Source organism: Microtetraspora sp. NBRC 13810 (genome assembly GCF_030268685.1).
Taxonomy (GTDB): domain Bacteria; phylum Actinomycetota; class Actinomycetes; order Streptosporangiales; family Streptosporangiaceae; genus BSRQ01.
The window spans coordinates 512,832-570,502 of sequence record NZ_BSRQ01000002.1 but is presented as its reverse complement, the minus strand read 5'-3'; the positions used below and the strand labels follow the sequence as shown (position 1 = coordinate 570,502).

Here is a 57,671-nt window from a genome sequence, read left to right as displayed (position 1 = left end):
GAGCTGGGCAAGGCGGGCTACCGCTGCACGGTGCTGGAGGCGCGGGAGCGGACCGGCGGCCGGAGCCTGACCCTGCGCGGCGGCGACCGGGTGTCCGAGCTGTCCGGCGAGACGCAGACGGCGCGGTTCGGCGAGGGCGTCTACTTCAACGCGGGACCGGGGCGGATCGCCCAGTGGATGGTCACCCTGGACTACTGCCGCGAACTGGGCGTGCCGATCGAGACCTTCGTCAACAACAACGCCTCCGCCTACGTCTACAACCACGGGATGGCCGCGCCGGTCCGGGCGCGCACGGCCCGCGCCGACGTGTACGGGTACGTCGCGGAGCTGCTGGCCAAGGCGACCCACGCCGGGGCGCTGAACCGGCGGCTCACCGCGGACGACCGGGAACGCCTGATCGACTTCCTGCGCAGGTTCGGCGACATCGGCCCCGAGCTGACCTACGAGGGGTCCGACCGGCGCGGCTTCCAGACCTACCCGGCGGTCGCCGCCGGCGTGCCGCTCCAGGGACCGGAGCCGCTCGCCGAGGTGCTCGCCGCCGGGATCGGCAGGGCGGTCACCGCCGACTTCGGCTTCGAGCAGGCGATGCCGATGTTCCAGCCGGTCGGCGGCATGGACGCGATCGCCCGGGCCCTGGCCGCCCGGGTCGGCGAGGACCGGATCAGGACCGGCGTGCGGGTCACCCGGATCACCGGCCTCCCGGACGGCGTGGAGATCGCCTACCAGGGCCCGGACGGTCCGGGCACCCTGCGCGCCGACTACTGCGTCGCCGCGCTGCCCCCGCACATCCTCGCGAAGATCCCCGGCAACCTCGGCCCGGAGATCACCGCCGCCCTCGCCACCCCCACCCCGGTCGCCGCCGGGAAGATCGGCCTGGAGTACGGCAGGCGCTGGTGGGAGCTGGAGGACCGGGTCTACGGCGGCATCACGGAGACCGACCTGGACATCACGCACATCTGGTACCCGTCCTACGGCTACCACGCGCCCCGCGGCCTGCTGGTCGGCTACTACAACACCGAGGAGAACGCCGAGCTGTACGGCGCCCTGTCGCACCGGGACCGGCTGAGCCGCGCGCTCACCCAGGGCAAGAAGATCCACGGGGAGAAGTACCGCTCCGAGGTGGTGTCCGGCGTCTCGGTGCACTGGGAGCGCCAGCCGCACATCCAGGGCGGCTGGGTGCGCTGGCCGTCCTACACCGGGGCCTTCGAGCTGTTGCAGCGGCCCGCCGGCCGGGTGCACTTCGCCGGCGACTGGCTCACCCATCTCATCGCCTGGCAGGCGGGCGCGATGGAGTCGGCCCGCAGGGCGGTCACCGCCGTGCACAGGGACGCCCTGTCCCGCACCCCGCCCGCGCGATCGGACGCGTCGCAGGGGAAGGGGACGTAGGGTTGGGGGACGTGTGCGCGATGGGGGAAGGGGAGGGCATGTCAATGGGCTCGCTGGAGTGGGTCCCGGCCCGGACGCGATCCGACCTGCTGGCGGACCCGGTGGCCACGGCCGTGGGGGCGCTGGAGGCCGACGACGTGCGGGTGGCCGAGATCGACCCCGGGCTCTCCGACACGGCAGTGTTCTGCGAGCGCTACGGCGTGCGGATGGACGAGTCCGCCAACTGCGTGATCGTCTCCGGCAGGCGGAACGGGCAGGTGCGTCACGCCGCGTGCCTCGTGCTGGCCGCGGCGCGGATCGACGTCAATGGCGTTGTCCGAAAGTGGCTTGATGTGCGAAAGGTGTCATTCGCGCCGCAAGAGGAGGCGGTCAGCCTCACCGGAATGGAATATGGTGGGATCACGCCGCTCGGTCTTCCCGACGACTGGCCCGTCCTGGTGGACGAGGCGGTGGCGGCCCATCCGGGCGTGGTGATAGGCAGCGGCGTCCGGCGTTCCAAGCTCGCGGTGTCCGGGGCGTTGCTGGGGGGATTGAAGGGCGCGGAAGTGCTTCGACTGGCCGGCTGAGGCCGTTTCGAAGCCTGTTTGTGACCCTCGATGGGGAAACCGTTCAAGGCCACGGGAACGTTGTACAAGCGGGAATGTGGCCTCATGGTTCATCTCAGGGGCGGTGTTTAAGCCGGTATGGTGCTTCATGCCATGAATGACGACCGACTCGGACCCTACCGGCTGCTCCGGCGGCTCGGTGAGGGGGGCATGGGTGTGGTCCACCTGGCCACCGACCCCCAGGGGCGCGAAGTGGCGGTGAAGGTCCTCCGCGCGGAGGTCGCCGGCGACGACGTCGCAAGACGCAGGCTCGCCCGCGAGGTCGAGACGATGCGCAGGGTGCGCAGCGAGCACATCGCCGAGGTTCTCGACGCCGACGTCACCGGCCACCGGCCCTACATCGTCACCCGTTACGTCCCCGGCCGCCCGCTCGACGACCTCGTCAAGCAGGACGGCCCGCTGGATCTCGAAGGCGTGCTCAAGGTCGCCGGGGGCGTCGCCTCCGCGCTGGCCGCCGTGCACTCGGTGGGCGTCATCCACCGCGACCTCAAACCGGGCAACGTCCTCATCGTGGACGGCGAGCCCGTGCTCATCGACTTCGGCATCGCCCAGGCGGTCGACGCCACCAGGCTCACCCAGACGGGCATGTTCATCGGGACGCCCGGCTATCTCGCCCCGGAGATCATCGAAGGCCAGGTGGCGGGTCCCGAGGTCGACGTGCACGCCTGGGCGGGCACTCTGCTCTACGCGTGCAGCGGCCAGCCGCCCTTCGGCAAGGGCACGCTGGAGATGGTCTTCTACAACATCACCGCGGGCAAGGCCAACATCGACGCCGCCCCGGAGATCCTGCGCCCGCTGCTGCGCGCCGCGCTGCGCCGCGATCCCGCCAAGCGTCCCCAGGCGGCCGAGCTGGCCGAGCAGTGCGCCCGGCTGATGCCCAGGCCGGCCCGGCACAGGGTGCCCGACGACATCCCCACCGTCCCCGAGTTCGACTCGCGCGGCCGGGCGGACGAGATCCCGACCCCGCCGGTCGGGCCGTCCCGCGCCGCGGTGCTCGCCGCCCAGGAGGGCCCCGCCCCCGACCGCCCCGCCCCCGACCGCCCCGCGGCCGACCGGGAGTATGTCTCGCTGCTCGGCGAGCAGGCCCCTCCCGCCCCGGCGGGCGACGGCCCGCTGCCGGAGGACGGCGACCCGTGGCCGACCCGCCGGGTGACGCCGGAGGAGTTGCGCCAGGTGCGCTCCGGCGGCTCCGACCTGCCGGCGCCGGTGCTGCCCGGTGAGCCCGTCCAGGGGTCGCAGGCGTGGCAGGCGCCCGGCGCGTCCCAGATGCCCTCCCGGCCCTGGGACCAGCCCGAGGAGCAGGTCGCCCCGTCGTGGGAGGTGCCGACCGAGGCCGACGTCTCCGCCGTGCCCTCCGTCTCCTGGGACGTGCCGACCCAGGCCGACGTCTCGGCGACGCCGTCCCGCCCGTGGGAGGCGCCCGCCGCCGGGCCGGTGCCGCCCGCGCCGCCGTCGCCGTCGCCGGACGGCGACATCCCGACGCAGCGGGTGCGGCCGAGCGACCTCCAGGAGTACATCAGGAACCACCAGCGTCCGCCGCACGGCCAGGCGGCGCCGTACGGCACGCCGGACGCGCAGGTCACGCCCGCCTACGGCCAGGGCAAGACGCCCGCGCCGCCGGCGCACGGGCACGGCGCGGCCGGCCTCCAGGGACCGCCCGCGCCGGCGAACCCGCGGACCACGGGCGGCCACGACCGGCCGGGCCACGAGCGGTCCGGCCTTGACCGGCCTGGCCACGAGCAGGCGTTCGGCCGGCCGGGGCAGCCGTCCGCGCCCTACCCGCACCCCTACCAGCAGCCCCAGCCGCCCGCGCACGGCCGCGGGCACGACCCGGCCTTCCCCGGGCACGAGGTGCGCACCGCCAACGGCGCCGCCCGGCCGTTGCAGCGTTCCAAGGCGTACGGCGCGGCGGCGGTGCTGCTGCTCGGGCTGGTCGCCGCCCTGGCGATCATCGCGCCGGTGCTCGTATCGGTGGTGGTGATCCCGCTGGCGGTGCTGCTCAGGGCCGCCGACATCGCCCATCCGCAGCTCGGCGGGCAGGGGAACGGCGGCGCGGCGCTCGACGTGCTGCGGGTCCTCGGCCGCCCGGCGGCGCTGGTCAAGTCAGTGGTGATCACCGTCGCCCTGGTGCCCTACGCGCTGATCCTGGGGCTGCCGGTGACGCTGCTGCTCACCGTGCTGGTGAGCGGGATGGAGACGTCCAACGCCCTGAGCTGGGGCGTGGCGGTGGCGCTGTGGACGATCTGCGCGGGGCCCGGGGTCGAGGGCCCCGGCCGTCAGATGCGCAGGGCGCTCGCCTCGCTGGTCCCGGCGAAGAACGTCGCGGTCGCCGTGGCGGCGGCGGTCGCGGTGGCGGTGGCGCTGACGCTCGCGGTCGCCGTGGGCACCCTCGGAGAGCGGACCACATCGGTGTGGTCACCCGTGAACATCCAACCGATAGCCAACAAACTCGAGGCCCTGCGGACGGCCGCGCAATGACGCGAGGCCCGAAGCAGCCGAACGGAGTGAGGCCATGAGCGGGGGAGACATCCAGGCGGCCGAGAGGCTCGGCCCCTACCGGCTGATCCGCAAGATCGGTGAGGGCGGCATGGGCGTCGTCCACCTGGGCGTGGACGACGACGGCAGGGAGGTGGCCGTCAAGGTCCTGCACCCGCACGTCGCCGCCGACCTCAAGGCGCGCGACCGGCTCACCCGCGAGGTCGAGACGATGCGCCGGGTGCGCAGCCCGCACGTCGCCGAGGTGCTGGGCGCCCAGCTCTCGGGCCCGCAGCCGTACATCGCGACGCGTTTCGCGCCCGGCAGGACCCTGGAGGAGACCGTCCTCACCGACGGCCCCCTGAGCCCCGCCGCCCTGGTACGGCTGGCGCGCGGCCTGTCCGCGGCGCTGGTGGCGATCCACGCGGCCGACGTCATCCACCGCGACCTCAAGCCGGCCAACGTGATGCTCATCGGCGGCGAGCCGCTGGTCATCGACTTCGGCATCGCCCACCTGGTCAACGCGACCAGGCTCACCCAGACCGGCATGTTCGTCGGCACGCCCGGCTACCTCGCCCCGGAGATCATCAGGGACAGCGAGATCACCCAGCTCGCGGACGTGCACGCGCTGGCCTCGACGGTGTTCTTCGGCGCGACGGGGAAGCCGCCGTTCGGCACCGGCACGTTCGAGGTGGTGTGCTTCAACATCATGGAGGGGCGGGCCCGGACCGATCTGGCGCCGGGCTGGCTGCGCGGCTGGCTGGAGGCGGCGCTGGCGGTCGAGGCGGCCGAACGGCCCACGGCCGGCGAGCTGCACCGGATGGCGCGGGCGCTCGACCCGTCGGTGACCGCCTTCCACGAGCCGACCAGGATCGAGTCCGTCACCCGGGTGACCGAGCAGGAGCCGCCCGCCGGAAGCGGCACCCGGGTGTTCTCGCAGGACGACTCCTTCTCCGACCTGCTGCCGCCGGTGAACTACGCGCCGTCGCAGAAGAGACGGCAGCAGGAGGCCGCCCCCTCGGCCAGGTCCGCCCCGCCGCCCGCGCCCCCGCCGGTGCAGGCCCCGCCCTACACGCCGGCCGTGCCCTACGAGCAGGGCGGCAGGGCGCCGGTGCACCAGCGGCCCGCGCCGCCCCCCGACCAGCGGGTGGCCGGCCCGCCGCCGCAGCCGTCCGGGCCGGCGCGGCCGTTGCCGCCGCCCGAGAACCGGCCCAGGCCGTACACCCCGCCGGAGGAGCGGCGCCCGCCCTATCGGGTGGGGCACCCGCTGCTGGCCGTGCTGCTGCTGGCGATCATCGTGGGGGCGGCCTGCCTGTTCCCCGTCGTGGTGAGCGCCTTCGCGGTGGTGGCCGTGCTGTGCCTGCGGGTCGGCGAATACCTCTTCGGCGACCTCGCCGACCGGCGCAGTGCGCGCGGCAGCAGCGGCGCGGACCCCCTGCTGGTCGTGCTGGGCACGCCGTGGGCGCTGATCAGGGCGGTGCTGGGCACCGTCGTGCACGTCCCGCTGGCCGCGATGTTCGGCATGTGCGTGTGGGGGGTGCTGGCCTACCCCGGCGGCATGTCCACCGACGTGGCCGCCGCCTACGCGGCGGGGGCCTTCACCGGCGGGCTGTTCGTGCTGCCCGGTGGCGGCAAGCCGCGCAAGGCGGTCTCGCGCACGCTCACCGCGCTGGTCCGCAGCCCCGGGGCCGCGATGGTCACCGCGATCGTGCTCGGCGCGCTGGCGGTCTTCGCGGTGATGGGCGCCCTGACCACCACGGCGTCGTTCATGCCGTGGGAGCCGCCGTCCGTGGTGATCGACAAGCTGACCACCACGTTCCGGGAGCAGACCGACCAGGCGTCGATGGGGGCCATCGACCTGGTCACCGGGCTGGTCGGCGATCTTCTCAACAGCCTCGGCCTGGGCTTCCTGGCCTTCTGGAGCTGAGTCTCACTCCACCGGCGCCGCGGGTCTTTCCGGCACTCCGGGTGACTCGCGGGCGTCACCCGGTGCCCTTGGCGGAAACTTGGATGTCGGCGGCAAGCCGCGCCCCGGTGCGCACGGCCGCCTTCTAGGGCACGATGTGAGTGAGATGCGGGAGAAGGAGTGGCATGGGAGCGCCGCCGGACGCTGAGCACCTCGGTCCCTATCGACTGCTATCCCTCATAGGGGCTGGCGGCTACGGTGCGGTGCACATCGCGCTCGACGCCCAGGGCCGCACCGTCGCGGTGAAGGTTCTGCACCCGCACGTGGCGGCCGACGCCGTCGCGCTCACCCGGCTGGGCCGCGAGGTCGAGACCATGCGCCGGGTGCGGGGCGAGCACGTCGCCGAGGTCGTCGACGCCTCCCTGGAGGGAGATCGCCCCTACCTGGTCACCCGTTACGTGCAGGGCCGGCCGCTGAACGTCGCGGTCGCCGCCGACGGCCCCTTCGCCGGGGACGACCTCGTCCGCCTCGCCCGGGGCCTGGCCGAGGCGCTGGCCTCGATGCACGACGCGGGCGTGGTGCACCGCGACCTCAAACCGGCCAACGTGATCGTGGCCGACGGCGAGCCCGTCGTGATCGACTTCGGCATCGCGTCCGCGTTCGACGCCGCCGCGGTGACCGCCTCGGGCGCGATCCTCGGCACGCCCGGCTATCTCGCGCCCGAGGTGATCCAGGACGGCGGCTCGCGCACGGAGTCCGACGTGTTCTCCTTCGCCGCCATGCTGGCCTTCGCGGCGACCGGGCGGCAGCCGTACGGGATGGGGCCGGCGGCGGCGGTGGCCTACCGGGTGGTGCACGACGCGCCTGACCTGGACGGGGTGCCCGACTGGCTCGCGCCGCTGCTGCGCGAGTGCCTCGTGCACGAGCCGGCCGCGCGGCCGACCGCCAGGCAACTGTGCGCCAGGCTCGGCGCGGTGGTGCCGCCGCCTGCTCCCGTCGCGCCGCGCCCGCCGGCCGCCACGGTGGTGGGGGAGATCCCCGTGGTGCCCGACGACGGCGTGCACGGGCTGTCCACCCAGCAGATCGGGCACGACCGGCGGCGTCCCGCGGCCAAGCCCACGCAGGAGGAGGCGCTGGCCCGGCACACCGCCAAGGTGCGCACCCGGTGGGTGGTCGGCTCCGGGCTGGTGGCCGCGCTGGCCACCGCCGCGGCCTGGGAGAACCTCACCGAGGTGTCGCTGCTGGTGCTGGGTCTCTACGTGTGCGCGGTGCTGGCCGACGCGGGGGTGGCGGTGTTCTCCAAGCCGGCGGGCCGGCGGAGCAGGCTCGTCGTCGATCTGGGCGGGGTGGCGGGAACGGCGGTGCTGGCCGCGCTGCTGGGCACGGTGTTCAGCACGTTCACGCTGACACTGGCCCTCGCCACGGTGCTGCTGGTGCTGGTCGTGGCGGTCGTGGCCGCCTGATCGGGGGCCGGTCGGGCACCTGTGGAACAAAGTTCGGTAGGGTGGAGGGGTACGGGTCCGGGCGTGGACGCCGACCGCCTGATCAGCGGGTTTGCGTCTAAGCTACTGGCGGGTAACATATCGGCGGGAGGATCGGAGTGACATGCCGGCCCATCCACCGTCACGGCGCTCTCGGGCACCTGGCAGCGGTGCGTCACCCGCACGTCCCACGGCGCATGCCGGGAACCGGCACGGCGACACCCCGGCCGGCGGGACAGCGGGATATACCGGGAATATCGGGAAATTTCGGGAACATCGGGAAATCGTCCGGAGGCCACTGACCCCATGAACATCGTCGTCTGTGTGAAGCAGGTCCCCGACACGGCGACCGAGCGCAAGCTGAGGTCCGACGACAAGACGCTCGACCGCGAGGCCGCCGACGGCGTCGTCAACGAGCTCGACGAATACGCGGTCGAGGAGGCGCTGAGGCTCAAGGAGGCCCACGGCGGTGAGGTGACCGTCCTCACGATGGGCCCGGACAAGGCGGCCGACACCATCCGCAAGGCGCTCGCCATGGGCGCGGACAAGGCCGTCCACGTGACCGACGAGGCGCTGCACGGCTCGGACGCGCTGTCCACCTCCTACGCGATGGCCCAGACGCTGAAGAAGATCGGCTTCGACCTGGTCATCCTCGGTTCCGAGTCCACCGACGCCCGTACCGGCGTGCTCGCCGCGATGCTGGCCGAGCGCCTGGGCGTGCCGCAGCTCACGCTGGCCAACAAGGTGGACGTGGCCGGCTCGTCCATCACCATCCAGCGGGTCACCGACTACGGCTTCGACAGGGTCGAGGCGACCCTGCCCGCCGTCGTCTCCGTGGTGGAGAAGATCAACGAGCCGCGTTACCCGTCCTTCAAGGGCATCATGGCGGCCAAGAAGAAGCCGGTGGCGAAGTTCGGCCTGGCCGAGGCCGAGATCGCCGCCGACCAGGTCGGGCTCGGCGGCGCCTGGAGCGAGGTCGCCGAGTTCGCCGCCGCCCCGCCGCGCGCGGCCGGCACCGTGGTCAAGGACGAGGGCGACGGCGGCGCGAAGACCGCCGAGTTCCTCGCCGCCAAGAAGTTCATCTGAGAACGGGGGTTGTGCTGAAATGTCGGAAATTCTCGTTCTTGTCGAGCATGTTGACGGCGAGGTCAAGAAGGTCACCCTTGAGCTGCTGACCCTGGCCCGCTCGCTGGGCGCCCCGGCCGCCGTCTGGGCCGGTCCCGGCTACTCCGAGACCGCCAGGGCGCGGCTCGCCGAGTACGGCGCCGAGAAGGTCTACGTCGCCGGCGACCAGGAGATCGTCGACTACGTGGTGGTGCCCAAGGCCGAGCTGCTCGCCCAGCTCGTGGCCGGGAAGTCGCCGGCCGCGGTGCTCGTCGCCGCGACCGCCGAGGGCAAGGAGATCGCCGGCCGCCTGGCCGTCAAGACCGACTCCGGTGTGCTCACCGACGTCGTCGGCCTGGGTGCGGGCTTCGTCGCCGACCAGTCCATCTTCGGCGGCGGCGTCAACGTCCGGTCCCGGGTCACCAAGGGCACCCCGATCGTCGCGGTCCGCCCCAACTCCACCGCTCCGCAGGCCGCCGCCGGCGCCGCCGAGGAGGAGCAGGTCTCCGTCACCCTGTCGGACGCGGCCAGGGCGGCCAGGGTCGTCGAGCGGGTCAAGCAGGAGAAGGGCGCCAGGCCCGAGCTCACCGAGGCCGCGATCGTGGTCTCCGGCGGGCGCGGCGTCGGCTCGGCCGAGAACTTCGCGATCATCGAGAAGCTCGCCGACTCGCTCGGCGCGGCGGTCGGCGCCTCCCGGGCCGCCACCGACGCCGGCTGGTACCCGCACCAGTTCCAGGTCGGCCAGACCGGCAAGACCGTCTCGCCCCAGCTCTACATCGCGACCGGCATCTCCGGCGCGATCCAGCACCGGGCCGGCATGCAGACCGCCAAGACGATCATCGCCATCAACAAGGACTCCGAGGCCCCCATCTTCGAGCTGGCCGACTTCGGCGTCGTCGGCGACCTCTTCCAGGTCGTCCCGCAGCTCACCGAGGAGATCGAGAAGCGCAAGTAGGCACGCCCCTCGGCACCGCACCGCTCCCGGCGCCGCACCGCCCGCGGTGCGGCGCCGCCGCGTCCCTCGGCCGACGCCAGTGTCCCCCCGGCCGCTGTCCCCCCGGCCGGCGGCTGAGTCCCCCGGCCGGCGGCTGTGTGCCACCGGCCGGTTCCGGGTCTCACCGGCTGAGCGAGGGCTCGGGGAGCGCGCCGACCGGCGGCGCGGGAGCCGTACGGCCGGCCGGCAAGAAGCGCGCGGTCACCGCGATCACCAGGCCGAGCAGCACGGCGGCGAACATCGCCACGCGCAGCGACGCGTGCCCGGACACGAAGCCGATCAGCACCGGGCCGAGCAGCAGCCCGGCGTAGCCCATGGCGCCGGTCTGCGCGATCGCGGGCGCGGGCGCGGCGCCCGACGTGCCCGCGAGCGAGAGCGCCATCGGGGAGATCGTCGCCACGCACAGGCCGACGAGGAACATGCCCCCGAGCGCGGCGAGCGGCGCGGGGGCGAGGATCACCACGGTGAAGGTCGCGGCGGTGCCGAGCCCCGAGGCGAACAGCAGGCCGCGGTCGCCCATCCGGGTACGCAGCCGGTCGCCGGACAGCCGGCCGGCCAGCATGCCCGCCTCGAAGGTCGGATAGCCGAGCGCCGCCATCGCCGCCGACGCGCCCACCACGTCCCGCAGGAACAGCCCGTTCCAGTCGGCGACCGTGCCCTCGATCATGAACGCGCAGAAGGCGATCACGCCGAGCAGGTAGACGACCGGCGGCATCCGCCTGGCCGCCCGCGCGACCCTGCGCCCGGCGCCGCGCGGCCCGTCCGGCAGGTGGGTACGCCCGACGACCACCATCAGCGGCAGCACCAGCGCCGCGGTCAGCGCCAGGTGCACCGGGTACGGCAGGCCGGTCGCGATCGCCAGGGTGCCGAGCAGCCCCGCCGAGATGGCGCCCACGCACCAGCCGGCGTGCATGCCGTTCATCAGCGGGCGGCCGACGGCCCGTTCGACGGAGGAGCCCTGGGCGTTCATGGCGACGTCCACGGCGCCGAAGGCGAGGCCGAACAGCGCGGCGGAGGCGAGGAGCCAGGGCAGGCCGGGGGCGAACGCGAGCGGCACCAGGGCCACGGCGCACAGCGGGCCGCCGATCCGCAGCACGGCGCGGCTGCCCGCGCGGGTCATCACCCGGCGCATGGACTGCATGGTCACCAGGGCGCCCAGACCCCAGGCGAGCAGCACGGAACCGATCGCGCCCTCCGACAGTCCGAGGCCGTCGGACAGGGCCGGGATACGGATCGTGAACGTGCCGCAGAGCAGGCCGGCCAGGGCGAATGTGAGGATTGCGCCGATATGTGCCGTCCTGAGGGCGCGGGTCATCGTCACTCCCTTCCAAATGCGTTGACAGAGGGTTTTCGGCGCCCGCGAAGAGGGCACACAGAATCAGGTCGCCCTCACGGCCCGGGCCGTCGGGGCGACCACCAGGGGGCGCCGGCGGAGGTCAGTCCAGCATCGAGAGCAGGTGTCGCTCCAGGTCGCGATACTGCTCGGGGGTGTAGACCGCCGGGGCGTGCGTGGCGATCTCCCAGAGCCCTTCACAGGCCAGGCGCACCACCTGGGCGGTCATCGGGTCGGCCTCCGCGTCGAGCCCTTCGCGGAACCACCGGGTCAGCGCCTCGCGCAGCGGCGCGAGCAGCGCGGGGTCTCCGGCCGCGCCGGTGACCACCGCCCATCGCCTCAGCTGGCCCCCGCACACGGCGGCGAACGTCGCCGCCACGTAGTTCTTGCCGTAGGAATCGTGTCCCTGCTGCGCCACGAGCCGGTCGAAGTCGGCGATGAGCCGCTCGATCATCGCTCTGACCAGGGCCTCTTTGCTGTTGAAGTGGTAGAGGAGGCCACCCTTGCTCACGCCCGCGCGCTCGGCGACGGCGGCCAGGGTGAGCGCGCCCGTGCCGTGCTCGGTCAGCAGACACTCGGCGGCATCAAGAAGCTCATCCCTCCTCATGCGCCTCACTGTACCGTCCGGACGGTACAGTAGGCAAACCGGGGGCGAACCTTGTTCCGGCCCCGGATAGTCTTGGAACGTCTGTCATAGATCGTGGAGCCGAGAGGGGAGTGCGGCCGTGGAGCCCGCCTATCTTGATCATGCGGCGACCACGCCGATGATCCCCCAGGCGATCGAGGCGATGAACGCGCAGTTCGGCCGGGTGGGCAACGCGTCGTCGTTGCACGCGGCCGGGCGGCGGGCCCGCCGGGTGGTCGAGGAGGCCCGCGAGGTCGTCGCCGACGCGCTCGGCGCGCGCCCCAGCGAGGTCGTGTTCACCTCCGGCGGCACCGAGGCCAACAACCTCGCCGTCAAGGGGCTCTACTGGTCACGCCGCCCGTCCGGCGCCACCCGCGTCCTGGTCAGCGCGGTCGAGCACCACGCCACCCTCGACCCCGCCCACTGGCTCGGCGACCACCAGGGCGCCCAGGTCGAGTTGCTCGACGTGGACGAGCACGGCAGGGTCCGCCCCGAGACGCTGCGCGCCGCGATCGAGCGCGATCCCGCCACGGTCGCCCTGGTCAGCGTCATGTGGGCGAACAACGAGGTGGGCACGATCCAGCCGATCAAGGTGCTGGCCGCCATCGCGCACGACCACGGCATCCCGTTCCACACCGACGCGGTCCAGGCCATCGGCCAGCTCCCGGTGTCCTTCTCCGACGCGGGCGTGGACGCGCTGACCCTGACCGGGCACAAGGTGGGCGGGCCCATCGGGGTCGGGGCGCTGCTGCTCGCCCGCGGCGTCGATCCCGTCCCGGTGCTGCACGGCGGTGGCCAGGAGCGCGACGTGCGCTCGGGCACGCTCGACGCGCCCGCCATCGCCGGGTTCGCCGCGGCGGTGAGCGTCGCCGTGTCCTCCCGCCAGGATCACGCCAAGCACCTGAGCGCGCTGCGCGACGACCTGATCCACCGGGTCCGGGCGGCCGTGCCCGACGTCGTCCTCAACGGCGACCCCGACGACCGGCTCCCCGGCATCGCCCACTTCTCCTTCCCCGGCTGCGAGGGCGACGCGCTCCTCATGCTGCTCGACGCCAAGGGCATCGAGTGCTCGACCGGCTCGGCCTGCTCGGCGGGCGTGGCCCAGCCGTCCCACGTGCTGCTCGCCATGGGCGCCGACGCCGCCTCCGCGCGCGGCTCGCTGCGTTTCAGCCTCGGCCACACCTCCACCCAGGCCGACATCGACCGCCTGGTCGAGGTGATCGGCCCCGTGGTGGAACGCGCCAGGCGGGCCGGCCTCACCTAGGGCCCCGCTCGGCGGCGTGCACGGCACGAACCGACCCCGCCGTCAACGGAACTCCCAGGCGCCCCTAGCTCAGGAACGGGGCGACCGCGCTCCAGCCCGGATCGTCGGCGACGACGACCTGCGCGCCGCCGCCCTCGGGCCAGTCTGCCGCCAGCTCCTGAAGCCTGGCCGGCGCGTCGCCCGCGGGATCGGCGTAGACGTGCATCACCCGCCGGCCCTCCGCGCTCAGGTGGGCCACGAGCAGCGCCGTGTCCTTGAGCTCGGTGAGACGGTCCACGAGCCGCTCCTCGAACTCGCGCAGCGCCCGCGCCGACTCCTCGGCGGGCAGCCCGTCCGCGTCCGCGTGGGCGTAGGGCAGGGTGATCTCGATGTGCCGGTCGAACAGCGGGTGGTCGACGTGGCGCAGCGGATGGCGGGCGACGGCGATCAGCCGGGCGCCGTCGCCCGTACGGCCCTCCAGCAGGGCCCACTGCTCCTGGTCGTAACCGGCGGCCAGGTCGGCCACCACGGCGGGCAGGTGCACCGCGGCCACGGCGTCGATCGGCGGGAACGCCGACGTGGTGATCTCACCGGCCCACCGGGCGACGTCGTCCTCACCGATCAGCCAGTGCAGCGCGAGGACGGTCGCCTGCAACCGGGTCTCCTCGTCGAGCAGCGTGTAGATCGGGTGGTAGACGACCATGTCCACCTGCGGCCGGTCGCGGGGCACCCGCAGGCCGAGCATGAGCTGCCCCAGGTCGAAGTCGTAGCCGCCCACGTCGAGCGTCACGTCGAGCGCCTGCGGGTTGGCCTGCCGGGAGGGGTGGTACTCCCACTGGGCGTCGGCGGCCGGCGCCGCCCCGGCCAGGCGGTGCGCGAGCGAGCGCAGCGCGGGGTCGCCTGCTGCGGTGACGACGAGGGCCTGCGCGGCGGTACGCCCCGGGGCGACCTCCCACACCAGGCCGGGGTGGACGGCGGCCACCGCGGGCGCGACCAGCTCGGTCAGCCGCTCCGCGTCACCCGCGGCCACCAGCGTGTCGATCTCGGGCCGGGCCGAACTCCACCACGCCCAGAACTCCGCGATCCGCCGGGCAGGGTCGTGCTTCTCGGTCTTGCGGCCGAATTGTCGCATGGCCGGATATTGTCCCAGCCCGCGGCCCCGTACGCCAACAGGCGGCACGCCGAACGGGAATGGTCGCGGCGGCGGGTACGCTCGAACTGTTATGGCTCTCCGAGTGCTTGCCGCCATGTCGGGCGGCGTCGATTCCGCTGTGGCCGCCGCGCGCATCGCCGAGGCGGGACACGATGTCACCGGCGTGCACCTCGCGCTGTCGGCCAACCCGCAGTCCTACCGGACCGGCGCCCGCGGGTGCTGCACCGTGGAGGACTCCCGCGACGCCCGGCGGGCCGCCGACGTCATCGGCATCCCGTTCTACATCTGGGACATGGCCGAGCGGTTCCACCGTGATGTCGTCGAGGACTTCGTGAGCGAGTACGCGGCGGGGCGCACCCCCAACCCGTGCCTGCGCTGCAACGAGAAGATCAAGTTCGAGGCGGTGCTGGACCGAGCGCTCGCGCTGGGCTTCGACGCCGTCGCCACCGGCCACCACGCCCGGCTCGACGACGGCGTCCTGCGCCGCAGCGTCGACGCCGGCAAGGACCAGTCCTACGTGCTCGGCGTGCTCACCCGCGAGCAGCTCTCGCACGCGATCTTCCCCCTCGGCGGCTCCACCAAGGCCGAGGTCAGGGCGGAGGCGGCCGGCCGGGGGCTCGCCGTGGCCGACAAGCCGGACAGCCACGACATCTGCTTCATCGCCGACGGCGACACCAGGGGCTTCCTCGCGGACCGCCTCGGCGCCGCCGACGGCCCGATCGTCGACGCGCTCTCCGGCGAGGTCGTGGGCAACCACCAGGGGGCCTACGGGTTCACCGTGGGCCAGCGCAAGGGGCTGCGCATCGACCGGCCCGCGCCCGACGGCAGGCCGCGTTACGTGCTGTCGATCGAGCCGGTCTCCAACACGGTGACCGTCGGCCCGCGCTCCTCGCTGGAGGTCTCCTCGATCACCTGCGAGCGCCCGGTGTGGAACGGCCCGCTGCCCGCGCCGCTGGCCCCGCTGACCTGCTCGGTCCAGCTCCGCGCGCACGGCGAGGTGTACGGCTGCCGCGCGCAGGTCTCCGGCGACGCGCTGCACCTCCAGCTCGACGCCCCCGCCGCCGGGGTGGCGGCGGGCCAGGCCGCCGTGCTCTACGACGGCGACGTCGTCATCGGCTCGGCCACGATCGCGACGTCGTCCTGACCGGCGCTCAGGCGAGGGTGACCGACTCGCCGACGGCCAGCCGGCGCATGTCCGCCTTCTGCCGGTCCGCCTCGGCGAGCAGCCAGCTGTCGACCAGCATGAGGCCCGCGTCGCTGTAGAGCGCGTCGTGGGTGGAGAAGGCGCGCTCCGGGCGCACGTCCCGGAGGTAGGCGATCACTTCGGGGAGCTTCAGCCACGGGGCGCCGGTGGGGACCATGAGGGTGCCGACCTCGACGCCCGGCCGGGTGAGGGCGTCCCCGGGGTAGAACACGTCGTCGTTCACCAGGAAGCCGATGTTCTGCACGATCGGCTGGTCCGGATGGTTGGGGGCGTGCCACTCGCCGACCGTGCGCACCCGGAAACCCGCGGTCTCGAAAGCGTCGCCGTCGCGGACGACCTGGATCTTGGCGGACACGCCGGCCAGCTTGGCCGCCGCCCCCTCACAGGTCCAGATCTCCACGTCTCCGGGCAGTCTGGCGAGGGCGTCGTGATCCATGTGGTCGAAGTGCTCATGGGTGATCAGCACCGAGTGCGCGCCGTCGAGCGCCCGGGTGTCGCTGAAGATCCCGGGGTCGATCACCAGGACGCGATCGTCCTTCTCCAGCCGCACACACGCGTGGCCGAACTTCGTGAGCTTCATGCGCCTTACGCTAGCGGGCGTGAGTGACTACCCCTTTCCCGAGGCCACCGCGACCGGCGTCGGATCGCATCCCGGCGAGGACCACCTGGAGGCGATCCGGGTCGTCTTCGGCGAGCTTCCCGCGCTGCCCTACCTGCCCGAGCTGCCCGGCCGGGGGGTGGGCGCCGACATGGTCGGGCGCGGGGCGTCGCTGCTGGTGGAGATGCCGGTGGAGGTGCAGCCCTCCGGCTGGCGGTTCGCCGACCGGCCGGGGCGCGACGCGCGCAGGGGCCGGGACCACCTGGTTCGCGACCTCGACGGCCTGGAGGAGGTCGCCCAGGGGTACGCGGGGCCGTTCAAGATCCAGGTGTGCGGGCCGTGGACGCTCGCGGGCGCGATCGAGCTGCGCCACGGGGACAAGGCGCTGTCCGATCCCGGCGCCGTGCGCGACCTGGTGGAGTCCCTGGCCGAGGGGGTGGCCGAGCACGTGGCCGAGGTACGGCGGCGCGTCCCCGGCGTGACGGAGATCGTCCTCCAGGTGGACGAGCCCGGCCTGCCTGGGGCTCTCGCCGGGACCGTGCCCACCGCCTCCGGGTTCGGCCGGCTGCGCGCGGTCGAGGCCGAGGTGGCCGTCGAGCGCCTGGGCAGGGTGCTCGCGGCGGCGGAGGCGTTCCCCGTCGTGCACTGCTGCGCGCCGCAGGTGCCCTTCCAGGTGCTGCGCAGGGCGGGCGCGCAGGGCGTCTCGGTGGACGCCTCCCTGCTGCGCCGCCGCGACGAGGAGGCCATCGGCGAGTCCGTCGAGGCGGGCGTCGCGTTCTTCCTCGGCGTGGTGCCCGGCGTGGTGAGCCCGCTGGCGGACGTGGGCGTGGTCGCCAGGCCGGCCAGGGAGCTGTGGCGGCGGCTCGGGTTCTCCCCGGCCACGCTGGCCTCGCAGGTCGTGCTCACCCCGGCGTGCGGCCTCGCCGGGGCGTCCCCGGCGTACGCGAAGGCGGCCCTGGCCCGGTGCAGGGAGGCCGCCGTCGTGCTGCGCGAGGACCCGGGCGAGTGACCCGGCGAGTGACCCGGCGCATGACGGGCCGGGTGGCGGGCCGGGGGAGCTCGGCGGGCAGCGGTGTCCGGCGATAGCGTTCGACCTGGGGACTTCGACGACCTGGGGATTCCGACGAGGGGAGAGGTGGCATGAGCGCCGAGGCCGAAGGTGTGCCGGGGGCCGCGCTTGAGCGGCACGCCGAGCTGGCCGAGCTGATCGACGAGGCCAACTGGCGTTACTACGTGCTGGACGCGCCCACCGCCAGCGACGCCGACTACGACGGCTGGATGCGGGAGATCCGGGCGCTGGAGGCCGGGCACCCGAGTCTGGTCACCCCCGACTCGCCCACGCAGAAGGTCGGGGCGCCGATCTCCACGGAGTTCACCGCGGTGCGGCACCTGAGCCGCATGGAGAGCCTCGACAACGCGTTCCGGCAGGAGGACCTGGCGGCCTGGCTGGCCAGGGCGGAGCGGCTCGCGGGCGGCGACGCCGGGCCCTACCTGTGCGAGCTCAAGATCGACGGACTGGCCATCGCGCTCGTCTACGAGAAGGGCGTGCTGGTCAGCGGGGTCACCCGGGGCGACGGCCGGATAGGGGAGGACGTCACGCCGAACGTGCGCACGATCACCGGCGTGCCGCACCGGCTGACCGGTGCCGACGTCCCCGACCAGGTCGAGGTGCGCGGCGAGGTGTTCCTGCCGGTCGAGGGCTTCAAGCGGCTCAACGAACAGCTCGTCGAGGCGGGCAGGCAGCCCTTCGCCAACCCGCGCAACTCCGCGGCGGGCTCGCTGCGGCAGAAGGACCCGCGGATCACCGCGCAACGCCCGCTCCGCATGATCACCCACGGCATCGGCGTCTGGAAGGGCGCCGCCGCGGAGCCGCGCACCCAGTCGGAGGTGTACGAGCGGCTCAAGGGCTTCGGGCTGCCGGTAAGCGACCTCTACCGGGTGGCCGAGGGGCTGGACGACGTGCTGGCCTACATCGAGCACTACCGGGAGCACCGCCACGACCCGGCCTATGAGATCGACGGCGTCGTGGTGAAGACCGACCGCATCGCCGTGCAGCGGGAGCTCGGGTCCACCAGCCGGGCGCCGCGCTGGGCCATCGCCTTCAAGTACCCGCCGGAGGAGGTCAACGCCAAGCTGCTCGACATCCAGGTGGGCGTCGGCAGGACCGGCCGGGTCACGCCGTACGGGGTGATGCGGCCGGTGCTGGTGGCCGGGTCCACCGTCGAGCGGGCCACCCTGCACAACGCCTCCGAGGTGGTCAGGAAGGGCGTGCTCATCGGGGACACGGTGGTGCTGCGCAAGGCGGGGGACGTGATCCCCGAGATCGTCAAGCCGGTGGTCGAGTTGCGCGACGGCTCCGAGCGGGAGTTCGTGATGCCGACGCACTGCCCCGAGTGCGGCACGGAACTGCGGCACATCAAGGAGGCGGATGTCGACATCCGCTGCCCGAACGCGAAGTCCTGCCCGGCCCAGCTCCGTGAGCGCATCTTCTTCGCCGCCGGGCGCAAGGTCTTCGACATCGACGGGCTGGGTTACGTCGCGGCCACCGCGCTCACCCAGCCGCTGCCGCCGCAGGAGCCGCCGGTCCGCACCGAGGCCGACCTGTTCGACCTGACCGTCGAGCAGCTGCTGCCGATCAGGACGGTGGCCCGGGACTCGGAGACCGGGCTGCCCAGGGTGGACCCGGAGACGGGCGAGCCGGAGGTCGTCGCCTTCTTCGCCAATCTGGAGGGCGAGCCGAAGAAGACGACGGAGCTACTCCTGCAGGGGCTGGCGGAGGCCAAGACCCGGCAGCTGTGGCGGGTCCTGGTGGCGTTGTCCATCAGGCACGTGGGCCCGACGGCCGCGCAGGCCCTCGCGGCGGAGTTCCGCGCCATGGACCGGATCTTCGCGGCCACGGAGGAGGAGCTGGTCGCGGTCGAGGGGATCGGCCCCACCATCGCCGCCTCGATCCGGGAATGGCACGCGGTGGACTGGCACCGCGAGATCGTCGAGCGCTGGCGGGCCGCCGGCGTGCGGATGGAGGACGAGCCGCCCACGGAGAGCGGCCCCGAGATCCCCCGGTTCCTCGAAGGGCTCACCTTCGTCGTCACCGGCACCCTGTCCGGCTACACCCGCGACGAGGCGGGCGAGGCGATCCAGGCGCGCGGCGGCAAGGTCACCGGGTCGGTCTCGAAGAAGACCAGTTTCGTCATCGCGGGGGAGAGCGCCGGCTCCAAGTACGACAAGGCGGTCACGCTGGGCATCCCGATCCTGGCGGAGCCCGCCTTCGAGACGCTCCTCGCCGACGGCCCGGAGGCGGCGTCCGCGCTCGCCGTCCAGCCCGAGTCCTGACCCGCTGCCGGGCGGAATGCGACGTTTCGGCCCGGGGGACTTCGGCCGGTCCGAACTTGGGGGGAATCGGTCAGTAAATTTCGTGATTTTTACCTCACCGTACGTGACGTAACCGCACTCTGAGACGATGAATGAACACCGACAGTAAGCGCAATAGCGCTTAATGCTGACATATAGTGGCAAATCGCCAGTGACAGAACGTGCCCAGCCGGTTTCGCGAAGTGGCCCAAAGGTCGTACTCTCCCATAGTGACCTGCTGGGGGTTTTGTTACTCATGACCGGCCCGACCGATACGCGCGACACCGGCCCTCGTGTCGGCTCACCCCTGTGGGCCTATCTCGCGGGCGTCATCACCACCGGCCTCACGGTGCTGGCCGGAGCCCTGCTGCTGCTCGACGTGGCGGGGTTCGCCACGCTGGCCACGGAGCCGGTGTTCTGGGTGATCGCCGCCCTGGTCGTGCTGGGTGAGCTGCGCCCGGTGATCGTCTCCTCCTCCATGGTGGTCGGCGGCACCTACCCCTCGGTGATGTTCACCTTCGCGCTGCTGCTGCACCTCGGCCTGTCCGTGGCGGTGCTGCTGCACGCGCTCGCCATCGCGGTGAACGCCGTGGTGACCCGCAAGGCGGTGCACCGGACCATGTTCAACATCGCCCAGGTCACGCTGGCGAGCACGGCGGCCGCCGTGGTGCTCGGGCTGTTCGGGGTGTGGCCGAGCCCGGCGGGGCCGTGGCAGCCCAGCGGGGGCGACGTACCGGCGATCGCGCTGGCCGGCGCCGCCTACTTCGTGGTCCGCGCGATGCTCGTGTGCATGGCGGTCGCCCTGCACGAGCGCCGCTCGCCGCTCCGGGTGGTCCGGGCGTCGATCGGCTACCAGGCCCTGGTCTACGCCGGGCTGCTCGGCCTCGCGCCGCTCGTCGTCGTGGTGATGACGCACTCGCCCGGCATGGTGCCGCTGTTCACCGCGCCCCTGGTGGCGGTCTACTTCACCGCCACCCTCTCGCTGCGCCGCGACCACCAGGCCATGCACGACGGGCTCACGGGCCTGCCGAACCGCAAGTTGCTCGTGCTGCGTACCGGGGAAGCGCTTGCAGAGGCACGCGGAGAGGACCGGGTCGGCCTCTTCCTCCTCGACCTCGACCGGTTCAAGGAGGTCAACGACACCCTGGGGCACCCGGTGGGCGACCGGCTGCTGCAGATCGTGGCGCACCGGCTGACCCACAGCGTGCGGCCGGGGGACGTGGTGGCGCGGCTGGGCGGCGACGAGTTCGCCGTGCTGCTGCCTTCGATCCGGGACCAGGCCGCCGCCAGGGAGGTGGCGGCCCGGCTCAGGGTGGCCCTCACCCAGCCGGTGCGCCTGGAGGGCATGACCTTCGACCTGGACGCCTCGGTCGGCATCGCGCTGCACCCGGACCACGCCCCCGACTTCGAGCTGCTGCTGCAACGGGCCGACGTGGCGATGTACCTCGCCAAGGAGGGCCGCACCGGCGTCGAGCTGTACCAGGCGGAGAAGGACCGGAACTCCCCCGAGCGGCTGCACCTGCTCGGCGACCTGCGGCGCGGCCTGGCCGGCGGCGAGCTCATGCTGCACTACCAGCCCAAGATCGCGCTCGGCAGCGGCCGGGTGGTGGGCCTGGAGGCGCTGCTGCGCTGGCGGCACCCGGTCCGCGGGCTGGTCTCGCCGCGCGAGTTCATCCCGCTGGCCGAGCAGTCCTACCTGATGCGCCAGCTCACCCAGCACGTCATCGACGAGGCCCTCTCCCAGGCGGCCCACTGGTGGCACACCGGCCTGCGCACCCAGGTCTCGGTCAACGTCTCGGCCCGCGACCTGCTCGACAACGCCCTGACCGAGCGGCTGGAGAGCGGCCTGGCCCGTTACGCGCTGCCGCCGACCGCCATCCAGCTCGAGGTCACCGAGCGCATCCTGATGACCGACCAGGCGTACACCGCGGACACGGTCCGCACCCTGGCCAGGCTCGGCGTGCCGCTCGCCCTCGACGACTTCGGCACCGGCTACTCCTCCCTGGTACGGCTCCAGCGGCTCGCCGTGTCCGAGGTGAAGATCGACTCGTCCTTCGTGAAACGCCTGGCCGATCCGGACAGCGGCGACGCCGACCGCATCGTGCGGTCCATCGTCGACCTGGTGCGCTCCCTCGGCCTGCGTTCGGTCGCCGAGGGCGTGGAGAGCGACGAGGTGGCCCGGCGGCTGGCCGCCATGGGCTGCGACGTCGGCCAGGGCTGGTGGCTCAGCCAGGCCCTCCCGGTGGACGAGGCCACCCTGTGGCTGCGCGCCCGCCGCACCCTCCTCGCCCCGCCCGCGCCGGCCGGGGTCGCCCTCACCGGCCACGCCGGCGGCGGCCTCAGCGACGGCCTGGCGATGGCCGACACAGCGTGAACCCGGCGTGACCACGACGGCGGGCAGGGCGGTGGACACGGCGGTGAACCGGCGGCGGATGCCCGCCGCGGCCGGGCGTGCCGTTATGCGTTCGGAAAGGGCGGGGAGCGCGCCCTAGGATGACAGTGTCCCATCGCCATTGATGAAACGGGTTCAACGACTCATGTCCGCCATAACCCGCGACGAGGTCGCTCACCTGGCCCGGTTGTCCAGGCTTGCGCTGTCCGATGAAGAGCTCGACCACTACGCCACCCAGCTCGATGTGATCATCGGAGCCGTGGCGCGGGTGGCCGAGGTCGCCGCTGAGGATGTCCCGCCTTCGTCGCACGCGCTGCCGCTCACCAACGTCTTCCGCCAGGACCAGGCGCGCCCCGGTCTCACTCCGGAACAGGCGCTCTCCGGCGCCCCCGCCGTCGAGGACGACCGGTTCCGGGTCCCGCGCATCCTCGGGGAGGAAGCATGAGCCTGATCCACAAGACCGCCGCCGAGCTGTCCGCGCTGATGGCGGCCGGTGAGGTGTCCGCCGTCGAGGTGACCCAGGCCCATCTGGACCGGATCGCCGAGGTCGACGGCAAGCTGCACGCCTTCCTGCACGTCGGCGACGAGTCGGCGCTGGAGCAGGCGCGGGCGATCGACGCCAGGCGCGCCGCGGGCGAGGAGCTGGGCCCGCTGGCGGGTGTCCCGATCGCGCACAAGGACGTGTTCACCACGGTGGACATGCCGACCACGGCCGGGTCCAAGATTCTCGAGGGCTGGCGCCCGCCGTACGACGCGACGGTGACGGGCCGGCTGCGCGAGGCCGGGCTGGTGATCCTCGGCAAGACCAACCTCGACGAGTTCGCGATGGGCTCCTCGACCGAGAACTCCGCGTACGGCGTGACGCGCAACCCGTGGGACCTCGGCAGGATCCCGGGCGGTTCGTCCGGCGGCTCCAGCGCGGCGGTGGCCGGTTACACGGTGCCGCTGTCCACCGGTACCGACACCGGCGGCTCCATCCGGCAGCCCGCCGCGGTGACCGGCATCGTCGGGATGAAGCCGACCTACGGCGGTTCCTCGCGGTACGGGGTGATCGCCTTCGCGTCCTCGCTGGACACGCCGGGGCCGTTCGCGCGCAACGTGCTGGACGCCGCGCTGCTGCACGAGGCGTTCTCCGGGCACGACCCGCTCGACTCCACCTCGATCGACGCGCCGGTGCCCGGGGTCGTCGAGGCGGCCAGGCACGGCGACGTGGCGGGGCTGCGCGTCGGCGTGGTCAAGGAGTTCGCCGGCGACGGCTACCAGCCGGGCGTGCTGGCCCGCTTCCGGGACTCCGTGGAGCTGCTGGAGTCGCTCGGCGCCAAGGTCGTCGAGGTCTCCTGCCCGAGCTTCACCACGGCGCTGCCGGCTTACTACCTGATCGCGCCGTCGGAGTGCTCCTCCAACCTGGCGCGCTTCGACGCGATGCGGTACGGCCTGCGCGTCGGCGACGACGGCACCCGCAGCGCCGAGGAGGTCATGGCCCTGACCCGGGCGGCCGGCTTCGGCCCCGAGGTGAAGCGCCGGATCATGCTCGGCACCTACGCGCTGTCCAGCGGCTACTACGACGCCTACTACGGCCAGGCCCAGAAGGTGCGCACGCTCATCGCGCGCGACTTCGAGGCCGCCTTCCACCAGGTGGACGTGCTGATCTCGCCGACCACGCCGACCACGGCGTTCCCGATCGGCGAGCGCGCGGACGACCCGATGGCGATGTACCTCGCCGACCTGTGCACGATCCCGGCCAACCTGGCGGGCAACGCCGCGATCTCGGTCCCGTGCGGCCTCGCCGACGAGGACGGGCTGCCGGTCGGCCTGCAGATCATGGCCCCGGTGCTCGGCGACGACCGCTGCTACCGGGTCGGCGCCGCCGTGGAGAGGGCCCTGGAGAACCGCTGGGGCGGCCCGCTGCTGTCCAAGGCCCCGGCCCTGTAGGAGAGGGGGACGGCATGACGACTCGGATCGTGATCGACCTCGCGGCCGCGGCTCCCGCCCGCACGGCGCAGGATGCTTTGAAGGGACGTGGTGACCTGTGAGCACGGAAACGCTCATGCCCTATGACGAGGCGCTGGAGCGCTTCGAGCCGGTGCTCGGCCTGGAGACGCACGTCGAGCTGGGCACGGCGTCGAAGATGTTCTGCGGGTGCCCGACCGCGTTCGGCGCGGCGCCGAACACCCAGGTGTGCCCGGTCTGCCTGGCGCTGCCCGGCTCGCTGCCGACGGCCAACGCGCAGGCGATCGAGTCGACGATCAAGATCGGCCTCGCGCTGAACTGCTCGATCGCCTCCTGGTGCAGGTTCGCCCGGAAGAACTACTTCTATCCGGACATGCCGAAGAACTACCAGATCAGCCAGTACGACGAGCCGCTCTGCTTCGACGGCCACCTCGACATCGAGGTGGAGGGCCGGACCATCCGGGTCGGCATCGAGCGGGTGCACCTGGAGGAGGACACCGGCAAGTCGACCCACGTGGGCGGCGCCACCGGCCGCATCCACGGCGCCGACCACTCGATCGTCGACTACAACCGGGCCGGGATCCCCCTCGTGGAGATCGTGACCAAGCCGATCGAGGGCACCGACCGGATGGCCCCCGAGGTCGCCAAGGCCTACGTGACGGAGCTGCGCGAGCTGGTCCGCGCCCTCGGCGTCTCCGACGTGCGCATGGAGGAGGGCTCCATGCGCTCCGACGTGAACGTGTCGCTGATGCCGCGCGGCTCGGCGGAGTGGGGCACCCGTACCGAGACGAAGAACGTCAACTCGCTGCGCTCGGTCGAGCGGGCGGTGCGGTTCGAGATCGAGCGGCAGGCCGCGGTGCTGGCCGACGGCGGCCGCATCGTGCAGGAGACCCGGCACTTCCACGAGGACACCGGCGCCACCACGTCGGGCCGCTCGAAGGAGGAGGCGCAGGACTACCGCTACTTCCCCGAGCCCGACCTGGTGCCGATCGCGCCCGCGGCAGAGTGGGTCGAGTCGCTGAGGGCCGAGCTGCCCGAGCTGCCGTCGGTCCGCCGCAAGCGGCTCCAGAACGAGTGGGGCGTCTCCGACCTCGACATGGCCGCGATGCACAACATCGACGCGATCGGCCTGGTGGAGGCCACGATCGCCGCCGGCGCGCCGCCCGCGGACGCGCGCAAGTGGTGGATGGGCGAGCTGGCCCGCCGGGCCAACGAGTCCGGTACGGCGCTCGCCGACCTGCCGATCACCCCGGACCAGGTGGCCAGGGTGACCGCCATGGTGGCCGGCGGGGCGCTGAACGACAAGCTCGCCCGCCAGGTGCTGGAAGGCGTGCTGGCCGGCGAGGGCACCCCGGACGACGTGGTGTCCGCCAGGGGCCTGCAGATCGTGAACGACGAGGGCGAGCTGTCCTCGATCATCGACCAGGTCATCCTGGACAACGCCGACGCGGCGGACAAGGTGCGCAGCGGCAAGGTCGCCGCGGCCGGCGCCCTGGTCGGCGGGGTCATGAAGGCCAGCCGCGGCAAGGCCGACGCGGGCCGGGCCCGCCAGCTCATCCTGGAGAAGCTCGGCGTCACCGAGTAGATCCGCGACTGACTGGACGAGGGCCAGGCCCCGGGCGGGGCCTGGCCTCTCCGTCGGTGATCCGCGTCGTCGGTGATCCGCCGCGGGCGTCAGTCCGCCGCGGGCGCCGGGCGGTTCCTGAACCGGCGCAGCACCGGGAGCAGCAGCACCAGCGCGGACAGCACGAGCAGCGTGGCCGCGACCGGGCTGCGGACCAGCACCGACACGTCACCGGCGCCGATGGCCAGCGCCCTGCGCAGCTGGATCTCGGCCATCGGCCCGAGGATCAGGCCGATCACCGCCGGCGCGACCGGCAGCCCGAACCGGCGCATCGCGTAGCCGAGCAGCCCGAGCACGAAGAGCACGACCAGGTCCACCGCCGACGCGTTCAGCGCGTAGACGCCGAGCGCGGCGAACAGCACGATCCCGGCGTACAGGTAGGGCCGGGGGATGTGCAGCACGCGTGCCCACAGCGGGGCGAGCGGCAGGTTGAGCACCAGCAGCATGGCGTTGCCGACGAACAGCGACGCGATCATGCCCCAGACCAGTGCCGGGTTGTGGTCGAAGAGCTGCGGCCCCGGTTGCAGGCCGTACTGCTGGAAGGCGGCGAGCAGGATCGCGGCGGTGGCGGAGGTGGGCAGGCCGAGGGTGAGCAGCGGCACCAGGGTGCCGGCCGCGGAGGCGTTGTTGGCCGCCTCCGGCCCCGCCACCCCCTCGATCGCGCCCTTGCCGAACTCCTCCGACGCCTCCCCGCGGGCCAGCCGCTTCTCCACCGAGTACGACAGGAAGGTGGGGATCTCGGCCCCGCCGCCGGGCAGCGCGCCGAACGGGAAGCCCAGCGCCGTGCCGCGCAGCCACGGCCGCCAGGACCTGGCCCAGTCGGACCGGCCGAGGAAGGCGCGGCCGACCGGCACCACGTCCGGCGAGGAGTGCCGCAGCCGGGAGGCCACGTAGAGCACCTCGCCCACGGCGAAGAGCCCCACGGCGACGATCACCACGTCGATCCCGTCGAGGAGTTGCGGCACGCCCAGCGTGAGCCGGGCCTGCCCGGTCTGCTGGTCGATCCCGATCAGCCCGATGACCAGCCCGAAGCCGAGCGAGGCCAGCCCGCGCACGGCGGAGGTGGACAGCACGGAGGACACCGCGGTGAAGGCCAGGATGGCCAGCGCGAAGTAGTCCTCCGGACCGAAGGAGATCGCGAAGTCGACGACCAGCGGCGCGGCGACCACGAGCAGCCCGGTGGCGATGGTGCCGGCCACGAAGGAGCCGATCGCGGCGGTGGCCAGCGCCTGGGCCGCGCGGCCCCGCTTGGCCATCTTGTTGCCCTCCAGCGCGGTGATCATGGAGGAGCTCTCGCCGGGCGTGTTGAGCAGGATCGACGTGGTGGACCCGCCGTACATGCCGCCGTAGTAGATGCCGGCGAACATGATGAACGCGCTGGCGGGCGGCACGTTGAAGGTGATCGGCAGCAGCAGGGCGACGGTCATGGCCGGGCCGATGCCGGGCAGGACCCCGACGAGGGTGCCCAGCGTGACGCCGACCAGCGCGTAGAGGAGGTTGACCGGGGTGAGCGCGGTGGCGAACCCGTCCAGCAGCAGGCTGAGCGACTCCACTCAGATCACCCCGGCCAGCAGCCCGCCCGGCAGCGTGACGCCGAGACCCTTGACGAAGGCGAGGTAGGTGGCGACGGACAGCACGACGGCGATCAGTCCGGCGCGCAGCGGCTGCCGGGCGCCGAGCGTGACCGACAGGCCGAAGAACAGCAGCGCCCCGGCGATGATCCAGCCCAGGAAGTCCAGGGTGAAGGCGAACGCCAGGAAGATCACGCTGACCAGGAGCACCGAGCGCAGGTCGGCGGGGGTCTCGCTGTCCACGTCCTCGCTCTGCTCCGGGTCGCCCCGGCCGCCGCGCAGGACGTCGATCGCGTAGAAGACGCCGATGAGCAGCATGGCCGAGCCGACGATGATGGGGAAGAACCGGGGGCCGAGTCCCAGGGTCGAGGCGGCGGCGGTGACGTCGGCGGTGCCGGCGATCACGAAGGCGCCCAGCGCGAGCACGACGCCCGCGAGGACGAGTTCGCCTCGCCGGTACCAGTGCCGGTCCCGCGGCGGGATGGTGTCGGACATCAGGAGACGAGGCCCATTTCGGAGATGATGGCCTTGACCCGGGTCTGCTCGGCGGCCACGTAGTCGGCGAACGGCTTGCCGGTCTGGAACGAGTCCACCCAGCCGTTCTTCTTGATCGCGTCCTGCCACGTCTGGGAGGCGTGCATCTTGGTGACCAGGTCGGTGAGGGCCTTCTGGTCGGCCTCGCTCACCCCGGCCGGTGCGACCAGGCCGCGCCAGTTGGCCACCTCGACGTCAAGGCCGCTCTCCTTGAGCGTCGGCGCGTCCACGGCGTCCAGCCGCGCGGGGGAGGTCACCGCGAGCGCGCGCAGCTTGCCGGAGGTGATGTGCTCGGCGACCTCGCTGATGCCGGAGATGCCGGCCGCGACCTTGTTGCCGAGCAGCGAGTTGAGCATCTCGCCGCCGCCGGAGTGGGCGATGTAGTTGACCTGCTTGGGGTCGATGCCGGCCGCCTTGGCGGTCAGCCCGGCCACGATGTGGTCGGTGCCGCCCGCGGAACCGCCGGCGATCGCGACCTTGGCCGGGTCGGCCTTCCAGGCGTTCACCAGGTCGGCCATCGTCTTGTTCGGCGACTCGGCGGGGACCACGATCACCTCGTAGTCCTCGGTCAGCTTGGCGATCGGCGTGGTGTCGGCCAGCGTCACCTTCGACCGGTTCTGCTCGATGGCGCCCACCATGACCAGGCCCATCGTCATCAGCAGGTTGCCGTTGCCCTTCTCACCGGCGAGCTGGGCCAGGCCGATGGTGCCGCCGGCGCCGGGAACGTTGAACACCTCCACCCGCCGGGCCGGGTCGGCCTGCTTGATGGCCTGCTCCGCCGTACGGGAGGTCTGGTCCCAGCCGCCGCCGGGCGCGGCGGGGGCCATGATGCGGAGGGCGGACGTGCCGCCTCCGGAGGCGGAGCCGGAGCCGCAGGCGGTGAGGGTCACGGCCGCGAGCGCCAGGGCGGCGGCGAGTCTGGGAAGGCGCATGGGTCACTCCAACTGCGATAGTTCGGCGTTGTGAGGAGCCTGTGCGCCGCGAGTCACAGGGGCAACGCTTTATGTGATTGCCGTCGTAATGGTGGTATTGGTCACAGTCACCCGCGACCCCGCCGTTACCTTCCACTGCTTTCATGAGATCCCGGCTCAAGGCTCTGACCTGGGTGGTTTCGCTTGGAGGAGCTGTGCGACGCCTTCTCAACGCCTCTTTGGGCACCCAGCTGTTCGTGATGCAGGTGGTCATCGTCTTCCTCGCCGTGGGGGGCACGGCCCTGGTGTGGGCGCAGCACACCCGCGTCCAGCTCGACGACCAGTACCAGGAGCGTGCGCTGGCCATCGCCGAGTCGGTCGCCGGGCTGCCCGAGGTGCGGGCGGCGTTCGAGACGGCCCGGCCCGAGCTGGTGCTCCAGCCGATCGCGGCGGGCGTGCAGCGCGCCACCGGCGCGGACTACGTGGTCATCGCCAACACCGACCAGATCAGGTACGCCCACCCGAACAGGTCGCTGATCGGGCAGCGGCTGTCCACCGACGGCTCCCTCGTGCTCACCACCGGGAAGCCGTGGACCGGCATCGAGACCGGCACGCTCGGCCGTTCGGTGCGCGGCAAGGCGCCGATCCGGGACGCGAGCGGCCAGGTCATCGGCCTCACCTCGGTCGGCGTGCTGGAGAAGACCGTGGCCGACCAGCTCGGGGCCGCGCTCCCGCCGCTGTTCTGGACCGTGCTCGCCGTGCTGGTGGCGGGCTCGCTGGCGGCGGCGCTGATCGCGCGGCGGGTGCGGCGGCAGACGTTCGGGCTGGAACCCGCGGAGATCGCGGCCTTACTGGAGCAGCGCGAGGGCGTGCTGCACGGCGTCAAGGAGGGGGTGCTCGCCCTCGACCTCGCCGGCCGGGTCACGCTGGTCAACGACGCCGCGCGGGACCTGCTCGGGCTGTCCGGGGACCCGATCGGCCGTTCGCTCGCGGAGATCCCGCTGTCGGACCGGGTCCGCGACGTGCTCGGCGGCGACGACCCGGGGGAGGACCGGATCGTGCTGCACGCCGCCCGCGTCGTGGTGCTCAACCGCACGCCGGTGGCGGTCCGCGGCCAGCACCGCGGCTGGGTGGTCACCCTGCGCGACCGCACCGAGCTGGTACGGCTGGCGCACGAGCTGGACCGGGCCAGCAGCACCACCGACGCGCTGCGCGCCCAGGCGCACGAGTTCGCCAACCGGATGCACACCGTGGTCGGCCTGCTGGAACTCGGCGAGCACGAGGCGGCCGTCCGCTACATCACCCAGACCACCCAGGCGTACACCGAGCACGCCTCGGTCATCAGGGAACGGGTGGCGGATCCGACGCTCGCCGCGCTGCTGCTCGCCAAGTCGGCGGAGGCGGCCGAGCGCGGGGCCTCGCTGGTCGTCTCCGCCGACTCGGAGGTGGCCGAGGGGGAGCTGGGCGACCCGCACGACGCCGTGCTGGTCGTCGGCAACCTGGTGGCCAACGCGCTGGACGTGCTGGAGGGCACCGGCGGCACGGTGGAGGTCACGGTCCGCGCCGACGCCGAGGGGCTGCACGTGCGGGTGCGGGACTCCGGCCCCGGCGTCACGCCCGAGCTCGCCGAGGAGGTGTTCCGCGACGGTTACACCACCAAGGCGTCCCAGGCCGGGCCGCGCGGGCTCGGCCTCGCGCTGACCCGGCAGACCTGCGTACGGCGCGGTGGCTGGGTCGGCGTCCACAACGAGGACGGCGCGGTGTTCACCGCGTGGCTTCCCTGCACGGCCGACGGCGCCAGGAGGACCGGGATGGAGGCTGTGCGATGATCCGCGTGCTCGTGGTGGACGACGACTTCATGGTGGCCAAGATCCATGCGGGATACGTGGCCAGGATCTCCGGGTTCTCGGTGGCGGCCACCGCGCACACCGGGCAGTCGGCGATCGCCGCGGTCGCCGAGCACCGGCCCGACCTGGTGCTCCTCGACATCTACCTGCCCGACATGTCGGGCCTGGAGGTGCTGAAAGCGCTGCGCGGGGCGGCGCATCCGGTGGACGTGCTGGTCATCACGGCCGCCCGGGAGGTGTCCACGGTACGCGCGGCGATGCGCGGCGGCGCGGTCAACTACCTGATCAAGCCGTTCCCGGCGAGCGCCCTGACCGAGCGCCTGGAGCAGTACGCGGACACCCGCAGGCAGCTCACCATGATCGGCCCCGAGGCCGGGCAGGACGAGGTGGACCGGCTGTTCGGCGGCGCCAGGACCGGCGCTCCGGCCTTGCCCAAGGGGCTGTCGGCCACGACCTGCACACTCGTCGCGGACACCCTCCGGGAGACCGGGACCGACCTCTCCGCCGCCGAGACCGCCGCGCTCACCGGGCTCTCCAGGGTCAGCGCACGCCGGTACCTTGAGTTTCTCTGCGTCTCCGGACGCGCGGAGCTGCGCCCAAGGTACGGTACGGCGGGGCGACCCGAACACCGTTACAAGTGGACGGGTTAGTGAAGTTTGATTCCACGACATATGAGGACACCTGTGCCTTAGGGTTCTTTCTCTGAGACCAGGCCCACATAGCGAGAGGACGGAGGCGTGCGGAACGCCGGAGAGCCGCCGATGGACCCCTTCTCCACGGCGCCGCCGCCGAAGACCCGAGGGATCAAGGGAGCGTCCAGGGCCGCCGCCGAAGGGCCGGGCACACCCGGCGGAAGGAAACTCCCTCCGGGCGTCTCCCCGGACATCTTCGGCAAGCCGAGCCCGCCCCCGCGCGGCGGTCGCGGCCCGTCGGCACTGCCGCCGGTGCAGCCGCCCGCGGAGCCGTGGGTGATGGAGGGCAGGCCCGAGCGCCGCCACCCGCCCGTCGTGCCCGGCCCCCCCGACGGCGGAGACCCCGGGCAGGACCGGCTCGAAGCCGACGACGAGCGGCCCCGCCGCCGCGGTGGCCGCAGGATCCTCGTCACGGTCGTGATCCTGGTCCTCGTCCTCGCCCTCGCCTACGCGATCCCGGCGATCACGATGTCCGGCGTGATGCTGCGCGGCACCACCGTCGCCGGCGTGGACATCGGCGGGCTCACCGTCACCCAGGCCGCCGACAAGCTCAGGCAGACGCTCGACAAGCGCAGCAAGGCGCCGATCGTGGTCGAGGCGATGGGCATCCGGCAGGACGTGATGCCCGAGGAGGCCGGGCTGGAGCTCGACGTCGTGGGCACGATCGAGCAGGTGCCGAGCGGCTTCCCCAGCCCGGTCCAGGTGTGGCGGGGGCTGACCGGCACCACCCCGGTGGAACCCAGGATCGAGGTCAACTCGGCCAAGCTGGCCGAGGCCGTCGACGCGCTGGCCCAGGAGATCGACCGCCCGATCCGCGAGGGCGAGATCCGCTTCAAGGGCATCCAGCCGGAGATCGTCACCCCGCGCGACGGCAGGGAACTGGAGCGGGAGGCCGCGGCCAAGGCCATCCAGGACGCCTACTTCACGACGACCGACCCGGTCGCGCTGCCGGTCACCGTGCTCAAGCCGCGGGCCACGACGGACGCCTTCGAGGAGGCCACCACCACGGCGCGCCGGGCCGTGGCCGCCCCCATCCTGCTGACCGCCGGCGCCAAGCGGGTCCAGCTCCCCAGGGAGACCCTCGCCGCCCACCTGCGCTTCGTCCCCGACGCGCAGGGCAGGCTGCGCCCGGTGTTCAACGCCAAGATGGCGCTGGCCGAGGTGGAGAAGCACCTCGTCAACCCCGCCATCGCGCCGGTCGAGCCGACCTACGACATCGTGGGCGGCCGGCCCAAGCTGATCCCCGGCCGCGCCGGGCAGGGCGTCGACGCGACGAAGCTGGCGGCGGCGGTGGTCAAGGTCATCCAGGACGGCAGCCGCCGGACGATCCCGGTGAGCCTCACCACGGTGAAGCCGCGGGTCGGCGACGCCGAGGTGCGCGCCATGGGCATCAAGGAGCAGATCAGCACGTTCACCACGCAGCACCCCTGCTGCGCGCCGCGGGTGACGAACATCCACACCATCGCCGACATCCTCGACGGCTACCTCGTGAAGCCGGGGGAGACCTTCTCCCTCAACGACGTCGTCGGCCAGCGGGACAAGGCGCGCGGTTTCGTCGAGGCGCCGCAGATCGTGGCCGGCCGCCTGGTCGACGACGTGGGCGGCGGGATCTCGCAGTTCGTCACCACGATGTACAACGCGGTCTTCTTCGGCGGTCTCAAGGACGTCAAGCACACGGCGCACGAGTTCTACATCAGCCGCTATCCCCCCGGCCGCGAGTCCACGGTGTCCTTCCCGCAGCCGGACTTCCAGTGGCAGAACGATTCCAAGTACGGCGTGCTCGTCAAGACGTCCTACACGGACACCTCGATCACGGTGGCCTTCTGGAGCACGAAGCGCTACGACCGGATCGAGGCCGTCGCCTCCGAGAAGCACAGCTTCACGAACTTCACCAAGGAGACCGACGACGGCCCGGACTGCATCCCGATGACCGGCCAGCAGGGCTTCACCATCGAGGTGACCCGGGTCTACTACCGGGACGGCGCCGAGGTGAAGCGCGACCGCCCGATCCGCACGGTCTACCGCCCGGAGACCGACCTCACCTGCACGAAGGACGAGCCGGGCGGCGGCTGAGGTCCCAGTTCCCGAGCGCCGCCGTCCGCCGCCTCCTCGGTACGGCACGGCACGCCCTCCTCCCGCGCGGCCCGCGGTGAGCCGGGGGTCAGCCGGCGGGCAGGACGATGATCCGGTCGTCGGCGGCGGCCGGGGCGCCCCGGCCGTCCTTGTTGCTGGTGGCGATCCAGATCGAGCCGTCCGGCGCGGTGGCGACCGCGCGCAGCCTGCCGTACTCCTCCTGGAACAGCGGGACGGGGGTGCCGAGGGAGCCGTCCGCCGAGACCGGCACCCGCCACAGCCGCTGCCCGCGCAGCGCGCCCGCCCACAGCGAGCCGCCCCCGTAGGCCAGGCCGGAGGGGGACGCCTCGGCGGTGGACCAGGTGACGAGGGGGTCGGTGAAGCGGTTGTCGCCGCCCACGCCCTCGACCTCCGGCCAGCCGTAGTTGGCGCCCTTCTCGATCCGGTTGATCTCGTCGAAGGTGTTGGCGCCGAACTCGGTGGCGTACAGCCGTCCCCGCGGATCCCAGGCGAGGCCCTGGACGTTGCGGTGGCCGTGGCTCCAGACGGGGGAGCCGGCCGTGGGGTTGCCGGGGGCGGGGGCGCCGTCCTCGGTGAGGCGCAGGATCTTGCCGGCGAGCGAGGCGCGGTCCTGGGCGAGCGGGCGGTCGCCGACCTCGCCGGTGGTGGCGTAGAGCAGGCCGTCGGGTCCGAAGGCGAGGCGTCCGCCGTTGTGGATGGCCGCCTTGGGGATGCCGGTGAGAATGGGCACGGGGTCGGTCAGACGATCGTTCCGGAGGCGGTACCGGACGATTCGGTTGTCCTGATTTGCGGTGAAATATACGAAAATATAGTTGTCTTGATCGTATGTGGGGGACACGGCGACGCCCAGCAGACCGCCCTCGCTCTCCGGTGAGACCCCGGCGATCGTGCCGACCGTGCCGGCCTCGCCCTCCGGCGTCACCCTCAGCAGCCGCGCCGAGTCCCGCTCGGTCACCAGCGCGTCCCCGCCCGGCAGGAACGCGATCGCCCACGGCACCGCCAGCCCCTGCACCAGCGTCCGCGCCCGCTCGGGCCGCACCGCCCGATCCGGGCCCGGAGTCCCCGACCCGGAAGCCTCGGGCGTCTCCCCGGCCACCGGCGCCGCGGGACTCTCCTGCGGAGCGGACGGCGTCCTCCCCGCTCCCACCCGCTCGGGCGACCCCGCCGAACACCCGCTCACCAGCGCCGTCGCCACCACGACCGCAAGCACACCAGCACGAGAAGCCACGCCCAACCTCCGTCATCCGCACCGACCCTCGCCCGCCATACTGCCTCTCTCCCCCCGGCGCACGCCCCTCCCCGCGAGATCGGTACCGCTCCGTGTTCGACCACCCGCCCGGCGAAGGAGGCGAGGGGCCGCCCCCTGCCACCGGCGTCCGCGGACGGAGCGACCGGGCCGGACCGCTCACCCGCGCGAGGCGCGGGAACCCCGCGGAGTCCTGGCCACCCGCCCGGCCGGGGAAGACGCGGCCGGGAAGATGGGAACCCCCGTGGAGTCCTGGCCGCCCGCCCGGCCGGGGAAGACGCGGCCGGGAAGAGTGGGGAGGCGGGGCGGTTAGGGTTTGGGGCATGAAGATCTGGGTGCCTTCGCTGGATGTCGCCGGGGTTCTGCGGGATCTGCCGGAGGTGGAGTGCGTGGTCTACGACGGCACGGGGGCGATGCCGGGCGGGGCCGACGAGGTCGAGGTGTGGGTGCCGCCGCTGGTGACGGTGCCGGACGTGCCCGGGGTGCTGGCGGGGATGAAGAAGCTGCGGCTGCTGCAGACGGTCACGGCGGGCGTCGAGCCGTACCGGCCTTACCTGCCCTCGGGCGTGATCCTGTGCAACGCGCGCGGCGTGCACGACGCGGGGACGGCCGAGTGGGCGGTCGGCGCGATGATCGCGGTGCTCCGGGAGTTCCCGGAGTTCGCGGCGGCGCAGCGGGCCGAGAAGTGGGCCTACCACCACACCGGCGTGCTCGCCGACGCAAAAGTGCTGATCATCGGCTACGGCTCGATCGGCGCGGCGCTGGAGCGGCGGCTGGACGGGTTCGAGGTGGAGGTCGTTCGGGTGGCGCGCGCGGCCAGGGAGATGGCGGGGCCGCAGGGCACGCCGGTGCGGGTGCACGGCGAGGACGAGCTGCCCGCGCTGCTGCCCGCGGCCGACGTGGTGGTGCTGCTCGTGCCGGCGACCGCCGCGACGGCCGGCATGGTGGACGCCGCCTTCCTCGCCCGGATGAAGGACGGCGCGCTGCTGGTCAACGCGGCACGCGGCTCGGTGGTGGACACCGGCGCGCTGGTCGCGGAGCTGACCACGGGCCGCCTGCGCGCCGCGCTGGACGTGGTCGACCCGGAGCCGCTGCCGCCCGGCCACCCGCTGTGGAGCGCGCCCGGCGTCTTCATCACGCCGCACGTCGCCGGCAGCACCCCGGCCTCCCTGCGCCGCTCCCTGAAGCTCGTTCGCTCACAGCTTCTGCGTTATATGGCAGGGGAACCGCTCAATAACGTGATCACGGGTTCATACTGAGCCAACAATGGATTCCGGACCGTGGCTGCACCGTGACCTTATGTGCGTACGGTGGACTCTACCGAGAGTAAAGCCGTGGTGTGGAGCCGCGATCCGGCCGCACATCCGGCTGGGCCGCCTCAGCGGCGATCCGGTCGGGCTGGTTATCAGATCGGTGACAACTGAGACGTTGTGACCACGTGCGTCGGTGCGAGCGAACACACTGGCGACAAAGTTGTCACGGTGCACCTCGACGGTGAGGGCCCGTGACGCATCAGCAGCGTGCCGAACAGACACCGGATGGGCAGACGACTTTGATCCGTTGGCGTGATCCACGGGTGCCGCTGACCGCCGCCGCGGCGGCCGGCGTGGCGGGATTGGCGGCTGGGCTGATCACCGACGCGCCGACAGTGCTCGTCGGCGCGACCGCGGGCGTCGCGGCCGCGCTCCTCGCCGTGGTGTCACTGGTCACAGCGGCCCGGCGGATCGCCTCCCGGCTCCGCCGTACGGCGCTGGCCTGGCGCTGGCTGGCGTCCGGCGCGGCGGCGTGGCTGGTCGGGATCGGCCTGCGGCCGGTCGCGGACGACGCGTCCTTCGCGATGACCTTCGCCGACCTGCCGCTGCTCACCGGGATGGCGCTGATCACGGTCGGCTGCTGGCTGACCGCCGCGCCGCCGCCGCACGGCCGGGCCGTGCTGCGGCACGTCACCGACGCCTACTTATGCGCCGCCTCGTTCTTCGTGATCAGCTGGGTGATCGCGCTCGGCCCGATCTACCGGGCGATCGGCGACCCGGGGGTGTTCGCCCTGCCGCTCACGATCCCCATGCTGTGCCTGCTCGCCGCCTGCGCGGTGGGCCCCTCGGTGGTGACCACCCGGTCCTCGGCCTGGCCCGTCGGGCTGGCCGGGCTGGGCGCGCTGGCCGCGATCGCGGCGGGGGAGATGGCCACGGCGGTGGCACGGCTGCAGGGCGAGGAGCCTTCGATGACCGGGGTCTGGCTGGCGCCGGTCGCCTTCCTGCTGCTCGCCGCCGCGCCGTGGAGCGGGCGCAGGTCCCGCGCGGTCCGGATGGCTGAGGAGTCCCGCCCGCCGGGGCCGGTCGCCGCGGGCGTGATCGCCGGCGTGCCGCTCACCCTCGTCGCGGTGGCCACGGTGTTCGTGCTGGTGAGCGCGGTGAGCGGCCGTTCGGAGCACCCGGTGCCGCTGGTGTCGGCGATCATCGCCTCGGTGGTGCTCGTGCTGCTGTTCCGCTCGTTCGTGCTCCTGGCGGACAACGCCTCGCTGCGCCGCCGGGCCGTCGTCACCGACCGCAGGATCAGGGAGCTGGCCGAGCGCTCGGGCGACCTCGTGCTGGTCTGCGACCAGTCGGGCGTGATTTACGAGATCGGCGACCAGGTCGTGGAGGTGTACGGCTACCGCCCGGACGAGCTCGTCGGCGGCTCGATCCTCGACTACATCCACCCGGAGGACATACCCGACGTCATGACCGCGCTCTCCGCGTTGGGCGTGGAGGAGGACGACGCGGAGCCCGGCGGGGCGTGCAAGGTCGGCTGCCGGATCCGCGCCGCCGACGGGACCTGGCGGCCCACGGTCTCGGTGGCGACCCGGCACACCCGCGGCGAGGACCTGCTGCTGGTGTCCACCCGGGACATCAGCGACCAGGAGGCGCTGCTCAGTCAGGTCAACCACCTGACCTTCCACGACGGCGTGACCGGGCTGCCCAACCGCGCCTACTTCGAGGAGCGCACCAGGCAGGTGCTCTCCGGCCGGCCGGGGGCGCGCGGGGCCGTGCTCTTCCTGGATCTCGACGGCTTCACCGCGGTGAACGACTCGGTCGGGCACGCCAGCGGCGACTTCCTGCTCGGCCAGGCCGCCCGCCGGCTGCGCTCCGCCGTACGGCCCGACGACACGCTTGCCCGGTGGGGCGGGGACGAGTTCGCCGTGCTGGTGGAGTCCTGCCAGGACGTGCAGGCGGTGGTGGACCAGGCGGAGCGGCTGGTGCACGCGGTGTCGCAGGAGCCGTTCCGGGTCGCCGACCGGGACATCGCGCTGACCGCGAGCGTCGGGGTGGCCTTCGCCGAGGAGGAGGTGCCCTCCGCCGACGTGATCCGCAACGCGGACGTGGCGATGGCCAGGGCCAAGGAGCTGGGCGGGCGCCGGGTGGAGGTGTTCGCCGCGCACATGCACACCGACGTGGTGCGCCGCCTGGAACTCGCCGCCGATCTGCAGCGGGCGCTGCTCGACGACCAGTTCGCCGTGGAGTTCCAGCCGGTGGTGGACCTCGCGACCTCCCGGGTGACCGCGGTCGAGGCGCTGGTGCGCTGGTGGCGGGGGAGCACGTTCGTGCCGCCCGAGCAGTTTCTCGGGGTGGCCGAGGACACCGGCCTGATCGTGCCGCTGAGCGAGTGGATCCTGCGCGAGGCGTGCCGCGAGGTGGCCGCGTGGCGGGCGTCGTCGTGGGACATCGGGCTGTCGGTGAACCTGTCGGCCCGGCAGATCACCGCCCCCAGGTTCGTGGAGACGGTGTCCGCGGCGCTGGCCGAGAGCGGGCTGCCGCCGAGCGCGCTCACCCTGGAGGTCATCGAGGAGATGCTGGTCGAGGACGCCGGGGAGACCGTCAACCGGCTCACCGAGCTGCGCGCCCTCGGCGTACGGCTGGCCATCGACGACTTCGGCACCGGCTACGCCTCGCTGGCCCTGCTGCGGCAGCTCCCGGTCGACATGATCAAGATCGACCCGTCGTTCGTGTCCGGCCTGGGCGCGGACGAGACGCTGACCCTGCTGACCCGCACGATCGTCCAGCTCGGCCACGACCTCGGCCTGATCGTCGTGGCGGAGGGCATCGAGCGGCCCGAGCAGTTGGAGCTGCTCAGGGAGATGGGCTGCACCCGCGGCCAGGGCTACCTGGTGGCCCGGCCGATGGCCGCGCGGGGCGTCGACTCGCTGATGCGGACGAGCCTGTCGTCCCTGCAGAGCAGCGTCTGACGTTCACATGATGAGACAAGCGTCCCACGGAGTTGACACAATGACCTCACCGGTTAGGGTAGGTGCCATGCTTCGCAGGGACATTCTCGTAGTACTTCGCTGGCGCGCAGGCCACTGAGCGAAGCACTTCGACCTGCGCGCCGCCCCAGTTCCGCCCCATAGGGCGGGTGGGGCCTTTTTTATGCCAGCAGCACGTTTTCATGCCAGCAGCAAGCTCAGCCACACAAGGAACGAGCCGATGACCGAACGGATGACAGGTGCGCAGGCCCTCGTCAGGGCCCTGGAGCACGTCGGGGTCGACACGGTTTTCGGGATCCCGGGCGGTGCGATCCTTCCCGCCTACGATCCCCTCTACGACTCGGCCAAGATCCGGCACGTGCTTGTACGGCACGAGCAGGGCGCCGGGCACGCCGCCGAGGGCTACGCGCAGGCGACCGGCAAGGTCGGCGTGTGCATGGCGACCAGCGGGCCCGGAGCGACCAACCTGGTGACCGCCATCGCCGACGCCTACATGGACTCGGTGCCGATCGTCGCGATCACCGGCCAGGTGGCGTCGCCGATGATCGGGACCGACGCGTTCCAGGAGGCGGACATCGTCGGCATCACGATGCCGATCACCAAGCACAACTTCCTGGTGACCGACCCGGCCGACATCCCGCGGACCATCGCCGAGGCGTTCCACGTCGCGCTCACCGGCCGGCCCGGCCCGGTCCTGGTGGACATCGCCAAGGACGCGCTCCAGGCGACGATGACGTTCTCCTGGCCGCCCACGTTGCAGCTCCCCGGCTATCGGCCGGTGACCCGCCCGCACTCCAAGCAGATCCGCGAAGCGGCCAAGCTGATCGTCGAGGCCAGGCGGCCGGTGCTCTACGTCGGCGGCGGCGTGCACAAGGCGCGCGCCTCGGACGAGCTGCGCCGGCTGGCCGAGCTGACCGGCATCCCGGTGACCACCACGCTGATGGCCCGCGGCACCTTCCCCGACAGCCACCCGCAGCACGTCGGCATGCCGGGCATGCACGGCAACGTGGCGGCGGTCGCGTCCCTCCAGCGCAGCGACCTGATCGTCGCGCTCGGCACCCGCTTCGACGACCGGGTGACCGGCCAGCTCTCCAGCTTCGCGCCGCACGCGAAGATCGTGCACGCGGACATCGACCCGGCGGAGATCTCCAAGAACCGGCACGCCGACGTCCCCATCGTCGGCGACTGCCGCGAGGTGATCGGCGACCTGATCGGCGCCGTGGAGCACGAGCACGCCGAGGGCCGCACCGGCGACTACACCGACTGGTGGACCCAGCTCAACGGCTACAAGAACACCTACGCCCTCGGCTACGACGACTTCGGCGACGACTCGACCGCGCCGCAGTTCGTCCTGGAGCGGCTGAGCGAGCTGGTCGGGCCGGAGGCGATCTACGTCGCGGGTGTCGGCCAGCACCAGATGTGGGCCTCGCAGTTCATCCGCTACGAGCGGCCCGGCAGCTTCGTCAACTCCGGCGGCGCCGGCACGATGGGCTTCGCGGTGCCCGCCGCGATGGGCGCCAAGATGGGCAGCCCGGAGTCCACGGTGTGGGCGATCGACGGCGACGGCTGCTTCCAGATGACCAACCAGGAGCTGGCCACCTGCGCGCTGGAAGGGGTGCCGATCAAGATCGCCGTCATCAACAACGGTAACCTCGGCATGGTCCGCCAGTGGCAGACGCTGTTCTACGACAAGCGCTACTCCAACACCGATCTCCAGGCGGTGCGCCGCATCCCCGACTTCGTCAAGCTGGCGGAGGCGTACGGTTGCGTCGGCCTGCGGTGCGAGCGGCCCGAGGACGTGGACGCCACCATCAAGAAGGCGATGGAGATCAACGACGTCCCGGTGGTGGTCGACTTCGTCGTGCACCAGGACGCGATGGTCTGGCCGATGGTCGCCGCGGGAACCAGCAACGACGACATCAAGATCGCCCGGGACATGGCGCCCGTCTGGGACGCGGAGGAGTAACGGATATGAGCAGGCACACGCTCTCGGTGCTCGTGGAGAACCGGCCCGGCGTGCTCGCCCGGGTGGCGTCGTTGTTCAGCCGGCGGGGATTCAACATCGACTCGCTGGCCGTCGGGCCGACGGAACACCAGGACATCTCCCGGATGACCATCGTGGTGAACGTCGAGGAACTCCCGTTGGAGCAGGTGACCAAGCAGCTCAACAAGCTGGTCAACGTGCTCAAGATAGTCGAGCTCGACACTGGCCAGTCGGTGCAGCGTGAACTCATGCTCATCAAGGTCAGGGCCGATGCCGACACCCGTTCGAACGTGCTGGAGCTGGTGTCGCTGTTCCGCGCCCGCTGCGTCGACGTGGCCTCGGACGCCGTGACGATCGAGGTCACCGGCACGCCGGAGAAGCTCGCCGCCTTCATCAGGGTGCTGGAGCCGTTCGGCATCAAGGAACTCGTGCAGTCGGGCATGGTGGCCATAGGCCGCGGCGCCCGCTCCATCACCGACCGCTCGCTCCGTGCCTTGGACCGAAGCGCATGACACGAAAGGTTAGCTAAGTGACCGAGATCTTCTACGACGACCAAGCGGATCTGTCGATCATCCAGGGCCGGCATGTCGCCGTCCTGGGGTACGGCAGCCAGGGCCACGCGCACGCCCTGTCGCTCCGCGATTCGGGGGTGGACGTCCGGGTCGGTCTGCCGGAGGGCTCCAAGAGCAGGGAGAAGGCCGAGAACGACGGCCTGCGCGTGCTCACCCCGGGCGAGGCGGCCGAGGAGGCCGACCTCATCATGATCCTCGCCCCGGACCACATCCAGCGGCACCTGTACGCCGAGCACGTCGCACCGAACCTCGTCGAGGGCGACGCGCTGTTCTTCGGTCACGGTCTCAACATCCGGTACGGCCTGATCGAGGCGCCGGAGGGCGTGGACGTGGCCATGGTCGCCCCCAAGGGCCCCGGCCACCTCGTGCGCCGCCAGTTCTCCGCGGGCCGCGGCGTGCCGTGTCTCGTCGCGGTGGAGAAGGACGCCAGCGGCAACGCCTGGGACCTCGCCCTCTCCTACGCCAAGGGCATCGGCGGCACCCGCGCCGGCGCGCTGAAGACCACCTTCACCGAGGAGACCGAGACCGACCTGTTCGGCGAGCAGGCCGTGCTGTGCGGCGGCGTCTCCGACCTGATCAAGGCGGGCTTCGAGACGCTGATCGAGGCGGGCTACCAGCCCGAGGTGGCCTACTTCGAGTGCCTGCACGAGATGAAGCTGATCGTCGACCTCATGTACGAGGGCGGCATCTCCAAGATGTACTGGTCGGTCTCCGACACGGCCGAGTACGGCGGCTACACCCGCGGCTCGCGCATCGTCAACGCGGAGACCAAGAAGGAGATGCAGCGCATCCTCGGCGAGATCCAGGACGGCAGCTTCGCCCGTGAGCTGGTCGCCGAGTTCGACGGCGGCCAGGTCAACTTCCGCAAGTTCCGCGAGGAACTGGCCGCGCACCCGATCGAGCAGACCGGCGCCAAGCTCCGCCCGATGATGAGCTGGCTCAAGGAGAAGTAACCCCTGCCGGTACGGCTCGCGCCCGTCACCCCGCCCGCCGCAAGGCGGGGCGGGACCGGGCGCGAGCCGCACGGCCGGGTCCCCGGGCGCCGGGTCGCGCTGACGGCCGCCGTAGGAGGTGGCCGGTACGCCTAGCGGCCGGCGAAATTCTGGGTCCAGTAGAGATCGTCGGGGTTGCCGGCCAGGCCCACCCCGATGTGGGTGTAGCGGCAGTTCACGATGTTCGCCCGGTGGCCCGGACTGGTCAGCCACCCGCGTACGGCGGCGGCCGGGGTCTCGTAGCCGTGCGCGATGTTCTCGCCCCAGGAGCGCAGGCTGTGCAGTCCCGCGCCGGCGAGGCGGTCGGTCAGCTCCCTGCCGTCCCGGGACGTGTGCGAGAAGTACCCCTGGGCCGCCATGTCCCGGGAGTGCCACAGCGCGGCGGCGTGCAGCCGCGGCTCGGGGAGGACCGGGCCGCAGCCGTATATCCTGCGGACCAGGTTGGTGAGCCGGATGACCTCGTACTCCGGCCACGAGTGCGTGGTGGTCCGCCGCGCCCCGGGTGACTTCTTCGCGCACCGCCTGCCCGGTAGCCGCGCGGCGGACGGGGTGGCCGGGGCCGCGAGCCGGGCCGCCGTGGCGCCGCACCGGCCGGCGGACGCCTCGGCCCGCGCCGGAAGGAGCGGGGTCAGGGTGGCCAGGCCGCCGAGGCACACCAGGGTTCCGGCGAGGGCGCGTTTCCGGTTCCGCGGATCCGAACATGCTGGACGTTTCTTCAAGAAATCTGGGCTCAGGGTAAACCGAATCCCTCTTATACGCGTCACGCGCAGTTCGCTCATTTCCGTGCACTTCCCGGTCACCTCACGGGCCACACCGACCTCAACTGTCACAACTTCCCCGTCCTGAGGTCATGAACGGCCTCCGGTCACCGCTCCGGCCGGTTATGCCGTTGCCGAGGTCGGCGACGGGAATGGCGGTGAGGGTCGGCGGTGGCCGTCAGCGGCCGGGGGCCGGTGGCGCTCCCGGCGGGGTCGCTGGCGGGGTCGCGGGGTCGGCGTCGGGCCGATGGCGGGGTCGGCGGCGGGTCGGGGGCGGGTCGGCGGCGGGTGTCAGTGGCGGGCGAAGTTCTGCGTCCAGTAGGGGCGGCCGGTGGCGCCCGCCTGGCCCACGCCGATGTGGGTGTAGGCGCAGTTCATGATGTTCGCCCGGTGGCCGGGGCTGTCCAGCCAGGCCCGGACGACGGCGGCCGGGGTCGGCTGGCCGAAGGCGATGTTCTCACCCCAGGCGCGCAGCGGGGCGAAGCCGGTGGCCCCGATGCGGTCGCCGAGGTCCCTGCCGTCCCGGGAGTCGTGCGAGAAGTAGCCGTTCGCCGCCATGTCCGTCGAGTGCCCGAGCGCCGCCGCCCGTAACTGCGGGTCATGGGCCAGCGGTCCGCACCCGTTCGCCGCGCGTGCCTCGTTCGTCAGCCGGACGACCTCCTCCTCCGCCGCCGTGCCCGTCGCCCGGCGCGCGGACGGCGCAGGCGCGGGAACGCCGCTCGGTGCGGCGGGCCGGGCGGAGCCGCCGGCCTGCGGCGGCGGCCACCCGCTCGGGGACGCGGCCGGCGCGGCGGGCGGGGTGCGGGTCGCCGTGGCCGGGGTGCATCTGAGCTGGATGCGTTCGGACCGGTAGACGTTCCGCGCGCTGTCGGCGACGGCGACGTAGTAGGTGACGGGGGTGGGGGAGCAGGGGGCGGTGAGGGTGAATCTGCCGTTCCGCACGACGATGCGCCCCTGCCGGACGAGCTGGTCGGCGACGCCGACGCTGCGGATCTGGAGCACCGCCGTCGCGTCGTCCGCGCACCCGGTGCGCAACCCCAGCGCGTACACGAGGGTGGCCGTGGCCGTCGGCCGCGCCGCCACGACCTGGCAGTCGTCCGCCGGCCGCCACGGCGACCCGTTCTGCGCGGCGGCCTGCGCCGGGACGGCGGACGCGCCCACCGCCGTCAGACCGCCGAGGCACAACAGGGTCCGGGTGAGTCTGCGCATGTGGTCTCCAGGAGGCTCGAACACCTGTGGAACCCGCATTGTGTGCCGCCGGATACGGATATGTAAGGAAATTGCGCAGAATATTGGGGCTCCAGGTTGCCCGCAATTCTTCCCGACCTCACCGTGTGAACGGGAGAGCTTGGTCAGCGAGGGCGACCCGGACGAGGTCACCGCGGCCACCCGGGTCGCCATCCCGGCGGGTCGCCGCCGCCCGGCCGCTGCCGCCGCAGGTCAGAGCCGCCGCGCCGGCACGGAGGGAAAGGCGCGCCGGTGTCCACGAACGAGGCCACCCCGACGACGAAACGCGCTGCCGGGTCGTCGAGCAGGCGCTCTTCAGAAAAGGCGAAACGGCGAACGCGCCCACGGACAAGGCGGGGATCCGGTGAATAGGCACAATCGCGGAAGTCGGCGCTCATCCTGCTGAGATACCTTCTTCTACGCGCGCGGCCCCCCTCCGCGAGTAAGGCGAGGGACCGTCGCACGGTCGGATCCCTTCCCCCCATGATCCGGCCGTGCGGCCCTGGTCACCGCCAGCCGATGAGCGCAACGCCACCGGCCCTCGCCGCAGGCAGGTGCGACGAGGGCCGGAGCCTCAGGGCGAGATCAGCACTGGACGGGCTTGAGCCAGGAGCACTCCAGCTCGCTCTGACCGGCCTCGGTGCGGCGGAGCTGGACCGAGGGGGTGTCGGCCGCGGCCGTGCGGCTGAACTGCGCCAGCCGGATCGCGATCTTGTCCTCGATGTCCTTCGGAGACCCGGAGAGATACTGGTTGAGCATCACAGAGAAGACCAGGGGCTCGCCGTCGGCGCTGGTCACGTAGCCGGACAGGGACGTGACGCCGGTGAGGGAGCCGGTCTTGGCGTGCACGTTGCCGGCGGCGGGGGTGCCGGCCATACGGCTGCGCAGAGTGCCGCCGACCATCCGGTCCCGCTGACCGGCGATGGGCAGCGCCGCGTACCACGTCGCGAACCACGGCTTGTCGCGCAGCGCGATCAGCAGCGCGGTGAGGCCGCCGGGGGTGAGCCCGTCGGCCCTGGACAGGCCGGAGCCGTCACGGAGCTGGGACGCGGGCACGCCGTTGGCCCTGGCGAAGGCGGTGATCGCGGCGAGACCGGCGGGCCAGGTGCCCTCGCCGGCGACCTTGCGGCCGATGGCCTTGGTGAGGATCTCGGCGTGGATGTTGTTGCTGAGCTTCATGAACGGCACCAGCAACTCGCTGAGCGGCATCGACTGGCGGGTGGCGACGGCCTTCGCGCCCGCGGGGGTGGCCCCGCGACCGGTCGAACCGGTCACCTTGACGCCGTGCCTGGCCAGGCCGTCGCGCAGCAGCGAGGCGGCGTAGGCCGTCGGATCCCACACGGTGATCCACTCGCTGTAGGGGGCCGCGACCGTGCCGGTGATGAGCACCGTGTTGGTGCCGTGCTCCCGGGTGACGAGCACGTCGGTCGAGGAACCGGTGACCGCCCTGTTCACGATCTTCAGGTAACCGGTCTCCGGGGTCGTGGACACCTTGACCGGCTTGCCCGCCGCGGACCCGGGCGCGACCGAGACGATCACCGAACCGGCGTCGTAGTCGGTGTCCGGGGAGGCGGTCAGCGCCGAGATCTGGGCCGCGTAGTAGTAGGGCTCGTCGTCCCACGCCCAGTCGGTGCCGAGCCGGACGTCGTCGAACCAGGTGTCGTCGGCGACGAGGTCGCCCTGCACCCGCTTCACACCCGAGGCGGCGACCTTGGCGGCCAGCGCGTCGTAGTCGGAGGCGAGCATGGTCGGGTCGCCGGTGCCCTTGAGGTAGAGGTCGCCGTACAGGGTGGACCCGGCGGTTCGGCCGGTGCTGAGCACCTCGGTGGTGAAGCGGTAGTCGAGGCCGAGCGTCTCCACGGCGGCGGCGGAGGACACCAGCTTGGTGTTGGAGGCCGGGGTGAAGATCTTGCCGGAGTCCTGGGTGTAGAGCTCCTCGCCGGTGGCGGCGCTCTTGACCACCACTCCGGCGCGGCCGACGGTCAGCCGCGCGTCGCTGAGAATCTGGTCGAGGTCGGTGGTGAGATCGGCTATGCCGGGGCTTGGCTCCACGGCGGTCGCGGGCGTCGGGGCCGAGGCCCACGCGAGGCTCACCGCGAGGACGCTCGTGACGAGAGCGGTCGTTGAACGCAAGATCTCTCCTGTGTTGCAGGAAGGGGCTGCGGGAACGCGTCTGCCGGGATCATCGAGAACCCCAAGGGCGAAGGGCAATACGCAAATTTCCGTATTCCAGTGATCTGCGCTGGGTGAACGGGCTCTCACCTGGTGGCGGCATACCCGTATTGATCGGCGGGGCTATCGGCCGATCGCGACTTCCTGTTCAATATGGAAATGGTCTCTCCGGCATCGACACCGATGGTCACCACGGTACCACGATCCGTGCGCATCGGTTATGGCGTGGGTGCGTTCGGGACGGGCACCTTCTCCACTGTTCCGGGGCTCCTGCTGCTCTTCTACCTGACGAACGTGCTGGCGGTGTCCGCCTGGCTGGCCGGTCTGGTGGTGTTCCTGCCCAAGCTGTGGGACCTGTTCATCAACACCTACGTGGGCCAGCGCTCGGACAGCACGGTGTCCAGGTTCGGGCCGCGCCGGCCGTGGCTGCTGCTGGGCGCGCTGACGCTGCCGGTGGCCTTCGCGCTGACCTTCCTGGGGCCGCCGCTGACCGGGGTGCCCGCCGCGATCTACGTCGGGGTGATGTTCTTCCTCACCGCGACCGCCTACGCCTTCTTCGAGGTGCCCTACAAGGCGATGCCGGCCGAGATGACCGGCGACTACCACGAGCGCTCGTCGCTGCTCCAGTGGCGGATGATCTTCCTGGGCCTGGCGATCCTCGTCTCCGGCGCCGTCGCGCCCGCCATCACGTCGATGGAGGGGATCGGCGGCCCCGTCGCCGGGTACCGGCTGATGGGCGTGGTCATCGGCGCCCTCCTGCTGATCGCCATGCTCGGCGCCTTCTTCGGCACGGCCCGCGCCCCGGTCGTCGGCAAGGTGGCGACCGAGCACTCCCTCAGGGCGCAACTGGTCGTCGCGCGCACCAACGGCATGTTCCTGGTGGTGCTCGTGCTGAGCTGCGCGCAGATGTTCGCCGCGAGCGTCATGCTGGCCGGCACGCCGTACTTCGCGACCTACGTGCTGGGGCACCCGGAGACGACGACCGCGCTCTTCGTGTTCCTGGTCGGGCCGATCCTGCTCACGATGCCGCTGTGGGTGCGGCTGTCCACCCGGCTGGAGAAGCGCGGGGCCATGGTGCTGTCCTCGGCGCTGTTCCTCGCCGGCGCCGCCGGGCTGGCGCTGACCCCGCAGTTCGGCACCGCCTACGCGTACGGGTGCGTGCTGCTGGTGGGCGTCGGGTACGCCGGGTTCCAGCTGCTGCAGTTCTCGATGCTGTCGGACGTGATCGTGCACGACTCGCTGGTGACCGGGAAGCGCAGGGCCGGGGTGTTCACCGGGCTGTGGACGGCGTCCGAGACCGTGGTCATGGGGTTGGGCGCGCTGGCGCTCGGCTGGATCCTCGGCGCGGTCGGCTTCGTGGAGTCCGACCCGTCGACGCCGGTGACGCAGCCGGCCGGGGCGGTCGACGCGGTGCTGCTGAGCACCACGCTGCTGCCGGCGCTGTTCATGGCGATCAGCATCGCGTTGACGCTGCGGTACACGCTGACCGCGGAGACCCTCGCCGAGGCCGGGCGCGCGGCGGAAGGGGCGCCCGCTCAGACCGCGAGCTGAGTGGTGGAGACGAGGAACGCGCAGTCGCCGAAGGAGATCTCGTCACCCGGCCTGACCCTGGCGGGGCCGACCAGGCGCCAGCCGTTGAGCCGGGTGCCGTTGAGCGAGCCGAGATCGATGAGCATCCAGCCGCCGTCGTCCTCACGGCGTAACTCGGCGTGCACCCGGGAGACGGTGAGGTCGGCCAGGACGAGGTCACAGGCGGAGCCGCGGCCCACGACATAGCGCGGGCGGTCGTCACCGGGCAGTGCGAGCCGGGGCAGCCGGGGCCGCCGCCAGGCGCTCTGCACGCGGGTGCTGAGGTCGGAGACCGCGGAGACGGCCTCGGTCAGCTTGCGGCGCCAGCGCCCGCGAGGCGGCAGATCGGCGATCAGCTCGTCGAGCTCGCCCCGGCTGCGGGCACGCAGTGCCTGGTCGACGCGGCCGAGGAAGGTGTCATGAGACAGCCGGCCCTCCACCGCCCGGTCGCGGAGCTCGTTGATCGCGCGATCGCGGTCCCCGTCGGACGCGCGGAACGGGGGAGGCGTCGAGCTCATGTCCTTGAGTATCGTTCCCCGCACGGGCGCATGTCCAGATCATCTAAACGGCTCGTCTGGGCCATACCGGGTATGCATATCGGCGATCAGGGTCCGTACGGGTCGGGCCGCACGCGTCCTGCCCTGGGAGACCGCCCAGCGTACGGGCCCCGGCCGGGGGTGCCGCGCGGGGCTCCGTGCCGGTGCTCAACCGGCGGATCGGGTGATCCTGATCTTCGACTGCTTGTGCGGCAGCCGCTCCCAGTCGTCCATGAACCTCGCCGTGAGGCCGTGCCTGGCGGCGAGGTCCACCAGGGTCTCGGTGCGGTAGTAGAAGTCCTCGCGGAGCACCTGGTGCTCGCGGCCCTCGGTGCGGTCGAAGGTGAAGTCGAACCAGGCGTCCGGCTTCATGACCCGGCCGACGTGCGCGAAGCACTCCTCGATCACGTGCAGCGGCGAGTGTGAGAACACGCTGTGGGCGTGCACCACGTCGAAGTGCGCGTCGGGCAGGAAGGCGAGGCGCAGATCCCGGACCGGGGTGAGATGCGGCAGCTTGTCCCGCAGGCCGTAGTCGGCCAGCACCTCCTGAGCCGCCATGAGGATGTCGGGGGAGATGTCGACCCCGTAGTAGCAGGACGGCTGGAGATGGTCGATGAACAGGCGGCCCGCACGGAGGTTGCCGCAGCCGATCTCCAGCATCCGCATGTCCGGGCGCAGGCCGTGGCCCACCAGGTAGTCGAACTGCATCCGGCCGAGCGCGTTCCACCGGGCGTGCGACTTGCTGCCGACCGCCGCCTCCGGGTTGCGCGCGGTGTCCGACCTCATCACCGCGCGGTAGTAGCTCACGTGGTCGCGGGTGCGCAACCGGAACCACGTGTCCCTGGTCAGCCTGCGCAGATGCGGGACCACCCTGTCCGGATGCCGCACCGCGTAGCGAAGCTGGTAGATGGGGTTGGCACGCGTCATGTCACTTGATCCGCCCTGTCGGCTCGCCCACAGGGGGATCGTAAGCAGGAGCGGCACAGCGGGCGGTGGAGAACGCGCAGACGGGCATCCGGACGAACGGCGACCTATCCGATCAGACAGGTGGCGCCGCCCGGAAAGATCTTCCGCGCGTTGACCTCCGGATCAGTCCGTGACGTCCGCGCAGACGACGTGCGCGCCGATCTCCACCATGCGTCTCTCGCTGTGCGCGTCGGCGACCCTGGCCATCAGGATGGGCGCCTCGCTCGCCGCGAGCTGCGGAAGCCGGGCGCGCACCCCGCGGTGCAGGTCGCGCACCACGTCCTCGGCCGCGGACATGTGCACCTTGACGTGCAGCATGATGCCGGTCGCGCCGGAGGCGGTGGCCGCCTCGGAGATCCACACGTGGTGCACCAGCGGGAAGTCGGTCAGCAGCCCGGAGATCGCCCTGCGCAGGCCGGGCAGGATCGGATGCGTGCACCGCTTGTACCCGGGATCGACCTGCTGCATCGGCCCGGACAGGTGCGGCCGGGGGGCGGGGATCCACGACTGCGGGAACGCCTGCGCGGCCGGTTGCGGCGCGGGTCGCGCGGGGGCCGGGCGGGGCGGGGCGGGGGAGGCGGCCGGGCGGTCCACGGTGGCCATCGCGCCCGTGGCGTACGCGTTCGGCGTGGCGGCCGACATGACCGGGGTGGGGCCGGTACGGGTCGAGCGCAGGAAGCGTTTGAGGTCCTCGATCGGCACGGCCGCGGCGGCGGGACCGGCCGCGTCGATGACGATCTCCCGGACACCCGTGACCCGCTGGATGTCGAGAATGGTGTCGGCGTCGCAGGCGGACAGCGAGTGGCTGCCGCGATGCCGGGCGTAGGTGTGCGGCCCGGTGTAACCGAGCAGCACGCGATCGCCGGCCTGGGTCGTGCCCAGCACGACCGACCGGTCCGGGCGCACGGCGACCAGGATTCCCCCCTCAGCAAGGGCTGCCAGTAGCCGGTGCGGACTGCCGTGCTGCGCGAGCACATCGCCGAGAGCGGGGTTCCCGATGCTCATATGGTGAACGATAGGTAGTAGACCACGGCTTAACAGGGTAATCGTGAAGATTTGTTGCTATCAATACCAAGATGGCGGCTGGAAGGATGGAATCGGGCCAACCTGGGTACCGGCTCCCCTCGCCGTGTGATCAGGGCAGGTGGCCACCCCGGCGCGTATGCTGAGCTGGGGCCATCCCAGATTTCGGACACTAGTGAAATCGTTCACAAGCGCGCCGATACACTGTGTGAGGCCCGTGCCCACCCGATATCGAAGGATCCCGCCGTGAACAAGCCCGTTGTCCTCGTAGCAGAGGAGCTCTCCGAGGCCGGCCTGGCCGTGCTCGGTGCGGACTTCGAAGTCCGCCACACCGACGGCTCCGACCGCGCCCAGCTCCTGCCCGCCCTCGACGGCGTGGACGCGCTGATCGTGCGCAGCGCCACCAAGGTGGACGCGGAGGCCATCGCGCACGCGCCCAAGCTGCGCGTGGTGGCCAGGGCCGGGGTCGGCCTGGACAACGTGGACGTCGAGGCCGCCACCAAGGCCGGCGTCATGGTCGTGAACGCGCCCACCTCCAACATCACCAGCGCCGCCGAGCACACGGTCGCCCTCATCCTGGCCTCCGCGCGCAACGTCGCCCAGGGGCACAGCGCGCTCAAGGGCGGAGAGTGGAAGCGGTCCAAGTACACCGGCGTCGAGCTGGACGAGAAGGTGGTCGGCATCCTCGGGCTCGGCCGGATCGGCCAGCTGGTCGCCCAGCGCCTCCAGCCCTTCGGCGTCGAGCTGATCGCCTTCGACCCCTACCTCCAGCCGGCCCGCGCCGCCCAGATGGGCGTGCGCCTGGTGACCCTGGAGGAGGTGCTGGAGCAGGCCGACTTCATCACCGTGCACCTGCCGAAGACCAAGGAGACCGTCGGCCTCATCGGCGACCGGGAGCTGCACACCGTCAAGCCGTCGGTGCGCATCGTCAACGTCGCCCGCGGCGGCATCGTGGACGAGGGCGCGCTCTACTCCGCGCTCAAGGAGGGCCGGGTCGCCGGGGCGGGCATCGACGTGTTCTCCAAGGAGCCCTGCACCGACAGCCCGCTGTTCGAGCTGGACAACGTGGTCGTCACCCCGCACCTCGGCGCCTCCACGCACGAGGCGCAGGAGAAGGCCGGCACCCAGGTGGCCCGCAGCGTGAAGCTGGCGCTGTCCGGCGAGTTCGTGCCCGACGCGGTCAACGTCGAGGGCGGCGCGGTCGCCGAGGACGTCAAGCCGGGCCTGCCGCTGGCCGAGAAGCTCGGCCGGGTCTTCACCGCCCTCGCCCGCGAGACCGCCACCAAGCTCGACGTCGAGGTGCGCGGCGAGATCGCCGCCCAGGACGTGCGGGTGCTGGAGCTGGCCGCGCTCAAGGGCGTCTTCACCGACATCGTCGAGGACGCGGTCACCTACGTCAACGCGCCGCTGCTCGCCAAGGACCGCGGGGTCACCGTCGAGCTGGTCACCAGCGCGGAGAGCCCCGACTGGCGCAACCTCGTCACCCTGCGCGGCGTGCTCGCCGACGGCCGCGCGGTCTCGGTCTCCGGCACGCTGTCCGGCCCCCGGCAGATCCAGAAGATCGTCGAGGTCAACGGCTACACGATGGAGATCGAGCCGACCGAGCACCTCGCCTTCTTCAGCTACTCCGACCGCCCCGGCATCGTCGGCATCGTGGGCCGGATCCTCGGCGGTCACTCCATCAACATCGCCTCCATGCAGGTGGCCAGGGACGAGAAGGGCGGCACCGCCCTCATCGCGCTGACCGTCGACTCCGCCATCCCGGACGACGTCGTCGAGCAGATCGTCCAGGAGATCGGCGCCGACAGCGGCCGGACCGTCGACCTGACCGACTGACCGGCTGACCGGCTGATCCACTGACCGCACGGGCGGCAGGGGCACGCGGCTCGCGGGCGGGTTTCCGCCCGCGGGCCGTTTCGTCGGCGCGGCGTACGGCCGCGCCGTTCCCGTCTCGGTATGTGAGATGTTAGGACGTCCAACGAGACGGATCGGGAGTCGCGAGGTATTCTCGCTGGTAATGCGCCAGGCATGTGTGATCCTTGCCTGCCGCGGTGGGGCCTGATCAGGGCAGGCCGGTGACCCGCCGCGGAGTGCGCCCGTGCCGGCCGCCGTTCCACGTCTGAGCCCGCGATCCGGGTGGCACACGTGGGGCTCGTGTCCCGATTCGCCGTCGCGTGCGCGGAGCCGTACGCGCTTCTCACAAGCGAGATCACGAAATGTATGACATGTATCCCTGGAATCGTGCCGACGAAGAGCGTGACGAGGCGCAGGAGGCCGTCCAGTTCGCGCTGGACCGTCGCGACAACGGCGGCTCGCCCTCCCGCTGATCTGTTTCGGCATCATTTGTCCGAAGAATGAGATGGGTGTTCGACACCCGAGACGGACCGGTAGGGTACGCGCATGGAGTCAAGCAGCATCCGTCTGGCAGTCATCCCCGGAGACGGGATCGGCACCGAGGTCGTGACCGAAGGACTCAAGGTCCTGGAAACGGTCGGCCCGAAGGTGGAGACCACCACCTACGACCTGGGCGCCAGGCGTTATCACGCCACCGGTGAGACGCTTCCCGACGCGGTGCTCGACGAGCTGCGCGGCTATGACGCCATCCTGCTCGGCGCGGTCGGCGACCCCAGCGTGCCGCCCGGCGTGCTGGAGCGTGACCTGCTGCTCAAGCTCCGCTTCGAGTTCGACCACTACGTGAACCTGCGCCCGGTCCGGCTCTACCCCGGCGTGGCCACGCCGCTGGCCGGGGCCGGCCCGGAGGACATCGACATGGTCGTCGTCCGCGAGGGCACCGAGAGCCTCTACGCCGGGGCGGGCGGCACGATGCGCCGCGGCACCCCGCACGAGATCGCCACCCAGGAGTCGTTCAACACCGCGTTCGGCGTCGAGCGGGTGGTGCGTTACGCGTTCGAGAAGGCGCGCGGGCGCAGCAGGAAGAAGCTGACCCTCGTGCACAAGACCAACGTGCTCACCTTCGCCGGTGACCTCTGGTCGCGCACCGTGCAGCGGGTCGCCGCGGAGTTCCCCGAGGTCAGCACCGACTACTGCCACATCGACGCCGCCTCGATGTTCTTCGTCAACCAGCCGGAGCGGTTCGACGTGATCGTCACCGACAACCTCTTCGGCGACATCCTCACCGACATCGGCGCCGCGATCGCCGGCGGCATCGGGCTCGCCGCCAGCGGCAACATCAACCCCGGCCGCACCTCGCCGAGCATGTTCGAGCCCGTGCACGGCAGCGCGCCGGACGTCGCCGGCCAGGGCAAGGCCGACCCGACCGCCACGATCCTGTCGGTCGCCATGCTCCTCGACCACCTCGGCCACACCGAGACGGCCGCCCGGGTCGAGCGGGCCGTGGCCGACGACCTCGCCGAGCGCGGCACGGCGACGCGCGGCACCCGCCAGATCGGCGACGACATCACCGCCCGAGTAGCCGGCTAGGGCGGGCCGCACCACACGTACGCGCATGGTGGCCCCGCGAGGGGTGCCATGCGCGTTTTCGTGTCCGCACACCCTGCCGGATGTCCGGTTGATGCAGTAGCTTCCCCTTACCTGACCGATCCCGTCGCAGAATGGGCTCAGGGACGTCTCCCAGAGAACAAGAGAAGGATGTTCGCCATGACCACCGCTCAACAGCTCAGCTTTGACGTGCAGCTCTCCGACCACGCGCGTACGACGGCCGAGCGCGAGCAGGTACTGGCGAGCCCCGGATTCGGGCAGACGTTCACGGACCACATGATCTCCATCGACTACACCGAGGGCCGCGGCTGGCACGACGCCCGGCTCATGCCGTACGGGCCGCTCAGCCTGGACCCGGCGACCTCGGTGTTCCACTACGCCCAGGAGCTGTTCGAGGGGCTCAAGGCGTATCGGCAGACCAACGGCTCGATCGTGTCGTTCCGGCCGTACGCGAACGCGGCCCGGTTCAACGTCTCGGCGAGCAGGATGGCGATGCCGGCGCTGCCGGAGAGCGCGTTCGTGGAGTCGCTGGAGCTGCTCGTGCAGACCGACCGCGAGTGGGTGCCCACCACCGAGGGGCACAGCCTCTACCTGCGCCCCTTCATGATCGCCACGCAGCCGGCGCTCGGCGTGAACTACCCGTCGCAGACCTACAAGTACATGGTGATCGCCTCTCCGGCGGCGTCGTACTTCGCGGGCGGCGTCAAGCCCGTCTCGGTCTGGCTGTCCACCGAGTACACCCGGGCGGCGCCGGGCGGCACCGGCTTCGCCAAGTGCGGCGGCAACTACGCCGCGGCCTTCGTCGCCCAGCGGCAGGCCGTCGCGCAGGGTTGCGACCAGGTGGTCTGGCTCGACGCCTTCGAGCACCGCTACGTGGAGGAGATGGGCGGGATGAACCTCTTCTTCGTCCTCGGCGACAAGCTCCTCACCCCGGCCCTCACCGGCACCTTGCTCCCCGGCATCACCCGTGACTCCATCCTCACCCTCGCCGCCGGTCTCGGCCTGGAGGTGGAGGAGGGCCGGCTGTCCATCGACGAGTGGCAGGCCGGCTGCGAGTCCGGCGAGCTGAGCGAGGTCTTCGCCTGCGGCACCGCCGCCGTGATCACCCCGGTGGGCTCGGTGAAGGGCGCCGACCGCGCCTGGACCGTCGGCGACGGCACCCCCGGCCCGGTCACCCTCAAGGTCCGCGAGGAACTCGTCGGCATCCAGTACGGCTCCCGCCCCGACACCCACGACTGGATCCACAAGATCTGCTGACCCCGACAGGTCCGGCCACCCCGACCCCGGTGGCCGGACCCCCTCACCGTTTGAGCTGCCCGGTGTCCACGGTGATCGACCACGGCTCGGGCAGCTCCAACGGCTCCCCGATCACCACCGACACCGTGCACCCGTACCCCTGCTCACCGGGCCGGCTGAGCAGCCGCACCTCGCCCTCGAAGGTGTCGACCACCATGTAGAGCGGCACATTGGCCTCGGCGCAGGTGCGGGGTTTGATGACATGGTCGTCGTGCACACTGCTCGGAGAGACCACCTCGACGACGAGAAGGGCCTCGTCGGCGTAGACGTTGTCCTGATCCCACGTTTCCGGCTCTCCTGGAAGCACGATCAGGTCCGGCACGTAACGATCCTTCTGGGCACCGAAGAAGATCTTGACGCCGGAGAGCACCTCCCAGTCCCGCTCGGCCGCCACCGACAGGAGTTGCCGCAACAGCCGGAAGATGATCCGGGCGTGGTTGATGGTCGCCATCTCCGTCACCACGATCCGGCCGTTGACGATCTCGACCTTGCGGTCAGGCCATCGGTCGCACTCCTCCTGGTAACGCTCGTAGATCTCCCTGTCGTGCTCCTCGTGTTCCTGGTGCTCCTCGTGTTCTGCGTGCTCCGTTTCACCGGGAGGCTCCGCCTCGACCGCCACGGGCTCGGCGGTCTCGCGTCGTTGTCCGGAGTCGTGCGCGGTCTTGCGTCGTTCCAGAACCTTGGCCATGCTCCCATCGTCCCTTCCACTAGGCGAGCGCAACGTGTTTGACGCGGCACACAAAGTAATGGCCAAGATGGCGGCCCGTCCCGGAAATGTCTCGTCAGTTCTTTCGAATCGTCAGGACTTCCGGATCATGGTGAGGCCGTCGGCGACGGGCAGCAGGACGGTGGTGACCCGGGGGTCGGCGGCGACCTTGGCGTTGAAGGCGCGCATGTCCTGTACGGCCTGGCCGCGCTCCTCCGGGTCGGCCACCCGGCCGTCGCGCAGGGTGTTGTCCACCAGGATCAGGCCGCCGGGGGCCAGGCGCTCCATGACGAGGTCGTAGTAGACCGGGTAGGTCTGCTTGTCGGCGTCGATGAAGGCCAGGTCGATCGGCGGGTCGGCGGGGAAGGCGGCCAGGCTGTCCGCGGCGGGGCCGATGACGAGGTCGATCCGGTCGGCCAGGCCCGCCCGCTGCCAGTAGCGGCGGGCGATCGAGGTCCACTCGTGGCTGACGTCGAAGCAGGTCAGCCGCCCGCCGAGGGCGAGGCCGCGGGCCAGGCAGATCGCCGAGTAGCCGGTGAAGGTGCCGATCTCCACCACGTTGGCGGCGCCGGACAACTGGGTGATCATGGTCATGAACCGGCCCTGCGCGGGGTCGATCTGCATCACGGCGTCGTCGCCCGTGTAGGAGAGCGTCTCCTTGGTCAGCTCCTCCAGGAGATCGTCCGGCGGGGTGGTGTGCGCGAGGACGTACTGGCCGACTGCGGCATGGATGTAGGTCGCCTTCATGAAGGCCATCTTTCCGCCGGTCGCCCGCCGTACACCCCCGCGAGTCACGCCACGTGGTCCCGGATCGTGAGATCGATGTGCCAGATGCCGGATCGGTGTGGCAGACTGCTGAACATCATGTTCTCTGGTCTGCTCATTATCGGCAGGCGCGCCGGCACATAAACAAGGACAGCCGGCGCGCAGACCTCTCACGTCCGTGGGGGGTCTTTTTGTTTCCCAGGAGATGGCAATCATGGCCGACGACCGCTTCCACGTGTACGACACCACTCTGCGCGATGGAGCACAGCAAGAAGGACTGAACCTCACCGTGGTGGACAAGCTGTCCATCGCGCGGCATCTGGACGGCTTGGGCGTCGGCTTCATCGAGGGAGGCTGGCCGGGAGCCAATCCGAAGGACACCGAATTCTTCCGGCGGGCTCGGACCGAGCTCGATCTGAAGCACGCGCAGCTAGCCGCGTTCGGCGCGACCCGCCGGGCCGGTATGAAGGCCGCCGACGACCCCCTGGTGGCCGCCCTGCGCGAATCCGGCGCGCCGGTCGTGACCCTTGTAGCGAAGAGTCACGATCGGCACGTGGAACTGGCCCTCCGCACGACGCTGGACGAGAACCTCGCGATGATCCGCGACACGGTCTCCCATCTCCGGGCGGAGGGCCAGCGGGTCTTCCTCGACGCCGAGCACTTCTTCGACGGATACAAGTCCAACCCGGCGTACGCCCTGGAGGTCGTGCGCACCGCGGCCGAGGCCGGGGCCGACGTGATCGCGCTGTGCGACACGAACGGCGGCATGCTCCCCGACGAACTGGCCGAGGTCGTGCTCGCCGCCACCGGGACGAGCGCCAGGGTCGGCATCCACTGCCACGACGACACCGGCTGCGCCGTCGCCAACACGCTGGCCGCGGTCCGGGCGGGCGCGACGCACGTCCAGGGCTGCGCCAACGGGTACGGCGAGCGGTCGGGCAACGCCAACCTGTTCACCGTGGTCGCGAACCTCCAGCTCAAGCGGGGGTTCGACCTGGTGCCGCAGGAGTCCCTCGCGGACATGACCCGCATCGCGCACGCGATCACCGAGGTCACCAACGTCACCCCCAACTCCCACCAGCCCTAC

General features: G+C 71.8%; 44 protein-coding genes (2 of these 44 cut by a window edge). 28 read left to right on the top strand and 16 right to left on the bottom strand.

The window, feature by feature from the left end; genetic code table 11:
- The 7 genes from QSK26_RS06360 to QSK26_RS06330 all read left to right on the top strand — a co-directional run.
- On the top strand, positions 1–1,386 hold the 3' portion of the coding sequence (locus tag QSK26_RS06360) for a flavin monoamine oxidase family protein (RefSeq protein ID WP_285774018.1). It extends 267 nt beyond the left edge of the window; only the last 1,386 of its 1,653 coding nucleotides appear in the window; its start codon lies beyond the left edge, outside the window; the stop codon is at positions 1,384–1,386.
- A gap of 38 nt (positions 1,387–1,424) precedes the next feature.
- Positions 1,425–1,952 carry a YbaK/EbsC family protein gene (locus tag QSK26_RS06355; RefSeq protein WP_285774017.1) on the top strand — a complete coding sequence of 176 codons (528 nt, stop codon included), beginning with the start codon at positions 1,425–1,427 and terminating at the stop codon, positions 1,950–1,952.
- Between the two features lie 132 nt (positions 1,953–2,084).
- Entirely contained in the window at positions 2,085–4,469 is a 2,385-nt protein-coding gene (locus tag QSK26_RS06350; protein WP_285774016.1) for a serine/threonine-protein kinase, read from the top strand.
- Between the two features lie 34 nt (positions 4,470–4,503).
- Positions 4,504–6,393, top strand: coding sequence for a protein kinase domain-containing protein (locus QSK26_RS06345; protein WP_285774015.1), 1,890 nt, complete (start codon positions 4,504–4,506; stop codon positions 6,391–6,393).
- Positions 6,394–6,557: 164 nt separating this feature from the next.
- Entirely contained in the window at positions 6,558–7,835 is a 1,278-nt protein-coding gene (locus QSK26_RS06340; RefSeq protein WP_285774014.1) for a serine/threonine-protein kinase, read from the top strand.
- Between the two features lie 324 nt (positions 7,836–8,159).
- The gene (locus QSK26_RS06335) at positions 8,160–8,939 is read left to right on the top strand and encodes an electron transfer flavoprotein subunit beta/FixA family protein (protein WP_285774013.1); all 780 of its coding nucleotides are present in this window, start codon (positions 8,160–8,162) and stop codon (positions 8,937–8,939) included.
- 19 nt (positions 8,940–8,958) lie between these two features.
- On the top strand, positions 8,959–9,912 hold the full coding sequence (locus QSK26_RS06330; RefSeq protein ID WP_285774012.1) for an electron transfer flavoprotein subunit alpha/FixB family protein: 954 nt from the start codon (positions 8,959–8,961) through the stop codon (positions 9,910–9,912).
- 160 nt (positions 9,913–10,072) lie between these two features.
- On the opposite strand, the gene QSK26_RS06325 is transcribed toward QSK26_RS06330, so the two are convergent.
- Positions 10,073–11,266, bottom strand: a complete 1,194-nt coding sequence (locus QSK26_RS06325) for an MFS transporter (protein ID WP_285774011.1) — start codon at positions 11,264–11,266, stop codon at positions 10,073–10,075.
- 121 nt (positions 11,267–11,387) lie between these two features.
- Positions 11,388–11,891 (bottom strand): TetR/AcrR family transcriptional regulator, encoded by a 504-nt coding sequence (locus tag QSK26_RS06320; RefSeq protein WP_285774010.1) that lies wholly within the window; start codon positions 11,889–11,891, stop codon positions 11,388–11,390.
- Positions 11,892–12,009: 118 nt separating this feature from the next.
- On the opposite strand from QSK26_RS06320, the gene QSK26_RS06315 reads away from it, so the two are divergent.
- Positions 12,010–13,173 carry a cysteine desulfurase family protein gene (locus QSK26_RS06315; RefSeq protein WP_285774009.1) on the top strand — a complete coding sequence of 388 codons (1,164 nt, stop codon included), beginning with the start codon at positions 12,010–12,012 and terminating at the stop codon, positions 13,171–13,173.
- 64 nt (positions 13,174–13,237) lie between these two features.
- Here the strand turns inward: QSK26_RS06315 and QSK26_RS06310 are convergent, their stop codons facing one another.
- On the bottom strand, positions 13,238–14,284 hold the full coding sequence (locus QSK26_RS06310; RefSeq protein WP_285774008.1) for a DUF695 domain-containing protein: 1,047 nt from the start codon (positions 14,282–14,284) through the stop codon (positions 13,238–13,240).
- Between the two features lie 91 nt (positions 14,285–14,375).
- On the opposite strand from QSK26_RS06310, the gene mnmA reads away from it, so the two are divergent.
- Entirely contained in the window at positions 14,376–15,449 is a 1,074-nt protein-coding gene (gene mnmA / locus QSK26_RS06305) for a tRNA 2-thiouridine(34) synthase MnmA (protein ID WP_285774007.1), read from the top strand.
- A gap of 7 nt (positions 15,450–15,456) precedes the next feature.
- On the opposite strand, the gene QSK26_RS06300 is transcribed toward mnmA, so the two are convergent.
- Entirely contained in the window at positions 15,457–16,089 is a 633-nt protein-coding gene (locus tag QSK26_RS06300) for an MBL fold metallo-hydrolase (RefSeq protein WP_285774006.1), read from the bottom strand.
- On the opposite strand from QSK26_RS06300, the gene QSK26_RS06295 reads away from it, so the two are divergent.
- From QSK26_RS06295 to gatB, 6 genes are all read left to right on the top strand, one after another.
- Entirely contained in the window at positions 16,088–17,116 is a 1,029-nt protein-coding gene (locus tag QSK26_RS06295) for a methionine synthase (protein WP_502888674.1), read from the top strand. The genes QSK26_RS06300 and QSK26_RS06295 overlap by 2 nt on opposite strands.
- Positions 17,117–17,247: 131 nt before the next feature.
- Positions 17,248–19,440: an NAD-dependent DNA ligase LigA gene (ligA, locus tag QSK26_RS06290; RefSeq protein WP_285774004.1), complete on the top strand. Its 2,193-nt coding sequence runs from the start codon at positions 17,248–17,250 to the stop codon at positions 19,438–19,440.
- 274 nt (positions 19,441–19,714) lie between these two features.
- Positions 19,715–21,832: a putative bifunctional diguanylate cyclase/phosphodiesterase gene (locus tag QSK26_RS06285; protein WP_285774003.1), complete on the top strand. Its 2,118-nt coding sequence runs from the start codon at positions 19,715–19,717 to the stop codon at positions 21,830–21,832.
- A 163-nt stretch (positions 21,833–21,995) separates the two neighbouring features.
- The gene (gene gatC, locus QSK26_RS06280) at positions 21,996–22,295 is read left to right on the top strand and encodes an Asp-tRNA(Asn)/Glu-tRNA(Gln) amidotransferase subunit GatC (protein ID WP_285774002.1); all 300 of its coding nucleotides are present in this window, start codon (positions 21,996–21,998) and stop codon (positions 22,293–22,295) included.
- Positions 22,292–23,782, top strand: a complete 1,491-nt coding sequence (gene gatA / locus QSK26_RS06275; RefSeq protein ID WP_285774001.1) for an Asp-tRNA(Asn)/Glu-tRNA(Gln) amidotransferase subunit GatA — start codon at positions 22,292–22,294, stop codon at positions 23,780–23,782. The genes gatC and gatA overlap by 4 nt, the downstream gene beginning before the upstream one ends.
- 115 nt (positions 23,783–23,897) lie before the next feature.
- On the top strand, positions 23,898–25,385 hold the full coding sequence (gene gatB, locus QSK26_RS06270) for an Asp-tRNA(Asn)/Glu-tRNA(Gln) amidotransferase subunit GatB (RefSeq protein WP_285774193.1): 1,488 nt from the start codon (positions 23,898–23,900) through the stop codon (positions 25,383–25,385).
- An 89-nt stretch (positions 25,386–25,474) separates the two neighbouring features.
- On the opposite strand, the gene QSK26_RS06265 is transcribed toward gatB, so the two are convergent.
- Genes QSK26_RS06265 through QSK26_RS06255 form a run of 3 tightly spaced genes read right to left on the bottom strand, consistent with a single transcriptional unit; the run spans position 25,475 to position 28,461 of the window.
- Positions 25,475–26,977, bottom strand: a complete 1,503-nt coding sequence (locus QSK26_RS06265; protein ID WP_285774000.1) for a tripartite tricarboxylate transporter permease — start codon at positions 26,975–26,977, stop codon at positions 25,475–25,477.
- Entirely contained in the window at positions 26,978–27,490 is a 513-nt protein-coding gene (locus tag QSK26_RS06260) for a tripartite tricarboxylate transporter TctB family protein (protein ID WP_285773999.1), read from the bottom strand.
- Positions 27,490–28,461 carry a Bug family tripartite tricarboxylate transporter substrate binding protein gene (locus QSK26_RS06255; RefSeq protein WP_285773998.1) on the bottom strand — a complete coding sequence of 324 codons (972 nt, stop codon included), beginning with the start codon at positions 28,459–28,461 and terminating at the stop codon, positions 27,490–27,492. Before QSK26_RS06255 ends, QSK26_RS06260 begins: the two co-directional genes overlap by 1 nt.
- Positions 28,462–28,655: 194 nt before the next feature.
- Here QSK26_RS06255 and QSK26_RS06250 point away from each other — a divergent pair, with 194 nt between their 5' ends.
- From QSK26_RS06250 to QSK26_RS06240, 3 genes are all read left to right on the top strand, one after another.
- Entirely contained in the window at positions 28,656–30,269 is a 1,614-nt protein-coding gene (locus tag QSK26_RS06250; RefSeq protein ID WP_285773997.1) for an ATP-binding protein, read from the top strand.
- Positions 30,266–30,937 carry a response regulator gene (locus QSK26_RS06245; protein ID WP_285773996.1) on the top strand — a complete coding sequence of 224 codons (672 nt, stop codon included), beginning with the start codon at positions 30,266–30,268 and terminating at the stop codon, positions 30,935–30,937. Before QSK26_RS06250 ends, QSK26_RS06245 begins: the two co-directional genes overlap by 4 nt.
- Positions 30,938–31,024: 87 nt before the next feature.
- Entirely contained in the window at positions 31,025–33,052 is a 2,028-nt protein-coding gene (locus QSK26_RS06240; protein WP_285773995.1) for a VanW family protein, read from the top strand.
- Between the two features lie 88 nt (positions 33,053–33,140).
- Here QSK26_RS06240 and QSK26_RS06235 read toward each other — a convergent pair whose 3' ends face one another.
- Positions 33,141–34,283, bottom strand: coding sequence for a PQQ-dependent sugar dehydrogenase (locus QSK26_RS06235; protein ID WP_285773994.1), 1,143 nt, complete (start codon positions 34,281–34,283; stop codon positions 33,141–33,143).
- Between the two features lie 359 nt (positions 34,284–34,642).
- Here QSK26_RS06235 and QSK26_RS06230 point away from each other — a divergent pair, with 359 nt between their 5' ends.
- The 5 genes from QSK26_RS06230 (at position 34,643) to ilvC (ending at position 42,068) form a co-directional block, all read left to right on the top strand.
- Complete coding sequence (locus tag QSK26_RS06230) at positions 34,643–35,578, top strand: 2-hydroxyacid dehydrogenase (RefSeq protein WP_285773993.1); 936 nt, start codon at positions 34,643–34,645, stop codon at positions 35,576–35,578.
- Between the two features lie 317 nt (positions 35,579–35,895).
- Positions 35,896–38,541 carry a putative bifunctional diguanylate cyclase/phosphodiesterase gene (locus QSK26_RS06225; RefSeq protein ID WP_285773992.1) on the top strand — a complete coding sequence of 882 codons (2,646 nt, stop codon included), beginning with the start codon at positions 35,896–35,898 and terminating at the stop codon, positions 38,539–38,541.
- Between the two features lie 181 nt (positions 38,542–38,722).
- On the top strand, positions 38,723–40,525 hold the full coding sequence (locus QSK26_RS06220; protein ID WP_285773991.1) for an acetolactate synthase large subunit: 1,803 nt from the start codon (positions 38,723–38,725) through the stop codon (positions 40,523–40,525).
- A gap of 5 nt (positions 40,526–40,530) precedes the next feature.
- Positions 40,531–41,055 carry an acetolactate synthase small subunit gene (gene ilvN, locus QSK26_RS06215; RefSeq protein ID WP_285773990.1) on the top strand — a complete coding sequence of 175 codons (525 nt, stop codon included), beginning with the start codon at positions 40,531–40,533 and terminating at the stop codon, positions 41,053–41,055.
- A gap of 26 nt (positions 41,056–41,081) precedes the next feature.
- Complete coding sequence (gene ilvC / locus QSK26_RS06210) at positions 41,082–42,068, top strand: ketol-acid reductoisomerase (RefSeq protein WP_285774192.1); 987 nt, start codon at positions 41,082–41,084, stop codon at positions 42,066–42,068.
- 131 nt (positions 42,069–42,199) lie between these two features.
- On the opposite strand, the gene QSK26_RS06205 is transcribed toward ilvC, so the two are convergent.
- The 3 genes from QSK26_RS06205 to dacB all read right to left on the bottom strand — a co-directional run bounded on the left by QSK26_RS06205 (position 42,200) and on the right by dacB (position 46,225).
- Positions 42,200–42,826 (bottom strand): CAP domain-containing protein, encoded by a 627-nt coding sequence (locus QSK26_RS06205; RefSeq protein ID WP_285773989.1) that lies wholly within the window; start codon positions 42,824–42,826, stop codon positions 42,200–42,202.
- 330 nt (positions 42,827–43,156) lie between these two features.
- The gene (locus QSK26_RS06200; RefSeq protein ID WP_285773988.1) at positions 43,157–44,074 is read right to left on the bottom strand and encodes a CAP domain-containing protein; all 918 of its coding nucleotides are present in this window, start codon (positions 44,072–44,074) and stop codon (positions 43,157–43,159) included.
- A gap of 603 nt (positions 44,075–44,677) precedes the next feature.
- A complete protein-coding gene (gene dacB / locus QSK26_RS06195; RefSeq protein WP_285773987.1) occupies positions 44,678–46,225 on the bottom strand; it encodes a D-alanyl-D-alanine carboxypeptidase/D-alanyl-D-alanine endopeptidase in 1,548 nt (515 codons plus the stop codon).
- 246 nt (positions 46,226–46,471) lie between these two features.
- On the opposite strand from dacB, the gene QSK26_RS06190 reads away from it, so the two are divergent.
- Positions 46,472–47,815: an MFS transporter gene (locus tag QSK26_RS06190; protein WP_285773986.1), complete on the top strand. Its 1,344-nt coding sequence runs from the start codon at positions 46,472–46,474 to the stop codon at positions 47,813–47,815.
- Here the strand turns inward: QSK26_RS06190 and QSK26_RS06185 are convergent.
- The 3 genes from QSK26_RS06185 to QSK26_RS06175 all read right to left on the bottom strand — a co-directional run bounded on the left by QSK26_RS06185 (position 47,800) and on the right by QSK26_RS06175 (position 50,340).
- The gene (locus tag QSK26_RS06185; RefSeq protein ID WP_285773985.1) at positions 47,800–48,351 is read right to left on the bottom strand and encodes an FHA domain-containing protein; all 552 of its coding nucleotides are present in this window, start codon (positions 48,349–48,351) and stop codon (positions 47,800–47,802) included. The genes QSK26_RS06190 and QSK26_RS06185 overlap by 16 nt on opposite strands.
- A gap of 186 nt (positions 48,352–48,537) precedes the next feature.
- Complete coding sequence (locus tag QSK26_RS06180; RefSeq protein ID WP_285773984.1) at positions 48,538–49,296, bottom strand: class I SAM-dependent methyltransferase; 759 nt, start codon at positions 49,294–49,296, stop codon at positions 48,538–48,540.
- A 162-nt stretch (positions 49,297–49,458) separates the two neighbouring features.
- Entirely contained in the window at positions 49,459–50,340 is an 882-nt protein-coding gene (locus tag QSK26_RS06175; protein ID WP_285773983.1) for a hypothetical protein, read from the bottom strand.
- A 264-nt stretch (positions 50,341–50,604) separates the two neighbouring features.
- Between QSK26_RS06175 and serA the strand changes: the two genes are divergently transcribed.
- From serA to QSK26_RS06160, 3 genes are all read left to right on the top strand, one after another.
- Positions 50,605–52,194: a phosphoglycerate dehydrogenase gene (serA, locus tag QSK26_RS06170; RefSeq protein WP_285773982.1), complete on the top strand. Its 1,590-nt coding sequence runs from the start codon at positions 50,605–50,607 to the stop codon at positions 52,192–52,194.
- Between the two features lie 564 nt (positions 52,195–52,758).
- Positions 52,759–53,799, top strand: a complete 1,041-nt coding sequence (locus QSK26_RS06165) for a 3-isopropylmalate dehydrogenase (protein ID WP_285773981.1) — start codon at positions 52,759–52,761, stop codon at positions 53,797–53,799.
- Between the two features lie 168 nt (positions 53,800–53,967).
- A complete protein-coding gene (locus tag QSK26_RS06160; RefSeq protein WP_502888673.1) occupies positions 53,968–55,074 on the top strand; it encodes a branched-chain amino acid aminotransferase in 1,107 nt (368 codons plus the stop codon).
- A 43-nt stretch (positions 55,075–55,117) separates the two neighbouring features.
- Here the strand turns inward: QSK26_RS06160 and QSK26_RS06155 are convergent, their stop codons facing one another.
- Entirely contained in the window at positions 55,118–55,801 is a 684-nt protein-coding gene (locus tag QSK26_RS06155) for a Uma2 family endonuclease (protein WP_285773979.1), read from the bottom strand.
- Between the two features lie 111 nt (positions 55,802–55,912).
- Positions 55,913–56,566 carry an O-methyltransferase gene (locus QSK26_RS06150; protein WP_285773978.1) on the bottom strand — a complete coding sequence of 218 codons (654 nt, stop codon included), beginning with the start codon at positions 56,564–56,566 and terminating at the stop codon, positions 55,913–55,915.
- A gap of 232 nt (positions 56,567–56,798) precedes the next feature.
- Here QSK26_RS06150 and cimA point away from each other — a divergent pair, with 232 nt between their 5' ends.
- Positions 56,799–57,671 carry the 5' portion of a citramalate synthase gene (gene cimA / locus QSK26_RS06145; protein ID WP_285773977.1) on the top strand. It continues 702 nt past the right edge of the window, so 873 of the gene's 1,575 nt are visible here — the first part of the coding sequence; its start codon is at positions 56,799–56,801; its stop codon lies off the right edge, out of view.

Coding starts and splice junctions, on each gene's coding strand:
- QSK26_RS06355 (WP_285774017.1), top strand. CDS start 1,425: ATGTCAATGGGCTCGCTGGAGTGGGTCCCGGCCCGGACGCGATCCGAC.
- QSK26_RS06350 (WP_285774016.1), top strand. CDS start 2,085: ATGAATGACGACCGACTCGGACCCTACCGGCTGCTCCGGCGGCTCGGT.
- QSK26_RS06345 (WP_285774015.1), top strand. CDS start 4,504: ATGAGCGGGGGAGACATCCAGGCGGCCGAGAGGCTCGGCCCCTACCGG.
- QSK26_RS06340 (WP_285774014.1), top strand. CDS start 6,558: ATGGGAGCGCCGCCGGACGCTGAGCACCTCGGTCCCTATCGACTGCTA.
- QSK26_RS06335 (WP_285774013.1), top strand. CDS start 8,160: ATGAACATCGTCGTCTGTGTGAAGCAGGTCCCCGACACGGCGACCGAG.
- QSK26_RS06330 (WP_285774012.1), top strand. CDS start 8,959: ATGTCGGAAATTCTCGTTCTTGTCGAGCATGTTGACGGCGAGGTCAAG.
- QSK26_RS06325 (WP_285774011.1), bottom strand. CDS start 11,266: ATGACCCGCGCCCTCAGGACGGCACATATCGGCGCAATCCTCACATTC.
- QSK26_RS06320 (WP_285774010.1), bottom strand. CDS start 11,891: ATGAGGAGGGATGAGCTTCTTGATGCCGCCGAGTGTCTGCTGACCGAG.
- QSK26_RS06310 (WP_285774008.1), bottom strand. CDS start 14,284: ATGCGACAATTCGGCCGCAAGACCGAGAAGCACGACCCTGCCCGGCGG.
- mnmA (WP_285774007.1), top strand. CDS start 14,376: ATGGCTCTCCGAGTGCTTGCCGCCATGTCGGGCGGCGTCGATTCCGCT.
- QSK26_RS06295 (WP_502888674.1), top strand. CDS start 16,088: ATGCGCCTTACGCTAGCGGGCGTGAGTGACTACCCCTTTCCCGAGGCC.
- QSK26_RS06300 (WP_285774006.1), bottom strand. CDS start 16,089: ATGAAGCTCACGAAGTTCGGCCACGCGTGTGTGCGGCTGGAGAAGGAC.
- ligA (WP_285774004.1), top strand. CDS start 17,248: ATGAGCGCCGAGGCCGAAGGTGTGCCGGGGGCCGCGCTTGAGCGGCAC.
- QSK26_RS06285 (WP_285774003.1), top strand. CDS start 19,715: ATGACCGGCCCGACCGATACGCGCGACACCGGCCCTCGTGTCGGCTCA.
- gatC (WP_285774002.1), top strand. CDS start 21,996: ATGTCCGCCATAACCCGCGACGAGGTCGCTCACCTGGCCCGGTTGTCC.
- gatA (WP_285774001.1), top strand. CDS start 22,292: ATGAGCCTGATCCACAAGACCGCCGCCGAGCTGTCCGCGCTGATGGCG.
- gatB (WP_285774193.1), top strand. CDS start 23,898: ATGCCCTATGACGAGGCGCTGGAGCGCTTCGAGCCGGTGCTCGGCCTG.
- QSK26_RS06260 (WP_285773999.1), bottom strand. CDS start 27,490: ATGTCCGACACCATCCCGCCGCGGGACCGGCACTGGTACCGGCGAGGC.
- QSK26_RS06255 (WP_285773998.1), bottom strand. CDS start 28,461: ATGCGCCTTCCCAGACTCGCCGCCGCCCTGGCGCTCGCGGCCGTGACC.
- QSK26_RS06245 (WP_285773996.1), top strand. CDS start 30,266: ATGATCCGCGTGCTCGTGGTGGACGACGACTTCATGGTGGCCAAGATC.
- QSK26_RS06230 (WP_285773993.1), top strand. CDS start 34,643: ATGAAGATCTGGGTGCCTTCGCTGGATGTCGCCGGGGTTCTGCGGGAT.
- QSK26_RS06220 (WP_285773991.1), top strand. CDS start 38,723: ATGCCAGCAGCACGTTTTCATGCCAGCAGCAAGCTCAGCCACACAAGG.
- ilvN (WP_285773990.1), top strand. CDS start 40,531: ATGAGCAGGCACACGCTCTCGGTGCTCGTGGAGAACCGGCCCGGCGTG.
- QSK26_RS06200 (WP_285773988.1), bottom strand. CDS start 44,074: ATGCGCAGACTCACCCGGACCCTGTTGTGCCTCGGCGGTCTGACGGCG.
- QSK26_RS06185 (WP_285773985.1), bottom strand. CDS start 48,351: ATGAGCTCGACGCCTCCCCCGTTCCGCGCGTCCGACGGGGACCGCGAT.
- QSK26_RS06180 (WP_285773984.1), bottom strand. CDS start 49,296: ATGACGCGTGCCAACCCCATCTACCAGCTTCGCTACGCGGTGCGGCAT.
- QSK26_RS06175 (WP_285773983.1), bottom strand. CDS start 50,340: ATGAGCATCGGGAACCCCGCTCTCGGCGATGTGCTCGCGCAGCACGGC.
- QSK26_RS06165 (WP_285773981.1), top strand. CDS start 52,759: ATGGAGTCAAGCAGCATCCGTCTGGCAGTCATCCCCGGAGACGGGATC.
- QSK26_RS06160 (WP_502888673.1), top strand. CDS start 53,968: ATGTTCGCCATGACCACCGCTCAACAGCTCAGCTTTGACGTGCAGCTC.
- QSK26_RS06155 (WP_285773979.1), bottom strand. CDS start 55,801: ATGGCCAAGGTTCTGGAACGACGCAAGACCGCGCACGACTCCGGACAA.
- QSK26_RS06150 (WP_285773978.1), bottom strand. CDS start 56,566: ATGAAGGCGACCTACATCCATGCCGCAGTCGGCCAGTACGTCCTCGCG.